Source organism: Caballeronia glebae (assembly GCF_001545035.1).
Classification (GTDB): Bacteria; Pseudomonadota; Gammaproteobacteria; order Burkholderiales; family Burkholderiaceae; genus Caballeronia; species Caballeronia glebae.
In genome coordinates this window covers 1-57,671 of record NZ_FCOJ02000022.1, presented here as the reverse complement: position 1 = coordinate 57,671, position 57,671 = coordinate 1, and the positions used below count along the sequence as shown (strand labels likewise).

Sequence of the window (57,671 nt, the reverse complement as noted above, 5' to 3'; positions counted from 1 at the left end):
CTCGACGATCGCGCTCACGGTCGGCCTGTTCGCGGGCAATCTGCTGCAAACGGGCAAGGCGATGACCGCCGTCGCGGTCGGCGCCGTGCCCGCGACGTCCGCCAAAGCCGCGCCGCAAGGCTTCACCGAATTCGTGATGCATATCGTGCCGGATAACTTCATCGGCGCGTTCGCGAAGGGCGAACTTCTGCAAGTCGTCGTACTCGCGATCATGGTGGGCATCGGCATTCTCGCGATTCCCGAGCGCCGCCGCGTGCGTATCAACGAGGGACTCGACCTCGTTTCCGAAGTGCTGTTCTCGTTCATCAACCTGGTGATGAAGCTCGCGCCGCTCGGCACGCTCGGCGCGGTTGCGTATTCGGTGGGCAGCAACGGCACGGCTGTGCTGATCGCGCTGGCGCAACTCGTCTTGAGCTTCTATGCGGTGATCGCGCTGTTCATCGTCGTGGTCATGGGCATCATCGCCAAGCTTGCCGGCTTCAGCCTGTGGCGCTTTCTGCGCTATATCAAGGACGAGATCTTCATCGTGCTCGGCACGGCGTCGTCAGAAAGCGCATTGCCGCGTCTTTTGATCAAGCTCGAACGGCTCGGCTGCGCGAAGCAGACCGTCGGTCTCGTGCTGCCGACAGGCTATGCGTTCAATCTCGACGGCACGTCGATCTTCATGTCGATGGGCGTCATGTTTATTGCGCATGCTTATGGCGTGCCGATCACGGTGGAGCATCAGATCGGCATCCTCTTGTTGATGCTGCTGACGTCGAAAGGCGCGGCCACGGTCTCGGGCGGATCGTTCGTGGTGTTCGCGGCGACCGTCACGTCCACGGGCATCCTTCCCGTCGAAGGGCTCGCGTTGATCTTCGGCGTGTACCGTTTCATGTCGATGGCTATCGCCACGTGCAACACCATCGGCAATAGCCTTGCGACGGTCGTGATCGCGAAGTGGTCGCATACCTTCGATGCGGCCGTGAGCGAACGGCATCTCTATCCGGAGCGTTATCCGGAGACCGCCGAAGCGGACCAGCGGCTCGCCGATGGCAATCTTCTTCCCGAAGACATGAACGACGCCAATCCCCATCCGGAGGGCATCTCGCTGAAAACGGCACGATGAGTCTCGAAGCGCGGCGACCACCGCGCTTTTTTTCACTTCGCTTATCATCGGAAAACCGCATCGAACGTATTGGATGAGCAACCGCAACGGAGCTCGCAATGCCACCGCTACGCGCAATCCATCTGCTGCAAACGAAAGAAGGCGCCCGTCTGCACGGCGCCGATCTCGACCAGTGGCGCCGCTGGGGACCGTACTTAAGCGAGCGTCAATGGGGCACGGTCCGCGAGGACTACAGCGAATACGGCACCGCGTGGGACTACTTTCCGCACGACCATGCGCGCAGCCGCATGTATCGCTGGGGAGAGGACGGCATCGCGGGATTCGGCAACGACCCGCTCGACTGGTGCGTGTCGCTCGCGTTGTGGAACGGCCGCGATCCGATCATCAAGGAACGGCTCTTCGGTCTCACGAACGAGCAAGGCAATCACGGCGAGGATGTGAAGGAGCTGTACTTCTATCTCGACGGCACGCCGACGCATTCGTACATGAAGATGCTGTACAAGTATCCGCACGACGCGTATCCGTATCAGCAACTCATCGACGAGAACAAGCGGCGCGGTCCCGATCAGCCCGAATACGAAGTGCTCGACACCGGCGTGTTCGACGACGACCGCTACTTCGATGTCTGCGTCGAATATGCGAAGTACGCGCCGGATGACATCGTGATGCGCGTGTCCGTCGAGAATCGCGCGAACGAGGCCGCAGCGCTTCATGTGCTGCCGCAATTCTGGGCGCGCAACCGATGGGCGTGGTCGAGCAAGTGGGGCAAGCCGTCGCTGAAGCTGGAGCACGATGCGCGAGAAGGCGCGCGTGTCATTGCGCACAATCCTTCGCAGGGCGCGATGCTCGTCACGGCTTCGGCAGAGGCGCCGGTCGAATGGCTCTTTTGCGAGAACGACACGAACGTTCGTCGTATTTATGGCATCGAGGGCGCGGGACCGTTCAAGGATGGCTTCAACGACTATCTCGTCGAAGGCGACGAACAGGCGATACGACGCGATCACGGCACGCGTAGCGCCGCGCACGTGCATCTGCAACTCGCGCCGCAGACACGCTCCGTGATGTATTTGCGCTGGCGTCCGGCATCGGTTTCGAACGATCCTCCGCTCGACATGGCGCAACTCTTCGCGCGCCGCGAAGCGGAAGCCGACGAGTTCTACGCGACGTTGCAACACGACATCGACGACGCCGACGCGCGCCTCGTGCAACGTCAGGCGCTCGCCGGCATGTTATGGACGAAGCAGTATTACCAGTTCGACGTCACGCGCTGGCACGACGGCGATCCGAACCAGCCCACCCCGCCGAAGGAACGCCGGCACGGCCGCAATGCGGACTGGCGGCACATGTGCAACGGCGACATCGTGTCGATGCCGGACAAATGGGAATACCCGTGGTATGCATCGTGGGATCTCGCGTTTCATGCGGTCGCGTTCGCGACGATCGATCCCGACTTCGCGAAGAAGCAGTTGTTATTGCTCGTGAAGGAGCGCTACATGCATCCGAACGGGCAATTGCCCGCGTATGAATGGGCATTCGGCGATGCGAACCCGCCGGTCCATGCATGGGCGACGTGGCGTGTGTTCGAGCTCGATCGCGAGATGACCGGCATCGGCGATCATGCGTTTCTCGAAGTCATGTTTCACAAGCTCCTGCTCAACTTCGCGTGGTGGGTCAACCGCAAGGACGCCGACGACCGCAATATCTTTCAGGGCGGTTTTCTCGGACTCGACAATATCGGCATCTTCGACCGTTCGCAACCGCTGCCGACGGGCGGACGCATCGATCAGGCCGACGGCACCGCATGGATGGCGTCGTACGCGCTCGACCTCATGCAGATCGGCCTCGAACTCGCGATGACGAACGAGTCGTATGTCGAGATCGCGGTGAAGTTCTTCGAGCACTTCCTGTATATCGCGGAAGCCGTGAGTTGCGGCGAAGTCTGCAACACCGGCCTATGGGACGGCAGCGACGAATTCTTCTACGATGTATTGCATCTGCCGAACGGCGCGCGCGTGCCCATGCGCATTCGATCGATCGTCGGACTGATTCCGCTGTTCGCCGTTCATGTGCTCGAAGAAGGCGTGTACGGCGACCTGCCCGGACTGCGTGAACGCCTCGCGTGGTTTCTCGATCATCGGCCCAATCTCGCGAAACTCGTATCGCGCTGGACCGAGCCCGGCAAAGGCAACACGACCTTGCTCTCGCTATTGCGCGGACATCGCATGAAAGCGCTGTTGCGCCGCACGCTGGATGAAAGCGAGTTCCTGTCCGACTATGGCGTGCGCGCGTTGTCCCGCGTGCATTGCGACAAGCCTTATATCTTCGATCACGATGGCGTGAACGTCTGCATCCGATACTTGCCCGCGGAATCGGACTCGCGTGTGTTCGGCGGCAATTCGAACTGGCGTGGACCGATCTGGATGCCGGTCAACTACTTGCTGATCGAATCGCTCTACGAGTTTCATCGCTATTACGGGGATGAGTTTCGCGTCGAGCATCCGACGGGCTCGGGGAAAATGCATTCGCTAAGCGAAATCGCGGACGATCTGTCACGGCGCATCGGCACGCTCTTTCTGAAAGATGCCGAAGGCAAGCGCCCCGTCATGGCCGCGTATCCGATGCTGCAAGCTGATCCGCGCTCGCGCGATCTCATTCTCTTTCACGAGTACTTTCATGGCGACAATGGGCGCGGTGTCGGCGCTTCGCATCAGACGGGATGGAGCGGACTCGTCGCGCTGCTGCTGCAACCGCGTCTTATGAAGTTATCGCACGTGGGCCCGGAAGCGCCCGTCATGGCCGTGCGACTGCATGAGGAGGCGAGTGCTGCGATGGGACGCTAGCGCCGCTGTTCATGCCAATGCGCCCCGAACTATCGCTCCAGATTCCCAAAACAAACATACTTCGATTCCAGATATTCCTCGACGCCCGACGACGCCCCTTCGCGCCCCATCCCCGACTCTTTGATGCCGCCGAACGGCGCGACTTCGTTGAACACAAGGCTATCGTTCACGCCCACGACACCGCATTCGAGCGCCTCCATCACTCTGAACGCGCGGCTGATATCCGCCGTGTAGAAGTAAGCCGCGAGGCCGGTGCGCGTGTCGTTCGCGAACGTGATGACGTCGTCCTCGTCCCTGAACGGCAGCACGCTCGCAACCGGCCCGAGGACTTCGTCGCCGCACACGCTCATCGACGGATCGACGCCCGTGAGCACCGTCGGCCTGAAGAAGTTCGATTCCGGTGCGACACGCGAGCCGCCCGCCGCGATCTTCGCGCCGAGCCTCACCGCTTCAGCGACGAGACTTTCGACGCGCGTCACCGCCGCTTCGCCGATGAGCGGGCCGATCTGCGCGCCCTCGTCCAGCCCGTCGCTCACCTTCAGCAACGCGACCTTCGAGACGAGTTTCGCGACGAACGTCTCGTACACGTCCTCATGCACGAAGAAACGGTTGGCGCACATCGCCGCCTGGCCCGAGTGGCGAAAACGCGCATCGAGCGCGCCTTTCACGGCGAGATCGATATCCGCATCGTCGAATACGATGAAAGGACAGTTCGCACCCAGTTCGAGCGACATCTTCTTCACCGTGGGCGCGCACAAGGTCATCAGCCGCTTGCCTTCGTCGATGGAACCGGTGAACGATACCTTTCGCACATCGGGGCTGGCGAGCAGCGCGCTTCTGACCGGCTCGCCCTCGCCCGTCAACACGGAGAGCACGCCGCGCGGCAAGCCCGCGTTCTCGCCGAGCACGCACAACGCGAGCGCCGAGAAAGGCGTCTGCGGATCGGGATGATGAATGACCGTGCAGCCCGCCGCGAGCGCGGCGCCGACGCGTCGCGCGACCATCGACGAAGGAAAGGTCCACGATGTGATGGCGCCGCACACGCCGATCGGCTGATGCAGCACGCGGATACGCTGATTGCGCCGCGGCGCCGGGATGTTGTCGCCGTAAATGCGGCGCGCTTCCTCCGCGAACCAGTCGAGATAATTCGCGGCCTGCGTGATTTCGGAACGCGCTTCGTGCAGCGGCTTGCCTTGCTCGCGGCACAAGATGATGGCGAGATCGTCGCGATGATGTTCGACGAGCCGCCCCCACTCTCTGAGCACCGACGCGCGCTCGCGGCTGCTCCAGCTACGCCAGTCCTGCAAGGCCGCGTGCGCGCACTCGATCGCCTCGCTCACCTGCTCGGCCGTGACCTGCGGCACCGAGCCGATGGTCTCCTTCGTGGACGGATTGGTGACGGGCACGCGCGGCAGCGAAGTATTGTCGACCCACACGCCGCCGATATACGCCGATTGCTCGAAAAGACTGGGGCACTGCAGTTCCATGGCTCGCTCCAATGCGTTGGCGCTTCGTGCATACAGTTGCACCGAGCTTAACGCATTTTCTACTCGCCATTCGGACGCGCGCGGCATCCCCGGTATACGACGAATCACGCTGACGGCGGCGGCGTTCGAGCGCGCGCCGCCGCTTCGGCATCACGTCAGTGGCTCGCGCCCTCCACCGCGCCGATGCCCGTTTCGGAGCGCACCGTCTGCGCTTCGAAGCCCGCTTTATCGACGCGGGCACGCGCCGATTTGTCGGTCACGGAGAAGAGCCATATGCCAATGAAGCCGATCGCCATCGAGAACAGTGCGGGCGATGCATACGGGAACGGCGCATTCGCGTAGTGGAACACGTCCACCCACACGGCCTTCGAGAGGATCGTCATCGCGACGGCCGAAAGCAGGCCGAGAAAGCCGCCGACCGCCGCGCCGCGCGTCGTGCAGCCGCGCCACAGAACGGACATGAAGAGCACCGGAAAATTGGCGGATGCCGCCACCGCGAACGCGAGCGACACCATGAACGCGATGTTCTGCTTTTCGAACACGATGCCGAGCACGACCGCGACGATGCCGAGCACGATCGTCGTCATGCGCGACACACGCAGCTCGCTCGCGCTGGATGCGCGGCCCTTCTTGAACACGGTCGCGTAGAGATCGTGCGACACCGCGGATGCACCTGCGAGCGTCAATCCCGCGACCACCGCCAGGATAGTTGCAAATGCAACTGCCGAGATGAAGCCGAGGAACACGTTGCCGCCGACCGCGCTCGCGAGATGCACCGCCGCCATGTTCGTGCCGCCGAGCAGCTTGCCGCCGGCATCCTTGAACATCGGATTGGTGCTCACCATCACGATGGCGCCGAAGCCGATGATGAACGTGAGAATGTAGAAGTAGCCGATCCACGTCGTCGCCCAGAACACCGACTTGCGCGCTTCCTTCGCGTTGGGCACGGTAAAGAAACGCATCAGGATATGCGGCAGCCCGGCCGTGCCGAACATGAGCGCGATGCCGAACGAGATCGCCGAAATCGGGTCCTTGATGAAGTTGCCCGGGCCCATGATCGACGCCTTCTTCTCGTGCACGTCGACGGCCTTCGCGAAGAGCGCCTCGGGGCTGAAGTGGAATTGCCACAGCACCATGAACGCCATGAACGAAGCGCCCGCAAGCAGCAGACACGCCTTGATGATCTGCACCCAGGTCGTCGCGGTCATGCCGCCGAAGAGCACGTACACCATCATCAGCGCGCCGACGATCACCACCGCGATCCAGTATTCGAGGCCGAACAACAGCTTGATGAGCTGTCCCGCGCCGACCATCTGCGCGATCAGATAGAACGCGACGACAACGAGCGTGCCCGACGCGGCGAACGCGCGAATCGGCGTCTGCTTGAAGCGATATGCGGCGACATCGGCGAACGTGAAGCGGCCGAGGTTGCGCAGACGCTCCGCCATCAGAAACGTGATGATCGGCCAGCCGACGAGAAAGCCGATCGAATAGATCAGGCCGTCATAGCCGTTGCTATAAACCGCCGCCGAAATGCCCAGAAACGAAGCCGCCGACATGAAGTCGCCCGCGATCGCGAGACCGTTCTGAAAGCCCGTGATGCCGCCGCCCGCCGTGTAGAAATCGGCGGCGGAGCGCGTCTTTTTCGCGGCCCACTTGGTGATGAAGAGGGTCGCGATCACGAACGCGATGAACATGCATATCGCGGTCCAGTTGGTCGCCTGCTTGACCGCCTGACCGAGATCGCCGCCTGCGGCGAATGAACTGGCGGACGCGGTAAAAAGTGCGCCCGCCGTGAAGATGCGTTGCGACTTCATGCGGCCTCCCGCTTGATCTTGTCGGTGAGTTCGTCGTACGTGCTGTTGGCGTGACGCACGTACAGTCCCGTGATGACCACCGTGAAGACGATCACGAACAGGCCGATCGGCATGCCCCACGTCATCACGCCCGCGCCCATCTTCGCGGCGAGCAGATCCTTGTTGAACGCAATGAGCAACACGTAGCCGTAATAGACGATCAGCACGAGCGCCGTCAGCGTCCAGCCGAGCTTCGAGCGCTTTCGCACCAGTTCGCCATAGGCGGCGCTCGACTTGATTTTCTCCACGATCTTGAGATCCATTTCCGTCGTCTCCTGCATGAATGTCTTTTCCGTGCGTGCAAAAGCGCCCGCGTTCGGGCGGGCGCGCGAACGATCAGCGATGCGTTGAATTGAGGAAATCCCCGGGCGGGGACGGCATGCGATGCCTTCGCGCAATGTCTTTCGAGGCGAATTATGATTCCGATGCGCTGGAGACTAAGGTAAGAGCGTGCGCTTACCCTTTTCTTACGTGAGGCGTTTTCTTTCGACGGGGTTTACGCGAAGCATGGAGCGTCGCTATGCACGCGATAGCCGATCGATCGTTCGCTCGGGCAGCGCCATCGTGCTCTCGTCTTTGAGGCTCACGCCGGTCAGCTTGCGTACACGCGCCGATGATGCCGCCGAGCGCGATCATCGCGACGTGCCGCTGGCGCAACGCCGGGCCCGGCTTGAGTTGAGAGAAAATCTGCTGCGAGCAAACATCGGACGATTGAAAGCGCGGCTGAATCGAAACCGCGCCACGCATCGTGCGGAGGCCGTGCGCACGACGTCGTGGATGCCCGCGCCGCTGTCGATGCTGATCGCGACCGTCTGGATCGAGGACGGCACGGCGCAGCACATCATGAATGCGCAGATCGCCGACATTCGCGCGGACGATTTCGCGGCGAATGCGAAGGCGCGCGGCGTGGTGGTGATGCCGTCGTCGGCGTTCGCGGTGGATCGCTCGGAGATCGAGCACGGCGTGCGCATCAATCTCGCCTGCGCGGAAAGCCGCGATCAGCTCGTCAGCGGATTGAGGATGCTGGCGGGCACGCTCAAGGACCGGCCGCGGGCATTGTTCGGGCATTTGTGATTTACGCGCGCCGCCATGCGCCCGCAAGCCCGGGCGCATGGCGGCGGCGTTATGGTGTCCCTCCCGCGACATCGACATTTCGCTTCGGCGTTTCATTTCTCTTCGGCATTTCATCTTTCGTCATCATGAATCGCCGGCATGCTAAGCGATCCATAGCTTCGCGCCGCCGACGGCGATTCCTCAACCCGCACGACAGTTCAGTAATTGCTGCGCATGCCGATCCACGGCGCCAGCCAAAATGGCGATAAACGCTATGGCGTTTTCATCCGTATTCAGCTATTAGTAGTTTCGTCACGCACGTGAGCGCCATTCGGTGGCGCACCGTGAGCATCTCTGGCTATAACTCGACCGTCAAAACCGGAGGCAGCTACGACACATCACAAGCATCGGGCTCGCTGACGTCGCCCTAAGTCCTGTCCCGCGCGTTTTTCATCGCATGGCGAAGGCGCACGGCGAAGCGCACGCTTTCCAGGGACGCATTCGCCGAAACGCACACCGCGAGCATTGCCGTGGCGAGGCGACTTGTGCGCGCTCGCTTATCAACGATCGGCTATCCCAACGGGGGAGGCGCCTATGGCGTTCGTGTCGGAACAGGTTCTGGACTGCTGCTCGTTCGCTCGACCGTCGCGCTCCATGCGCGCAATGCGGCTCGCCGCCGCCGCCGCGATTGCGACGCTCTCGCTCGTGGCGTGCAAGAAGCCGGCTCCGGAAGCGCAGAAGCCCGCCGTCGATGTCACCGCCGTGACCGTCGCGGCGCAATCGACGTCCGTCGACTTCGACTTCACCGCGCAGACGCAGAGTTCGCGCGAAGTCGAAATACGCGCGCGCGTCGACGGCTTCCTGGAAAAGCGCATGTACACCGAAGGCGCGCTCGTCTCGGCCAATCAGGTCATGTTCATCATGGACAAACGACCCTTCGAGGCCGCGCTGCAGACCACCAAGGGCTCGCTCGCGCAACAGCAGGCGCGCCTGCTCGTCACCCAGCAGAATCTCGCGCGCGTGAAGCCGCTCGCCGCGATGAACGCGTTGAGCAAGAAGGATCTCGACGACGCCATCGGCAACGAGAAGAGCGCCGAGGCCGCCGTCATCGCCGCGAAAGGCGAAGTGCAAACCGCCGAGCTGAACCTGAGCTACACGACGATCCGCTCGCCGCTCAAGGGCCTCTCCAGCTTCGCGCGCGTGCAGGAAGGCAGTTACGTGACGCCGACTCAGGGCGGCCTGCTCACGTATGTCTATCAGCTCGACCCGATGTGGGTGAACTTCAGCATCTCGGAGAACGAACTGCTGACTTATCGCGAGCAGATCAAGAAAGGCGAGTTGCGCTTTCCGCCCGACAACAAGTTCGATGTGACCGTCATCCAGGCGGACGGCTCGATCTTTCCGCAGACCGGCCACATCGACTTCACGAATCCGGCCTTCAGCACGGAGACGGGCACCTTCCTCGTGCGCGCGGTGTTCGCCAATCCGCAGGGCACGCTGCGCCCCGGCCAGTTCGTCAAGGCGCGTGTCTCGGGCGCGGTGCGGCCCAACGCGATTCTCGTGCCGCAGCGCGCCGTGCTGCAGGGCGCGAAGAGTCACTTCGTGTGGGTGCTCGACGAGCAATCGAAGCCGCATCAGCGTGTCGTCGAAGTCGGCGAATGGCACGGCGACGACTGGTTCATCACGAGCGGCCTGAAGACGGGCGAGCGCGTCATCGTGGATGGCGCGATACGCGTCGGCGCGGATACGCAGGTGCGCGTAGTCGCGGCGCCCGCCGCACCAGCCGCGGGCGGCACGCCGGCCTCGGGCGCGCAGGAGGCGTCGCTCGGAGAGGCGAAGAAAGCAGGCGGCGGCGCCGAAAAGTGAAGTGATTTGATTCGAATACAAGCACGTCGCGCGGAAGAGGCCAATGAACATTTCACATTTCTGCATTGACCGTCCGATTTTCGCGTCGGTCATATCGATCATCATCACTTTGGGCGGCGCGCTCACGATGTTCGCGCTGCCCACCGCGCAGTATCCCGACATCACGCCGCCGCAGATCACGGTCTCCGCGACCTATCCGGGCGCGAGCGCCGACGTCGTCGCGAACAACGTCGCCGCGCCGATCGAGCAGCAGGTCAACGGCGCGGACAACATGATCTACATGAGCTCGTCGAGTTCGTCGACGGGCAATCTGACCATCAACGCGTACTTCCAGATCGGCACCAATCCGGAACTCGCGCAGGTCGACGTGCAGAACCGCGTGAACCTCGCGCTGCCGCAACTGCCTCAGTCCGTCACCAGTCAGGGCGTACAGGTCCAGAAGAAGTCGCAGGCGTTCATGATGGTGCTCGCCATCTATTCGCCCGACGATCGTTATGACGCGACGTATATCGCGAACTACGCGAACGTGTATGTGCTCGACGCGTTGAAGCGCGTTCCCGGGGCGAACCAGTCGAGCATTTTCGGCACGCCCGATTACGCGATGCGCATCTGGCTCAAACCCGACCGCATGGCGCAACTCGGCATCACGGCGGCCGACGTGCAGCGCGCCGTCGCCAATCAGAATCAGCAGTTCGCCGTCGGCCGCCTCGGGCAATCGCCGACCGGCGCGCCCGTCGAACAGTCCTTCGCGGTGACGACGACCGGGCGGCTCACCGAGCCCGCCGAGTTCGAGAACATCATCATTCGCGCGCAGTCGGGCGGCGCGGCGATCGTGCGTCTGAAAGACGTGGGACGCGCCGAACTCGGACAAAAAGACTACTCGATCCGCAGCCGTTTCCAGGGTAAATCGGCCACGGTGATCGCCGTCTATCAGCAACCGGGCGCGAACGCGCTCGACGTCTCGAAGCAAGTGCGCGCGACGCTCGCGGAAATGAAGAAGACGTTCCCGCAGGGCATCGACTACGAAATCGCGATGGACACGACGGAGTTCACGCGCGCGTCCATCTCCGACGTGGTGCATACGTTCTTCGAAGCGGTCGTGCTGGTCGTGATCGTCGTGTTCGTTTTCCTGCAAAGCCTGCGCGCGACGTTGATTCCGGTGATCGCGGTGCCGGTGTCGATCGTCGGCACGTTCATGGGCATGGAAGCGCTCGGCTTCTCCATCAACATGCTGACATTGTTCGGCATGGTGCTCGCAATCGGGATTGTCGTGGACGATGCGATCGTCGTGATCGAGAACGTCGAGCGCAACATGAACGAGCACAAGCTCGATCCGAAAACCGCCGCGAAGAAGGCGATGGACGAGGTGGCCGGGCCGGTCGTCGCGATCGTGCTCGTGCTGTGCGCGGTGTTCGTGCCGGTCGCGTTCCTCGGCGGCATCACAGGGCAGATGTATAAGCAGTTCGCCATTACCATCGCGATATCGGTGGTGATCTCGGGGATCGTCGCGCTGACTTTGTCGCCCGCCCTCGCCGCCTTGCTGCTCAAACCCGGGCATCACGAGAAAAAGGGCTTTTTCCGCTGGTTCGACAACCAGTTCGCGCGCATGACGCGGGGCTACGTGAGCGCGGTGCGGTTTATCATCAAGCGCTTCATGATCGCGCTTCTGGTTTTCGTCGGCGTAATCGTGCTCGCCGTCGTGATGATGCGCGACATTCCCACCGCGTTCCTGCCGCCCGAGGATCAGGGTTATCTGCTCGGCGCGGTGATCATGCCCGATGCCGCTTCGCTCGACCGCACCGGCGCCGTGTCTGACCGCGTCACCGAATACTTCATGAAGCAGCCGGCGGTCGGCAGCATCACGACGGTCGACGGCTTCAGCCTTCTGGACAGTCAGAACAAGAACAATGCGTCCACGTTCTTCGTCGGCTTCAAGAGTTTCGAGGAGCGCTATAAATCGGCGAATATCCGCACGCAGAACGCGCGCGCCGTGCTCGTCGACGCGTACAAGAATCTGTCGCAGATCAAAGAGGGCATCGTGGTGCCGCTAAATCCGCCGTCGATTCCGGGTCTCGGCACGACGGGCGGCACCGAGATGTGGATTCAGAGCAAGGGCGATGCGACGATCGGACAGTTCGCCGGCATCGTCGACGATTTCGTCGCCAAGGCGAAAGCGCGGCCCGAGCTGACGGGCGTTACATCGACATTCAACGCGTCGTCGCAGCAACTGCTCGCGGATGTCGACCGCGACAAGGCCGAAACGCTCGGCGTGCCTGTCGAGGACGTCTATAGCGCGATGCAGACGATGTTCGGCTCGTTGTACGTTTCGCAGTTCAATCGCTCAAGCCGGCTGTGGCAGGTGATTCTGCAAGCAGAGCCGCAGTATCGGATCAAGCCGGACGATCTCACGCAGATCTTCGTGAAGAGCAAGACCGGCGAGATGGTGCCGCTCAAGGCCGTGGTGACCACGCGCTACGTGACCGGCCCGGACCTGATCACGCGCTTCAACAATTTCCCGGCGGTGAAGATCACGGCGAACGCCGCGCCCGGTTACGCATCGGGGCAAGTGATAGCGGCGCTGGAAGACATTGCGACGGGCTTGCCGACCGATTACGGCATCGGGTGGAGCGGCGAGGCTTACGAGGCGAAGCAGTCGGGCAGTTCGTCGGCGCTCGTGTTCGTGTTCGGCCTCGTGATGGTCTTCCTGATCCTCGCCGCGCAGTACGAGAAGTGGAGTTTGCCGTTCGGCGTGCTGATGGCGGTGCCGTTCGCGATCTTCGGCGCGCTGCTGGCGATCCTGTTGCGCGGCCTGAACAACGACGTGTACTTCCAGATCGGTCTCACGATGCTCGTCGCGCTCGCCGCGAAAAACGCGATTCTGATCTTCGAGTTCGCCGTGCTGAATCGCGAGGCGGGCTCGTCCATCTACGACGCCGCCATGACCGCCGCCGAAGAGCGTCTGCGCCCGATCGTGATGACCTCGCTCGCGTTCATTCTCGGCTGCGTGCCGCTCGCGATCGCGACGGGCGCATCGGCGAACAGCCGCCATTCGATCGGCACGGGCGTGATCGGCGGGATGCTCGGCGCGACGGTCATCGCCGTGTTCTTCATCCCGATGTTCTTCTGGGGACTGGAAACGATGTCCTCGCGCTCGAAGAAAAAGGATGGCGTCGCGCCCACGACGGATGCAACGAAGGCGCAAGGCGGCGGCAGCAATGCCTCGCCGTCCGCTCCGGACAAGGGAGACTGACATGCGGCGCGCCAGGCTCGTTCTCTCGCTTTCAGGCATTGCCGCCGCGCTGACGCTGTCCGGCTGCCTGCTCGGTCCGAACTATTCGCGTCAGCCGGTCGAGACGCCGGCGACGTATCGCTTCGCCGCCAGCGAAGTCGCGGACACCGCGAACACCGAATGGTGGCACCAGTTTCAGGACCCGGTTCTCGACGAACTGATCTCGACCGCGCTCGCGAACAACAAGGACGTGAAGATCGCGGCGGCGCGCGTCGATCAGTTCATGGGCCAGTTCGTCACGACGCGCTCGGCGCTGTTCCCGCAGATATCGGCGGGCGCGACGGCATCGCGGCAGCGCGCTTCGGCGGCGGGACTGCAACCGCTCAGCGGCTTCGGTCCCGTGTACAACGACTTCCAGGCGTCGGTCGCGGCGTCATGGGAACTCGATCTCTTCGGCCGCAACCGGCGGCTGACCGAAGCCGCGCGCGCGAATCTTCTGTCGAGCGAAGAAGGACGGCGCGCGACGATCCTGTCGCTGGTGGCGTCGGTGGCGTCGTCGTATCTGAATCTGCGCAGCCTCGACAAGCAACTCGAAATCGCCAAAGCGACGACGCAGAGCCGCGCCGAATCGGTGCATGTGTTCACGCTGCGCTTCGAAGGCGGCGAAGTCTCGCAGATGGAACTCGCGCAAAGCCAGTCCGAATACGAAGCCTCGCTCTCGACGATTCCGCAGCTCGAAACGCAGATCGCGCAGCAGGAAGACGCGCTCTCGATTTTGCTCGGCGCGAATCCGGGGCCGATCGTGCGCGGCCGGACGCTCGGCGAACTCGCGACGCCCGTGATTCCCTCCGGCCTGCCTTCGGACTTGCTGGAGCGGCGGCCCGATCTGCTGCAGGCGGAACAGGATCTGGTCGCGGCGAACGCGTTCATCGGCGCGGCGCGGGCACTCTACTTCCCGCAGATTTCGCTGACGGGTCTGCTCGGCACCGCGAGCGGCCAGTTTTCGTCGCTCTTCACGGGACCGTCGCGCATCTGGTCGTTCGCCGGGCAGATCACGCAGCCCATCTTCACGGCGGGCAATATCTCGGGCCAGGTGCAGTCGGCCGAAGCGCAGCAGCAGGCGGCATTGCTGACCTACGAGAAGGCGATCCAGGTCGCGTTCCAGGAAGTCGACGACGCGCTCATCGCCTCGCAGAAACTGCATGAGCAGCTCGAAGTGCAGGGCCGCCAGGTCACGGCGCTCTCCACGTATTCGCGTCTTGCGCGGGCGCGCTACGAAGGCGGCTACACGAGCTATATCGAAGTGCTCGACGCCGAGCGCAGTCTGTTCAACGCGCAGCTTTCGGCAACGCAGACGCAGGCCGCGGCGCTCGTGTCGTTCGTCACGCTCTACAAGGCGATGGGCGGCGGCTGGGTCGTCGCGGCCGACAAGATGACGACGCAGCAACAGTCGGCGACGCCTTCCGCCGATTCGCCCAAACCGGGCCAGCCCGCTTCGCAGACGGTGCAATGAACACGGCCATTTCGGACAATCGCGACGCACGGCCGCTGATCGCGTGCCACGAATGCGATCTGATGCAGCGCGAGCGCGACGTGCCGCCCGGCGGCGCGCTGCGTTGCTGCCGCTGCCGCGCCGTGCTGTACCGGCGCCGGGCGCGCGGCTTCGATCGCGCGCTCGCCTACGCGCTCGCCGCCTGCGTGCTGTGGCTGATCTCGAATACGTTTCCGATCGTCGGTCTCGCGGTGAACGGCGATCTCGTCGAGACGACGCTGTTCGGCGCGGTGCGCGTGCTGTATCGCGACGGCATGTGGCCGCTCGCCGGCCTCATCTTCATCACGACGATCCTGATGCCCGCGCTTCAGGCGCTCGGCATGGTGTGGCTGCTGCTGCCGCTCTATCTGAACCGCCGGCCGTGGCGCGCCGACGCCGTGTTTCGCCTGCTGCGCGTCGCGCGCAACTGGGGCATGACCGAAGTGCTGATGCTCGGCCTGCTCGTCGCGGTCGTGAAGCTCGCGCATATCGCCTCGGTGGTGACGGGGCCGGCGCTGTGGTCGCTCGCGGCGCTGATGCTGCTGCTCGTCGCGGCGTCATCGTCGTTCGATGAGCGCGCGATGTGGCAGCGCGTCGAAAGCGCGCCGCCCGGCGTGCCCGCCGACACGCCGCTCGACGGGCGCACCGCGACGGAAAGCGGCATCTGCGTGTGTCACGATTGCGGCCTTACCACGCGCGGCATGCAGCGTCATCGCCATCTGTGCTGCCCGCGCTGCGGCGCGCATCTGCATCTGCGCAAGCCCGCGAGCCTCTCGCGCACGTGGGCGTTTCTGATTTCGGCGGCGATTCTCTACATCCCCGCGAACATCCTCCCGGTGATGAACACGAGCTCGCTCTTCGGCGCGCAGAAGGACACGATCCTGAGCGGCGTCGCGTATCTGTGGACCTCCGGCTCGCCGCCGCTCGCGGTGCTCGTGTTCATCGCGAGCATTGCCGTGCCGATGCTCAAGATCCTCGCCATCGGCTATCTCGCCACGAGCGCGAATCTCCGGATGACGCAGCAGAGCGCGTTTCGCGCGCGCGTCTACCGTCTCGTCGAGTTCGTCGGCCGCTGGTCGATGCTCGACATCTACGTGATCGCCGTGCTCGTCGCGCTCGTGCAGTTCAGCGCGATGGCGACGATCGAGGCCGGACCGGCGGCGATCGCGTTCGGCGCGGTCGTCGTGCTGACGATGTTCGCGGCGATGTCGTTCGATCCGCGCCTGATCTGGGATTTTCCACCGACCGGGGAAGGATCGCGATGAACACGCCCGATGCCGAAGTCGTGCCGAAAGGACGCTGGCGCATTCCATGGGTCTGGATCGTGCCGTTGGTCGCCGTGGCGATCGGCATCTGGCTCGCGGCGCAGGCGGTGCTGGAGAAAGGGCCGACCGTCACGATCAGCTTCAAGACCGGCGAAGGGCTCGAAGCGGGCAAGACGAAGATCAAGTTCAAGGACGTGGATATCGGCCTCGTGAAATCGGTCGCGCTTTCGAACGACTACACGCGCGTGGTCGCCACGGCCGAACTGACGCGCGACGCGACCAAGATGCTCGTCGACGATACGCGCTTCTGGGTCGTGCGCCCGCGCGTGGCGGGCGGCTCGGTGTCGGGCATCGGCACGCTGCTGTCGGGCGCGTACATCGGCATGGATATCGGCCGCGCGAAGGAGGACCGGCGCAACTACACAGGCCTCGAAACGCCGCCGATTTTCGCGAGCGACGTGCCCGGGCGGCAATTCATTCTGAAGGCGCCGGATCTCGGCTCGGTCGATGTCGGCACGCCGGTCTATTTCCGCCGTCTGCAAGTGGGTCAGGTGACGGCGTTCGAACTCGACAAGGACGGCAGCGGCGTCACGCTGCACATCTTCGTCAACGCGCCCTACGACCGTTACGTGAACGCCGATTCGCGCTTCTGGCAGGCCGGCGGCATCGACGTCACGCTCGGCACCGACGGTCTCAAGGTCAACACGCAATCGCTCGTGTCGATTCTGATCGGCGGACTCGCGTTCGAGACGCCCGCCGTGTCGCTCAACTGGGCCGAGGCGCCGCGCGACACGACCTTCACGCTGCATCCGACGCGCACCGAGGCGTTGCGCGTGCGGGAAAATATCGTCGACAAATATGTCTTCGCGTTCGACGGTTCCGTGCGCGGCCTCGCCGTGGGCGCGCCGGTGGAATTCCGCGGCATTCAGATCGGCGAAGTGTCGGCCATTTACACGCGCTTCGATCCGATCACCAAGCGCATCAGCATACCGGTCGAGATCAACCTCTATCCGGAGCGCTTCACGTCGCGCTTCGCGACCGTGCCGAAACCCGGGCGGCTCGTGGACGACCGCAAGGAGCTCGCGGACCTGCTCGTCGCGCGCGGAATGCGCGGGCAGTTGCGCACTGGAAGCCTGCTGACGGGCCAGTTGTATGTGTCGATCGACTTCTTCCCGCAAGCGAAAAAAGCGAGCATCGACTGGAACCGCTCGCCGCCCGAGATGCCGACGACGCCGAGCGGCCTCGACTCGCTGCAGGACTCGGTCAACCGCATCATGACGCGCATCGACAAGCTGCCGATCGAGCAGCTTACGGCGAGCGCGCAGCACACGCTCGACAGCACGACGCGGCTGATGCAGGGCCTCAACACGGAGGTCGTGCCGCAAGCCGCCACGACACTGGCCGCCGCGCGCGCCGCGCTCGACGCCGCGCATTCCACGCTCATGCCGGGTTCCGGCCTGCAGCAGGACACGGCCGAAGCGATCCGCGAACTGACGCGCACCGCCGCCTCGTTCCGCAGCCTCGCGGATTATCTGCAGCAGCATCCGGAAGCGTTGCTGCGCGGCAAGCCGGAGGACAAGAAGTGATGCGGCCCCTACTCGTGTCTGTCGTTGTTTGCATGGCGATGCTCGCCGGATGCAGTTCGCCGCGCGCGAGCTTTTATCGATTGAGCGCCGATCCGTCGCTCACCGCGACGACCGCGCGCGCCGACTCGCGGCCGGTGATCGTCGGACCGGTCACGGTGCCCGATCTCGTCGACCGGCCGCAGATCGTCACGCGCGACACGAGCAACGAAGTCACGCTCAACGAATACGCGCGCTGGGGCGAGCCGCTCAGGAGCAGCATCGCCGATGCCATCGCGGGCGATCTCGCGTTGCTGCTCGCGTCCGACCGGGTCGCGCCCGCCTCGCGCGCAATCGCGGATGCGAACGCGTGGCGCGTGCGCGTTGATATCCAGCAGTTCGAATCCGTGCCCGGCGATGCCGTCGTGATCGATGCGCACTGGTCCGTGCGCCGTTTCGGCGACGACAACGCGCTCGACGGCCGTTCGCTCGTGCGCGAGCCGGTCAACGGCAGCGACTGGGATGCGCTCGTGGCCGCGCACAGCCGCGCGCTCGCGAGCGTGAGCCGGGATATTGCGACGGCGATGGGGGGCAAGGGGGTGAAGTAAAAGCGCTCCGAATGAAGTGCTCCCGAGTGACCTTCGAGCTTGGCTATGTGACCGCACGCGCCCGTCGAAGTCTGTTTGATCTGATGCTGCTGCTCCTTGCAACGGCTTTCGAGCGGATTTTGCACACCGCTGCCAGCCATCCGTCGCTGTTTTCGAGACACCTTCAAAAAGTCAAGCCTGCCTCCCGCTAGGATTAGCACTCCTGTGAAAATGCGGAGGCGATATGCCGTTTCCCGAATGGGGATATTTCGTGACCCGGCTCACTTACCTATGTCGCCAATACCCCGGCGCTAGATTTTCTTGAAGAGATGAATATGAATGCAAAGACTTTCGGCTGGGAATTGGCGAAGAATGGCTTCCTGTTTCTTGAGATATTCGGGGAATACCCGTCGTTTCATGATTCGGCCGTGCAATCGTTCTTCATGCAGAGGACGAGATCGTCGCATATGAACGATACGGGCGAGCCACTCATTCCGGGTTGCGAGCGTGATTTGGTCGACCTGACGCTTGAGATTCTTCACAACCGATACGGTCCGCGCCCTGTGGACGGTGGCGCCGACTATCTAGTGACAATCAAACTGTTGGAGATTAAAAGCGGAAACATCGATATCAATGCGATGCTCGAAGAAGCATGGATTAGAGATATCAACTTGACGGATGAATCCAATGGACTCGTCAAGTTTGATCTCAATCCTAATATTGGCCTTGACATCGTTTTGACGTGTAAAGAAATAATCGTTGATTCGATCAAACCATATCATCGTTGAACACTTCTTAGCGGAGAGGTACGCGACGTATTTTGCAAAGGGACGGCCCCTGAGACTTCCCGCCTCACAGCACCAACCGCGCGGCCTCCTCAAACGCGGCGCCGGCAGGCGGCACATCGCGCCGCGCGATGCGCACGATCTCGACGGCGCGCGTTTGCGGCGGCTGCGTCGGCAGGTGCGCGAGCTGAATGTCGATGTCCGCGTGCGGCTCGTCGCAACGCTCTTCCATCAGCAAGTTCATCTGATTCAGACACAGCTCGCGATGCGTGACGGAGACGAGCGCCGCCGGCTCGGCGAGCAATTCGACGATCGTCTGAAGCTGCATCTCGATGGAATCGGCGGGCGATCCGAGCGCTGCGAGCGCGGCCTCGTTCTCCTCGAAATCGCGCTGAAGCCGCGTGGCGTCGCCAGCGAGATCCGTCGATGCGATCAGGCTGCTCATGCCCGCGCCGCGCCGGCCAAGCATCTGCATGCGCGCGCTCAGCAACGCGCGATATTCCTGCAACGCGTCGCGCCGCGCTTCCTTCTGCGCGACGCGCGACATCGCTTCGAGCACGAACTGCTCGACGATCCGCTGCACGAGTTCCCGTCTGAGCGCTTCATCGGTTCCGCTGCAAAAACGCATGCGCTTGTCGTCGAAGCTCACCGCCGTGCGCGCGACATCCGAGCGCATCGCGCCGCCTTCGACCGCCGCGACGAGCACGCTGCGCTCGACGAGCGTCGCGCCCAACACCGCGAACGCGTGATCGGCGGCGATGTGGCCGTCGAACCAGCCGCGCACCTCGTGCGACTCGCCGATCACGCGCGCGACGTCGTCCGGCGTCGCGAATTTAGCGCGCAAATAGGGGTCGTCCGCCCATGCGTCCGGCGCCGCGTCACGCGGCGGCAGCAGCGCGGCGACCAGTTCGTGCGCATGGTCGAGCGTCTTGCCGGCGACGGGCGCGAGCCGCGACTCGTAGCGGCTCGCGAGGCGCACCTGAGGCGCAAGCGCGACGATGCGGCCGAGCGCCTCCTTGACGTCGTCACGCGAACTCTCGGCATCGCGCCGGAAAAGCCAGTTGAACATGCTCATCCCATGATGTGCACGCCACCGTCCACGTAAAGCGTTTCGCCCGACATGCGCCGGGCGAACGGCGTCGCGAGGAACGCGCACGTGAAGCCGACGTCCATGATGTCGACCAGCTCGCCGAGCGGCGCGCGTTGCGCGGCTTCGGTCAACAGCAGGTCGAAGTCCTTGAGTCCCGACGCCGCGCGCGTCTTGAGCGGCCCCGGTGAAATCGCATGCACGCGCACGCCCTGTGGACCAAGCTCGTAAGCGAGATAGCGCGCGCACGCTTCGAGCGCGGCCTTGACCGGCCCCATCACGTTGTAATTCGCGACGACCTTGTTCGCGCCGTGATAGCTCATCGTGAACATCGTGCCGCCGTCTTTCATGAGCGGCGCAGCGAGCCGCGCCATGCGCACGAACGAATGGCAGGAGATGTCCATCGCCTTCGCGAAGCCTTCGGCCGAGCTGTTCAACAGGCCGCCCTGCAGATCGTCCTTCGGCGCCCACGCGATCGAATGCACGAGGATATCGAGCTTGCCCCACTCGCTCGCGATACGCGCGAACACCGCTTCCAGCTCGTCCTGGCTCGACGCATCGAGCGGCATGAAGATCGGCGCGTCGAGGGCTTTTGCGTGCGGTTCGACATAAGGACGCGCCTTCTCGTCCGCATACGTGATGGCGAGATCGGCGCCCAGTTCACGGAACGCCTTCGCGCACCCGTAGGCGATCGAATGGTCGTTGGCGATGCCGGTAACGAGCGCCTTCGCGCCCTTCAGCACAGGCTGCGGAACGTTCAGTGTCATGCGGATGCTCCTTCGCGCCAGTCCTCGATCAATGCCAGTGTGTGACGCGCGATCATGAGTTCCTCGTTGGTCGGAATCACCCATGCGCTCACCTTGCTCGACGTCGTGCTGATGCGCGGGCCGCCGCTCTCGTTGGCTTTCGCATCCAGCTCGATGCCCCACCACGCCGCCTGTTCGCACACGCGCTGCCGGATCTCTTTCGAATGCTCGCCGATGCCCGCAGTGAACACGATGGCGTCGAGCCCTTGCAGCGCGGCGCTCATCGAGCCAAGTTCGCGGCCGATGCGATACGTATAAAGATCGATGGCGAAGCGCGCGCGTTCGTCGCCGCTCGCGAGAAGCGCGCGCATGTCGCCCGACACGCCGGACACGCCGAGCAATCCCGACTTGCGATACAGCAGGTCTTCGATGTCGCGCGCGTTCATGCCGAGTTCGTCGAGCAGATAGAGGATCACGCCCGGATCGAGATTGCCGCAACGCGTGCCCATCATGAGGCCGTCGACGGCGGTGAAGCCCATCGTGCTCGCAACGCTCTTGCCCGCATGCATCGCGCACAGGCTCGCGCCGTTGCCCAGATGCGCGACGACCGTGCGCCCGCGCGCCGCATCGGGTGCGATATCGGGCAGCGCGCTCGCGATGTATTCGTAAGAGAGACCATGAAAGCCATAACGCCGCACGCCATTCTTGGTGATGGATTCGGGCAGCGCGAACGCCTGCGCGAGCGGTGATTGCGTCGCGTGAAAGGCCGTGTCGAAGCACGCGACTTGCGGCACGCCCGGATTGCGCTCGGCGACGATGCGTATCGGCGTGAGATTGTGCGGCTGATGCAGCGGCGCGAGCGGCGTGAGCTTGTCGAGTTCGTCGAGCACTTCGGGACTGGTCAGCACGGGTTTCGTGAAGCGCGCGCCGCCATGCACGACGCGATGCCCCACGCCAATCAGACGATGCCCCACGCCATGCCCGCGCAGATACGCGCCGAGATGCGCGATCGCATCGGCGTGCTCAAGCTTCGCGCCCTCGCCCCATGAATGCTCCGCGGACTTCTCGCCGTTCGCATTGAACGCGATGAAATGCGGCGCGCTGAACAAGCCTTCCACTTGTCCGTGCGTAACGAGTTCGAGTTCGTCACTTTCGACATCGAACGCGCTGAACTTGATGCTCGACGAACCCGCGTTGAGAACCAGAATGACATCCGCCATGTATTCACCCCATCAATTGCGCATCTTCGCGGCGCTTCGACGCCACGAGCGACGCGATCGCGCACGACGCAAGCCGCGATTGCAGCGAATCGGCGCGGCTCGTCAGAATGATCGGCACGCGCGCGCCGAGCACGATGCCCGCGGCATCCGCGTTCGCGAGAAAAGACAGACTCTTCGCGAGCATGTTGCCCGCTTCGAGATCCGGCACGATCAGCACGTTCGCGCGTCCCGCGACGGGCGAATCGATCTTCTTCGTGCGCGCCGCTTCGGGATCGATCGCGTTGTCGAGCGCGAGCGGTCCATCGACGAGCGCGCCCGTGATCTGATGCCGGTCGACCATCTTGCAGAGCGCGGCCGCCTCCAGTGTCGAGGGCACTTTCGGGTTCACCGTTTCCATTGCCGAGAGAATCGCGACGCGCACTTCCGCAAAGCGCAGCGCGTGGCCGAGATCGATCGCGTTCTGCACAATGTCGACTTTATCGGCGAGCGTCGGCGTGATGTTGATCGCCGCGTCGCTGATGATGAGCACGTCGTCATGCCCCGGCACGTCCATGATGAAGCAATGCGACACGCGCCGCTGCGTGCGCAGGCCGCCGTCGCGCTTCACGACCGCGGCCATGATTTCATCGGTGTGCAGGCTGCCCTTCATGAGCGCTTCGGCCTTCGCCTCGCGCACGAGTTCCACCGCTTTGTCCGCGGCCTCGTGGCTATGCTGCGCATCGACGATAGGAAAGCCCGCGATGTTGAGACCGCACTCCTCCGCGACTTCGCGAATGCGATCGCGCGGCCCGACAAGTTGCGGCGCGATCAGGCCCATCTCGTGCGCCTTCACCGCGCTTTCCAGCGAGGTCCGGTCACACGGATGCACGACCGCCACCGAGAGCGGCGGCAAGGTCTTGCAAACTTCGATGAGCCGTACATATTTTTCGCGCGGTTGATTCATATCTACTCCGAAATAATGTGAGATGCGCCGCCTGATTTTCAGTGCGCGGGCGCGGACCGTCTTGCCGTGCGCCCGGTTTTGACAGGCAGCGCCGCGCGGATGCGCGCGAGCATGTCGTGTTGCGCGGCCGTCGGCTCGAAGCCTTGCATGCGGCTGTCGTCGTGCAGCTTGTCGAAGAGCGTGAGGAGCTTCTTGCGGTCCTCGATGTCGTCGAGCAGATCGGGCAACGCGGCAAGCGCCTGCTCCGGCTCGTAGCGCACGATGATCTCCTGTTCGCCGCGAATGCGCCGCCATTCGTCGCGTGGCATCTGCGGCAGATATTCCGCATAGTCCGCGGCGAGTTCCTGACGCAGCACCATGCGCGTGAGCGGCAACGGCTCGTCGCGACGCATCAGCAGGCACGCGACGCGCGCGACCGCTTCCGCATAGCCGCCATGCGTGACGGACGCGAGCGCTTCCTGCACGAAAGGCAGATCGCGCGGATCGGTTCGATGCTCGTGCTCCGCGTGCCCCTCGTGCGCCTCGTGCGCCTCGTGCTCTTGCGCGCGATGCACCGAGAACATGTTGCCGTAGACGGAGAAGAACATCGCCTCGGTCGTCGCATCGCGCATCGCGCGATAGAAGTCGAGGCTCGCACTGATCATGTCGGAGCCGCAATGTTCGGCATGACGCAACACGTCGCCCTCGGTGTCGGGCTTGCGCGCGGCCTTCACCGCCTCCGCCGCGGGGCCGAGCCACGCGAGCCACGGATTGAAATCCGAGAACATCCAGCGCTGCGCGCGCAACGGATGAAACGCGCGCAACAACGCCGCGGACGTGTCGTTCGCCATCGCCTGCACGAAGGGCTGCGCGAACATTTCATACGCGCGCTGATTGAAATCCGATACCTGTTTTACCGCTTCGAAGGGCAATTCGTCCACACGCTCGAACCGGTTGAAGCGCGCAGTCAACTCTTCGAGACGGCGCTCGTGAAAGCTCACCTCGTATTCGGTCTTGCCGTTCTCGCCGTGGCGCTCGGCGATCTCCATGCCATACAGCCCCGGCGGAAACGACTCGATCGCCTCCAGCACCGACGCGATCTGCGTGTATTCCTTCTTCGCCACCTTGCCGCTCACGAAGATGCCCAAGTGCCCGATGCTCTTGTGCATCAAGCCGACGATCACCTGGCCGCGCGCCTTGATTTCGTCCGTGCTGCCGTAGATATCCGCGACCCAGTTGAAGGCCTGTTGCGGCGGCGTGATGTTGTCGCCCATCGAAGCGAAGAGGACGATCGGCGACTTGATCGCGCGCAGATCGAACGACGCGCCCGACACGCCGCGCACTTCGCCCGACCACAGCTTGTTGCCGACGAAAAGATTGCGCGTGATCCATTCGATCTCTTCGCGGTTCATCAGGTAGTAACCGCCCCACCAGCGTTCGAAGTCGAGAAAGCGCGCCGGTTCGGTGTCGATCTTGTCGAACAGCGTGTAGTACTTGTCCCAGAAGCTGTTCGCCGGATTGAGGTTCTCGAAGTTCTCAACGAGATACGCACCGTCGAACTTGCCGTTGCCGAGATCCGCCGTTAGTGAAGCGAGCCACGTGCCGCCCAGCATGCCGCCCGAATAGCGCATCGGGTTGTCGCCCTCGCCTTCGCTCCACGCCCCGCTCCAGTACGACATCGGCGCGCCGTTGATGACGAGCGGACCGGTATCGTCGGGCTGCGAACTCGCGAGCATCATCGCGGCCCAGCCGCCCTGACAATTGCCGACGATCGCGGGCTTCGGGCTATCGGGATGCAGTTCGCGCACGTTCTTGACGAACTGCTGCTCGGCCGCGCAAACGTCGAGCAGCGTCTGGCCGGGTTGCGGATCGCGAAAGAACGTGACGAAGTACACCGGATGACCCGCGCGCAACGCGACGCCCACTTGCGAATCGTCCTTGAATCCGCCGATGCCGGGACCATGCCCCGCACGCGGATCGATGATGAGATACGGGCGTTTCAACGGGTGGATGATCACGCCCTCGGGCGGCACGATGCGCAACAGCGCATAGTTCACGGGCCGCGCGAAAGTGCGTCCGTCGATCAGCATTTCGTGCGCGAAATGCAGCACCGGTTCGAGACCGCGCTTCGTCTGCTCGATGAAATTGTTGCCGCGTTGACGCAGCGTGTCCCAGAAGAGAACGGAGCGCTGCATGAGATCGACCGCATAGCCGTAGCCGTTGAACGGGCTCGCCGCGTGCGCGGACGCTTCGTCGAAATGATTCGGTCCACCGTTGCTGAAAAAACGCGTGCCCGCATCGCGTGCGCGCTCTGTGAACTCCCGCTGCGCGAGTTCCGCGCGCTTCTGAAACACGCGTGCGACCTTATCCGCGATTTCCTGGCTGCGCGCCAGTTGACCTGCATACGTCATGACGTGACCTCCGCGAAGACAATGTGCAAGGAATAACGCTGAAAGCAGATGCATCGGCCGCCATGACGAACGCATGGACCGATGAACTGGATACCATCGTCAAAATATAAGCGCAATCTGCGACAAGCAGGTGGCAAAAAATGCCGCGACTCAGCGACGCGGGGCATCTTGGCCATTGCGCGAAACAATCTCCCGATAAGTAGTCACGACATGTTCGAGGTTATAAAACATGCGCGTTTCGCCGAGCAGCGCGCCGAGCGGCGAGCGACGCACCGCCGCGAGTACGCCCGGGTTCAGGCCCGCGAGCCAGAGCGTGACGCCGTTCGAGGCGAGGCGCGCTTCGGCTTCGATCATCATCTTGAGCGCGGTGTATTCGACATCGAAAACGCGGCTTAGATCCAGCACGACGATCTTCGCATCGGACTCGCGCACAAGCGGCCGGATTTTTTCAGCGACACGTTGCGCGTTCGCAAAGAATATCCGGCCCTCGGGACGCAGCAGCAACAGGCCGGGAAACGCTTCGTCGTCCGGATGCCGCGACGAAGCGCGCCGGAACACGTTCGTTCCCGGTATCCGCTTCAATGTGTACACGGGCGGATTCGACACTTGATGCGCGAGCGCGAAGAGCGAAACGACGATCGCGACGACAATGCCCTCCAGCGTGCCCAGCAGCACGACGCCCGCGCATGCCGTGAGCGCCCACACGAATTCGGTGCGGCGGATCTTCAGGATCGCGCGGAACTCGGCGGGGCTGAAAAGCCCGATGGAATAGAACACGACGACGGCGGCGAGCGTCGCGTGCGGCATCAACGCCATGAGGGGCGCAAACAGCAGCATGACGGCGAGCGCGAGCGCCGCCGTCACGAGCCCCGCGAGTTGCGTGCGCGCGCCCGCTTGTCTGTTCACGGCTGTCTGACTCGTTCCGCCGCCCGACACCATCGCGCCGAAAAATGCGCCGCCCGCGTTCGCGAGGCCGGTCGCGAGCAGTTCGCGGTTCGCATCGGGCGCGGGTTCGTCGTTGCGCGCGAATGCGCGCGCGGCTGCAATGCTTTCGGTGAAACTCATCAACGCGATGCCCAGCGCGTCCGGCCACAGTTTCAAGGCGAGCGACAAATCCGGCTTCGTCCACGACGGCAATCCCGCGGGCACCGCGCCGACCGTTTCGACGCCATGCGCGCGCAGACCGAACGCGGCCACCGCGACGATCGCCGCCGCGACGACGAACAACGGCGCCGGCGCGCGCGGCGCGAAGCGTTCGAGCACGACGAGCGCGGCGAGCGAAAGCAACGCGAGCGCGAGCGTGCTCGCCGACAGATGCGGCAAGCCCGCGACGAACGCGCCGACGTTATGAAAGAACGATCCCTTCGGATAGTGAATGCCGAACAGCTTCGGCAACTGATCCACGACTATGACGATCGCCACGCCCGCCTTGAAACCGACGAGCACCGGCTCGGAAATGAAGTTCGCGACGAAGCCGAGGCGCAGGCACGCCGCCCCGACGAGCATGATGCCGACGAGCGCCGTCAGCGTCGCGTTGGCGGCGGCGAGCGCGTGGGGATCGGCGTTGGCGAGCGTCGCGCCGAGCGCGTTCGCGGCGAGAATCGCGAGCGTGGTCGTCGTGCTGACAGAGAGCGCGCGCGACGTGCCGATGAACGCGTAGACGAGCATCGGCACGCACGCCGTATAGAGGCCGACCTGAACCGGCAGGCCCGCGATCGTCGCGTAGGCGAGCGCCTTCGGTATCACGACGGCGGCGGCCGTCAGCCCCGCGACGGTATCGGCGCGCGCCCACTGTTTCTCGTAGTGAAACAGCCATTCGGGCGCGATGGACACGCGATGCGACATGACGATCCCGTGCGCCGAAACCGTGCTCAGAAGCGCTCGGGCACGTAGCGCAGCGGCCGCTCGCTCTCGCGATAACCCTCCGCCTTCTGGCGCTTGGGCAGCTTCACCTTTTCCCTCGGCACGGCCTTGTACGGGATGCTCGCGAGCAAATGGCTGATCAGGTTCAGGCGCGCGCGGCGCTTGTCGTCGGAGCGCACGACATACCACGGCGCCGTGTCCGTGTCGGTCGCCTCGAACATGTCGTCGCGGGCGCGCGAGTAGTCGTACCAGCGGCTATACGAGCGCAGATCCATCGGCGAGAGCTTCCAGATCTTGCGTTCGTCGTGGATGCGTTCTTCGAGACGCCGCGTCTGCTCGTCCTGACCGACTTCGAGCCAGTACTTGAGCAGAATCACGCCCGAATCGATGATCGCGCGCTCCACGAGCGGCACGCCCTTGAGGAAGGTTTTCGCCTGCTCCTCGGTGCAAAAGCCCATCACGCGCTCGACGCCCGCGCGGTTGTACCAGCTCCGGTCGAACAGCATGATCTCGCCCGCGGCGGGCAGATGCGGCAGATAGCGCTGCACGTACATCTGCGTCTTCTCGCGCTCGGTGGGCGCGGGCAGCGCGACCACCCGGAAAATGCGCGGGCTCACGCGCTCGGTGATCGCCTTGATCGTGCCGCCCTTGCCCGCGCCGTCTCGTCCCTCGAAGATGACGCAGACCTTCGCGCCCGTATAAACGGCCCATTCCTGCAACTTCACGAGTTCGACATGCAGACGCGCCAGCTCCTTCTCGTACTGTTTCCGGTTCAGGCGCTCATGCACGGCCGCGCCTTCGCGCACGCCTCTCGATTCGCTGACAGCCCTCTCTTCTTTCATCGCGGTGTCCCCATGTTTTTCGATGCGATCTGCGCGGCCACGTCGAGTCCGCCGTCGCGACGATGCGCGCGGCGCGAGGTCGCGGCTCCGTCACGAAGCCGTCAGGTTTCGTTGCGCTCGGGCATGACCTGCACCACGAGCGTGCGGTTTTTCCAGAACATGTTGTGGATGCGCGGCTGGAACGTGCGCAGCACGTGCGGCTCGATCGAATCGAAAGTGACGACCGCGGCCGGATGCTCGCCGGTGCCTGTCACGCGCTGAACCGAATCGAAGGGTGGAAAACCGTAGCGGCAGAGAAATTCCTTGATTTCGTCGTCGGTCGTGGACTCTTCCACGTTGCCCATCCAGAGGTCGCCCATTACAAAATTCTCCGTTGAGTTCTGCGATGTTTCATCGATTAATACACCAGTGGACGGCTCAGGTCGACCCGTCGCGCTTGGCCGATTTGCGCTGCGCGAGCGGATTGAGCGCGACGACGAAAATCACGATGCCGATGCCGAGCGCCCACATGCCGTAATGGAATTCGGGCTTCAAATCGTACAGAAGGCCGTGGATCGTGAAATACAGGCCGGCGAGCCAGATGAACACGCCAATCGAGGCAACCACCATGCGCGGCTCGTTCAGTCTCATCGATGTCTCCCGGACGCTTTGCGCGAGATAGCTTCAGTTTAGGAAATTCCCGGTCCTTCTGTGAACACACTCGTATCCGACAGCTTGGCGCGCGCGCACCGTTACGCTACATTTTCTTCGTATGACAGTGGGATCGGGCAACGGCTCCGCGCACGCGACGACGTAGCGGCGGAGCAGCCGAAGCAACGTACGACCAATCAGCCGTTCAACGTTCTGGCGCGCTCCGCACATGCGAAAGCCGATCCTTTCTTCGAGCCGGTTGCAACTCCTTTCGATGTGCGTCGTCCTGGCGGCCGCGCCGGGCATCGCGCAGGCGCAGGCCGCGCCCGATCGCGCGGTCGTCGGCACGAACGTGAAGAACTACGCGAACGCCGTGCTCGCGATCATGTCGTACACCGCCGTGCCCGACGTCACAACGAGCTCGCTTTCCATCAACAGCGGCGTGAGCGGCAATCCGGGCTTCGGCCAGTCGCAGCTCGGCGGCGGCTTCACCCTCAGCAGATCGTTTCCGCTCTATCTCGAAGGCACCATCGCGTACAGCCGCTACGATCCCACGTTCATCGCGACCGACGGCAATCAGGAACGTCCCGTGCCGGCGAAATGGAATACGGCGAGCACGACGATCGGCATCGGCTGGGACTTTCCCATCACCAGCGAACTGCGCTTTCGGCCGATCCTCAACGGCATGATCGGCCGCGTCGCGAGCGATTTGCGCGTCGCGCAGACAGTGTTCAATCGCGTCGCGAACACGAACCTCCAGTTCCTCGAAGACGGCGCGCTCAATGCGTATGGTCTCGGCGGCTCGCTGATGCTCGATCTGGAGCATTATCGCGAGCACTACGAAATCGATGTCGAGCTGCGTGCAACCGATATCTATTTACGCAGCTTCGGCAGTTCCTCGGAAGCGGTGCAGGGATCGGCCGCCGCGCAACAGTTCAGCTTGTGGGCGCGCTGGCGTGCGCCCACAGGCTTCGCCGCGCTCGACCGGCCGGTGCGTTACGTGCTGGAAACTGCGTATTCGCATTACTTCGGCGACAGCGCGGGCGTGCTCGGCTTCAACGACCTGACGTCGCTCGGCGTCGGACTCGAACTCGACAGCAGCAGATATCCCGTGATCGTCACGCGCACGCGCGCGATGGTGCGCTACGTGTTCGGCCACAACGTGCATGGCGTGTCGTTCGGCTTCGCCGTCAGCTTCTAGCGCGCAAACTTCACTGTTTTTTGATCTGCCATAGGCCGCCGTCTTTCTTGCAGGCGGTCGGCGTCCAGCTCTGCGTCTGCCCCTTCGCGACCGCCGTGAGCGTGACCTTGCGACACGTCCCGCCGTCGCTCTTCACGGTGTCGCGCGGCGTGACCGTGCCTTCTATGTGCACGGGATTGCCCGTGCCTTCGTTGCTCCATGGAACCGACTCGCCGTCTTTTTTCGTGTCGAGCGCGCCCTGCGCGGCGCGATTGAGCGCCTGGCGATCGGGCGGCTTCATGTAGCTGATCGGCGTGTCGTTCAGAAAGTTCAGGTTCGCGGCGTGGACGCACGCGCCTGACAGCGAGAGCGCGCCAAGCACGCCCCATGCGAAACCGCTTGCTCTTGCGCGCATGACCGTCTCCGTTAAAGCACGTTGCGCTGGCTCGGATCGTATTTCGGATCGGGCTGCTTCTGCGTCTGCCTGAGCACGCCCTGAGCATCGAAATAAAAATGAAAGAGCATGTGGTCGATGTTGTTCTCCATGTATCGATACGACCACACCTCACGATCCATCCGCTTGAAATAGGCCGTCTCGAACGGGCGTCCGAACGCGACCAACACGTCCTTGTTCGTCCACTTGTTGACCTCGGCGCGATAGAACTCGTTTTCCTGAAGCACTTGCCGAACACTGACCGTATTGCCCGACGCATCGAGATCGACGGCGGTGGTCGTCGATCCCATCGGCTGCGTGGGCCACATGAGACGCTTGCCGCCGTTGGGCAGGTCGTAGGTTTCCTTCGGCGGCCCGAGCTTCGCGACGATCGCCTGCTGATCCATGCCGGGCTGCACGCGCTGCTCCGGCTGCGCGCAACCGGCGAGCGTGAGCGCGATGGCGCATGCGCCGTGCGTCAATGCGAATGCAAAGCGTTTTTTCATTGGTCTCTCCCGCGTGCGCCACGCTGCGTGCCGCTTTATTTCGTCACGGCGGGTTCCACGGATATCGCGAACGCTTCCGTATAAACGGCCTTCACCTGATCGCCCTTCTTGACGCGCTTCAGGCGTTCGGGATCGTGTACACGCAGCTCCACCGTTTCGCCGCGCGGACCGCGTAGCGTGACAGTCTTCGCATGACGATCGACGGCGATGACATCGGCGATGACCGTCACTTCGCGTCCGATTTCGCCGCCCGGCTTCGCACCGGCCGGCGCGCGCTGGCCCGTGTCGTTCTCCGAGAGCGACGGCTGCGTCTTCTTGTCGAGGAGACTCAGTGTCAGCGACTCGCGATACTGCGCGTTGACGACATCGCCGAGTGCAAGTTGATCGAAGTTGCGCGCTTCGTTCGTGACTTCCAGTTCCATCACCTTGCCCGAAGACGTTTTCAGCGTGACGGTGCGCGTCGCCGGATCGATGCCGACGATGGTCGCCGTGACCTTCGCGACGCCCTGCACCGTGGCGCCGTCCGGGTTCTGCACGACGCTCACGTCCGCCTGAGGCCCGGCCGAAAATGCGCTTGCGGAAATCGCAAGACACGACAAGACAACGAGGCTGCGGCGTTTCATGATCGCGCTCCTTGTTCTATCGACGCTGCAATGAGCTTATTGAATCGTGTAACCGCGTCCCTGCATGCACGCCGACCACGCGCGATAGTACGTCGACATCGCGCCCTGGCTCTGCGCCTGTGCGTTGGCTTCCTGCGCCCGCTTGTTCTGCCGCGCGCGCGCGCCGCCGGCCATCGTGCCAGCGGTTGCGCCGATAGCCGCGCCCTTGCCCGCATCGCCCGTGATCGCGCCGATCACCGCGCCGCCCGCCGCGCCGCGCGCCGCGCCGCCTACACGCTCGCCGCCGCCGACGGCCGGTCCGCCTTGCGGTGGCGGCGCCGCCGATGCGGTGGCCGGGTCGATACCCGTGTTGCTCTTCGCCCAGCTATAGCACGCGCCGTCGTCGCTTTGCTGTTTCTGCGCGCTTTGCCCCTTGGCCGGATAAGCGATCGGCTTGCTCTGCGCGAGCGCGTCGAGCGCGATCACGGTGATCACGATGGCGCAACCGGCACGCAATCTGTTTGCATTCATGGCGACTCCTTGCCTGTTTCGAGCGTTCAAGCGATTCAAGATTTCGTCGATTCCACGAGATCCGCGCCCGTTCATTTTTCAAAACTCCTGCACACGGGTCCAGGATGAATCGGGATCGAATTCCGTCAGCGGCGGCGCGGACGCACCACGATTCTTTTGATACACGACGCCGTTGTTATTGACAATGAAAGTCATCACGCCGCTCGCGCCGTATTGCGCGGGATACGCGGCCATCGCAAAGCCCGCCAGCATCCGCCCGTTGATGATATAGCTGAAAGCGCCGCCCGGCGCGTGCTTTCCCTGCTTCGTCAGGATGCGAAAATAGTATCCGTGGTAAGCGTCGCCGGGGTTTCGATCCTTGAAATAATTGGCGCTCGCGGCAATCAACGGGCCGAACGGACTCAACTCTTCGCCCTTCGATTCATCGGCGGGCCAATAGAGTCCGTCGCGCTTGCCGGGCGAACTGCCGAGCTTGCGCGCGTATTGCAGCACGCCGTCTCCCGTGCGGTCGCGCGTCGCGTACTCGCGTTGCGCATCGAGATACGCGTGCAACACCTTGATCGCCTCGCGCTCGTTCGCACCGATGCGCCGGTCCAGCACTTCCTGCTCGCCCTCTTCGGTCGCGAAGCGCCACGCGCCGTGCTCGCGCACGAGGGGAATCGGCATTGGCCACGCTTCGTCGCCGATACGCAGAATGCGGCGGTCCGGCGACGTTTCCTCCAGCATGTGAAACGCCTCGAATTCGGCAAGCGCGTTGGCGCGCAACTCGCGATTTTCGGCTTCGTCGGGCGTCACGACGAGCTGCTTGTGCGCGTTGCCGAAGATCGCGATGAGCGCGGCGTCGTCGTTCGATTTCAGCGCCTGCGCGAGCGCGCTCACGGCATCCTCGGGCGTCGCGAACGTCTGCTGCTGTTGCGCGGCGAGAACGCGCAAGGGCGCGAGCAACATCGTGATAGTTGCAAATGCAACCAATATGCGAGTCGACATGTTCATGACGCGGCTCCTATCGACGTCCACCGCCGCGGCCGCCGCCACCGAAACCGCCGCGGCCGCCTCCGCCCGAGAAGCCGCCGCCGCCCTGGAAGCTGCGGCCGCCTTGTCCGCCCGACATCGACTGACGGCTCGCCGCGCCGCGCGCGCTGTCCGCCCGTGCGCCCTGGGCCGAACCGTAACCGCTGAAGGCATCGCCGCCGCGTCCCTCAAAGTTGCCGGGGTTCTGCGCGCGCGGCGTGTTCTGCGTGGCCGTCGGCGTGCGCGCGGCCGCGCGTTGCGTGCCGCCGCCCGCCGCGCCGGCACTGCCGCTGCCCGCGCGCGCAGGCGCGTCGCCGACCCGTTGCGCCGATGCGCGCGGGTTCGTGCCCGAGACTTGCCCCGGCTTCTTCTCGGAGCGCCACGTGCTCGATTGCTGCGATGCCGATGCACTGCGATTCGCCGCGCGATTGCTCAACTCGTTCTTCACCTCGGTGCGATTGACATTGCCCTCGCGATTGATGTTGATCGTGTTGTTGCCGCCGTTGTAATTGGTTTCGTAGTGCCCGCCGTGCCACGCCGCCGTGATAGCCGCGCCCCAGATGAGACCTGTCGCGAAAGCCGCGCCCGGCGCATACGGGTAGTAATAGACGGGATACGGCGCGGGCGCATAGGTGTAGACAGGCGTCGGACTGCTCACGACCACGGTCGTCGGGTTGTATTGCGGCACGTAGATGACCTCGGGATTCGACGGCACGATCTTGATGACTTCCTTTTCGACGACGACCGTCTGCTTGTCATCGGTCTTCAGATTGCCCACCGATTGCGTCTGCCGGCGAAAGCGCTGCACCGCCTGCAACACGGCGCTCTGATCCGCCACCACCGCTTCGCCGAGTGCGACGGTCCAGTCGAGATCGACGCTCATCTTCTTGACCACTTCCGGGTAATTGAGAAGCGCTTTCACGGAGTCTTGCCACGCTTCGTTCACGGGCAGATTCTTATCGCTCTTTCTGCGTTCGAGAAATCGGTCCGCCTGCACGATTTCAATCGGATACGTCGATGCCGGCAAGATGATCGCAACGAGATCGTCGGGATATAGCGCGACCGGGCCGACGAGCTTGTCCAGGTCGGCCGGATTCATCGAAACGCTCGGAGCGCCGCTCGCGGCCGGCGCCTGCGCGCAGACGTTCGCACCGCACGCGAGCACGGACGCGACGAGAAGCACGCTCATGAAATTACGCATCGTTTCTTACCTGCATGAGGCCGTGACGCGGCTGATACAGCGCCGCGATAGTCGGTAATACAGACCACTCCAAGCTCAGGGATCGAATGCGCGAATAACTTGTGACCAGAACAGCGTTTCTATTCTCGTAGTGCCGTTTGTAGCTTGATGCGCGCCGACGTCGGGCCGCGCCAAATGAATACTATTCGAAGATATGCGAACTCTTTAGCGATTTCAAGAATCGCGGCGTAGGTGTTTATTCGCTGATTCGCCAAACGACGCGAGGTTTTAATTACCCGCCTAAGACGATGATCGCCATCGTCAGGAGTACGCCGAGGGTTGTCATCGCGAGACCCGCTTTCCAGCCGCGCCAGCCCGCATAACGGCCCAGCGCGAAGCCGCAGCAGAACAGCATCGCGAGCGTCAGCACGCGTGAAATCAGCAGAGCGGTGGGCACATGCTTGACAAGAACAAAAGGAGCGGCGACAGGAAACGTCGACAACACGATGATGATGAAGATGCCCAGCGCCGCGAGAAAATCGTCGCGCACGAAACGCGCGCGCTCGGGCAGGCTGGCGCTCGCGGCGATGCGCTTGCGTATCGATTCGAGGTCGTCGTCGGAGATGAACGGATCGAGCGTCGCGGACAGTCTGTCGCGCAACGCGCGCACGCCGGCGGCCGCATCGCGCTCGCGCTGAATGGCGAGCGCGAGCGCGTGCCTGCGCGCGCGGTCCGCGATCGTGCGCACGAGATACATGACGGCGTCGGCGAGGCCCCACGCGAGATTGCAGCCGAGCGCCGTGTAAAGCATCTTGCGCCCCGCCGCCTCGCCGCCCGTCGCCGCCGATACCGTGCCGACGAAGGTCAGCGCCATGAACAGGCCGAAGCACAACTCCGACACGCGGTCGACGGTATCGAGCACCGGCTCGCGCGCGCGTGCGCCGGGCGAATTCTCCTCGTGCATGAGCGCGGCTATCCGGCCTTCACCTCGTTTTCCAGAGGTTGATCTTTCTCGAATGCCGTGATGCTTTCAAGCGTGGTCTCGCAGATCGTCGTCAATGCTTCGCGCGTCAGATAAGCCTGATGCCCTGTCACGATGACATTCGGAAATGAGACGAGCCGCTGAAAAACATCGTCTTTGATGATCTCGCTTGAGAGATCGCGGAAGAAGAGATCGGCCTCCTGTTCGTAGACGTCGATGGCGAGACCGCCCAACTGGCCGGTCTTCAACGCCTCGATCACGGCTTCGGTGTCGATGAGCCCGCCGCGGCTCGTATTCACGAGCAACGCGCCGGGCTTCGCGCGCTTGAGCGTCTCCGAGTTGATGATGTGATACGTCTGCGGCGTGAGCGGACAAAAGAGCGCGACAATGTCCGCGCGCGCGCCGATCTCGCCCACGGTCGCATACTTCAGCCCCAGCGCCTCGAACTGCTTCGACGGATACGGATCGTAACCGAAGACGTCGCAGCCGAAGCCCTGCATGATCTTCGCGAACACGCAGCCGATCTTGCCCGTTCCCACCACCGCGACCGTTTTGCCATATAGATCGAAACCGATGAGGCCGTCGAGCGAGAAGTTCGAATCGCGCGTGCGGTTGTACGCGCGATGCACCTTGCGATTGATCGCGAGCAGCAGCGCGACCGCGTGTTCCGCCACCGAGTTCGGCGAATAGTTGACGACGCGGACCACCCTTATGCCGAGCTTCGCGGCGGCGGCGAGATCGACGTTATTGAAGCCGGTGCAGCGCAGCGCCACCAGACGCGTGCCGCCCTTGTGCAGCGCTTCGAGCACCTCGGCATTGGCCGTGTCGTTGACGAAGATGCAGACGGCGCCGTAGCCCGCCGCGAGCTCGACCGTGTCCATGTCGAGCGACATGTCGTGGTATTTGAGCTTATGGTTTTCGGCCTTGTTGGCCTGATCGAGATACTGGCGCTCGTAAGGCGTCGAACTGTAGATCGCCACTTCCATGATGTCCTCCTTCCAGATTCAGATGGCATGCTGGGACAAAGCCTAACCTGCGGCAAGCGATATGGCGATCTGCACGAATAGCACTTTGACGATGGTCATCGACGGAAAAATCATCGCGTACATGATGTCGGGCTTATCCGTCGGCGCAATGCGATTGGCGAACGCGAGGATCGCCGGATTGCCGGTTGCGCCGCAGATCACACCGATCGACGTATCGAAGGGCAGCTTGAAGATCCACAGGCAGAACACCGCCGTGACGGCCACGAGAACCAGCAGCGTGATGATGCCGTAGATCAGCAGAATCGGGCCGGCGGTGCCCACGGTCGCGACGAACTTCGGCCCGCATGAAATGCCGACTTGCGCGAGAAAAATCGTGAGGCCGAGATTGCGCAACACGAGGTTCGCCGAGAGCGGCATGACCCAGACGAACGGCCCGTTGCGCCGCGCCTTGCCCAGACACAGCGCGACCAGCAGCAACGCGGCGAGTCCCAGGCTGAACGCGCCGAGGCCGGGAATCGGCAGCGGAATCGCGCCGACCAGGAGGCCCACCGCCGCGCCGATGCCCAGGCAGATGAAGCTCAGATCCGCCGTGCCCTTGATCGAATCGCCGAAGAACGTGCGCATGGCCGGCTGATGCGCGCGATTCACGAGCAGGCCGACACGATCGCCCGCTTCGAGGATGAGATCGGGTGTCGAGAGCATGTCCGCGTCGCCGCGCCGCACGTGGGCGATCGCGCAGTTCACGCCATCGGGAAAGCGAATGTCGCCGAGCGCCATGCCGACGACCGCCGGGTTCGACGCGAACACGCGCATATAGTCGAGGTCCTCGCGATGGCTCGACATGCGTCCCGGCTGCGCTTCGCCGCACAGCCTGGTGGCTTCATCGAGCAGACGGCGGTCGGTGCTCGTGGCGAGCAGCACGTCGTCGGCGCGCAGCGTGAGGTCGGCAGTAGGCAACTGATTGTGATGCGCGCGCCGCACCGCCGCGATCGCCACGCCCGAAGGCAGACGGCTCGATAGTTCCAGTAACGTGAGTCCGAAGAGGCTCGCGTTTCGCAATGCGATCTCCGCTGTTTCGATCAACTTCGCGGGCGGCTTCTGAATCTTTACCTTCAGCGCAACGTTGAGCAGATAGATGAACAGGATCGGACCGGCGACGCCGAACGGATACGAAATACTGTACGCCACGGCCGCGTCGCTGCTTTTCATCGATGCGATCGCGACCTGCAGGCTCGCCGTGCTGGTGCCACTGCCCGCGAACATGCCGAGCGCGTCGGCCAGCTTGATGCCGAAGTGGATGAAGGCGCAGGACACGAGACCCGCAGCGATTACGCCGATGCACGCGGCCATGTTCGCCTTCATGCCCTCGCGGCTCGTCAGCCCGTGAAAGAACTGCGCGCCGTACTGAATGCCGATGCCATAAAGAAACAGCAGCAGCCCCAGCGTGCCGAGCAACGGCGGCGGTGCGGACTTCGGCGCGAATGCGCCGATCGCGAGCCCGACGAACAACACCGCGCCGGACCCGAGCGCGACACCCTTGATGTTGATTTCGCCGATCAGATAACCCAGCGCGATTGTCAGAAAGAGCGCGAATAGCGATTGATTTTCGAGAAAGGTCCTGACTGCATCCATTCCGCCTCCTGTGGGTGGACAAAGCAACTCGGCAGTACACGAACATTAAAGTCGGTTTGCGTCGCGCAGTCCAGCATCACCGTGCGGTTTCAGCGCGATTCGAGCACGATCACGCTACGCGCCCCGACACGGCACGCGCCACGTTCAACGAGCGCCGTTTCGCAATCCGGCACAATGTCGCGCGGCGATTCAGCAGACGTATCGACAATACGCCGCCAGCTTCCATTGACGGGAACCGGCAACGCGACGTCGCGACCGTCGTCGTTCATGTTGAGGATGACGTGCAGCATCGGCTCGTCCGGCGCGTGCCCCGCGAGCGTGAACGCGACGAAGCGCGCGCCGGGGTCGTGCCACGCGGGCGCGTCGAGACGTTCGCCGTGCCACGCGACATCGGGATGTATTTGACCATGCGCGGGACGTCCCGTCAGAAAGCGGCGGCGGCGCAGGCTCGCGTGACGCTTGCGCAGCGCGATCATCTCGCGCACGAAGCGCAGCATGTCGGGCGCGTCGCCGGCAAGATTCCAGTCCATCCACGAGAGCGCGTTGTCCTGACAGAACGCGTTGTTGTTGCCGCGCTGACTGCGCAAGAGTTCGTCGCCTGCGAGCAGCATCGGCACGCCCTGGCTCAGCAGCAGGATCGCGATGAAGTTGCGCGCCTGCCGAAGACGCAGGCCGGCGATCGCGGCATCGTCCGTTTCGCCTTCCGCGCCGCAATTCCACGACAGATTGTCGTTGCTGCCGTCGCGGTTGTCCTCGCCGTTCGCCTCGTTGTGCTTGGCGTCATAGCTGACGAGATCGCCAAGCGTGAAGCCATCGTGACACGTCACGAAGTTGATGCTGTTCGCGGGCAGACGGCCATCGTCCTCATAGAGGTCCGCGCTGCCCGCGATGCGCGTACACACTTCGCCGACCATGCCCGGATCGCCGCGCACGAAGCGCCGGATCGCGTCGCGGTAGCGTCCGTTCCACTCCGCCCAGTCCATGCCCGGAAACGCGCCCACGTGATAGAGCCCGCCCGCATCCCACGCCTCGGCAATCAACGGAACGCGCGCGAGTATCGGCGATGCTTCCATCGCCCACGGCAACGGCGGCGTGCGCAGCAATTCGCCGTGCGCGCCGCGCGCGAAGACGCTCGCGAGATCGAAGCGAAAGCCGTCGACGCCGAGTTCGCGCACCCAGTATTCGAGGCAGCGCATGATGAACGCCGACACCAGCGGATGATTGCAATTGATCGTGTTGCCGCAGCCCGTGTAATCGAGGTATTGGCGCGCATCGTTCGGGTCGGTCTGATAGAAAGCGTCGTTGGCGAAGACCTTGAAGTGGATCACCGGTCCGTTGCTGCCCGCCTCCGATGTGTGATTGAACACGACATCGAGCAGCACCTGAATGCCCGCGGCGTGCAATGCATCGACAAGTTCGCGGAACTCCTGCGGCGCGCGCGCGGGCTCGACGCAGTAGCGCGGATGCGGGCTGTAAAAACCATGCGTGCTGTAGCCCCAGTAGTTGCATAGCCCGCGCTCGGCAGCGAAGGCGGGAAGATCCTGTTCGTCGAAGGCCATCACGGGCAGCAGTTCGACATGCGTGACGCCGAGTGCCTTCAAATAAGGGATTTTCTCGATGAGACCCGCGAACGTGCCCGGATGACGCACGCCGCTAGACGGATGCCGCGTGAATCCGCCGACATGCAGTTCGTAGATGATCGCGTCGTCGAGCGTGCGGATGTCCACGTCATCGACGGGACGATCCAGCGGCTCGGTGACGATACCCCTGATCGACGCATGTTCGACGGCGTGCGCGCCAGCAGCCTGCCCGCGATGATAGAAGCGGTCGCTCACGCCGCGCGCGTGCGGATCGACCAGTTCCTTGCGGCTCGCGGCTTCGTCGCTCATCTGCGGCACGTCGAGCGGGCCGCATACGCGCCACGTATAGCAGCAGCGCAGCGGAAGATCTTCGACGAACACATGCCAGAAGAGATACGTGCGGTTCGTTTCGCTCGTCAGCGCGATAACCTGAAACGGCTCGACGCTCTCTTCCGATGCGTACAGCACGAGTTCGACACGCGTCGCGCGCGGGCAGAACGCGCAGAAGTTGACGCCGCCCGACTTGACCGTTGCGCCGAGCGGAAAGCGCGAGCCGGGCCGCGTGCGATAGCCCGGATGATCGCGCGCGATTGCAGGAATATCGCCCATTGTCGTCTCCCGCTTCGCCTCGGCACACTGAGCAAGGATATGTGAGGCGTGGTGGATTACAAGCGGCCCGGGCGAGTACGCATCGCTGCGCCATAAATTAAGCGCTTCAGGATATTCATGGGATAGCGATCTCGACGTTTCGTATCGGGCGCTTGACCGCGATGCAATTCCGCCTACAACGGAATCAATGCACACGCTGCGTGGGATCGCTCATGTCATCCGAACAAACTGTCCAGAGAAGATCACGCGCGGGCGGCGTCGTGCAAGGCTGGACGCGCCATGTGCCCGGCATCGCGATGCTCAGGGACTACCGCGCGGGCTGGCTGAAGAACGATATCGTCGCGGGGCTCGTTCTGACGACGATGCTCGTGCCGGTGGGCATTGCCTATGCGCAGGCGTCCGGCGTGCCCGGCGTGTGCGGGCTCTATGCGACGATCGTCCCGCTCATCGCCTACGCGATCTTCGGCCCGAGCCGCATTCTCGTGCTCGGCCCGGATTCCGCGCTCGCCGCGCCGGTGCTCGCGATCGTCGTGCTGAGCGCATCGGGCGATCCGTCGCGCGCGATCGCCGTCGCGAGCATGATGGCGATCGTCTCCGGATTCGTGTGCGTCGTCTTCGGCTTGCTGAAGCTCGGCTTCGTCACGGAATTGTTATCCAAGCCGATTCGCTATGGCTATATGAACGGCATCGCGTTGACAGTGTTGATCAGCCAGTTGCCGAAGCTCTTTGCGATATCGATCGAGGATCATGGGCCGTTGCGCGATGTCGTGAACCTCGCCCACGGCATCGCCGATGGACAATCGAACTGGTATAGCTTCGCCGTCGGCGCGGCGAGTCTCGCGCTCATTCTTCTGCTCAAGCGCTTCGAGAAGGTGCCGGGCATTCTCATCGCCGTCGTGCTCGCGACCTTGTGCGTGAGCCTGTTTCGACTCGACGAGCGGGGCGTGAAAGTGCTCGGAACCATTCCGCAAGGACTGCCTTCGTTCTCGCTGCCATGGCTGAGCGATGCCGACTTCGTGCGCATCGTGCTCGGCGGATGCACCGTCGCGCTCATCTCCTTCGCCGACACGAGCGTGCTCTCGCGCACCTTCGCCGCGCGCGCGAACAGTCGCGTCGATCCGAATCAGGAAATGATCGGGCTCGGCGTGGCCAACCTCGCGACCGGCCTGTTTCAGGGCTTTCCGATCAGCAGCAGTTCGTCGCGCACGCCAGTGGCGGAAGCGGCGGGCGCGCGAACGCAGGTGACGGGCATCGTCGGCGCGCTGGCGGTGGCGGCCGTGCTGCTCGCGGCGCCGAATCTGCTGCGGCATCTGCCGAGCAGCGCGCTCGCGGCCGTCGTGATCGCCGCGGCTATCGGGCTATTCGAGTTCAGGGATCTGAAGCGCATCTATCGCATTCAGCAATGGGAGTTCTGGCTATCGATCTGCTGCTTCGTCGGCGTGGCGGTCTTCGGCGCGATTCCGGGAATCTGCATCGCCGTGGTGATCGCGGTCATCGAATTTCTATGGGACGGATGGCGGCCGCACTACGCCGTACTCGGGCGCGTGGAAGGCTTGCGCGGTTATCACGACATGAAGCGCTATCCGCACGCCGAACAGATTCCGGGCCTTCTGCTGTTTCGCTGGGACGCGCCGCTATTCTTCGCGAACGCCGAGCTTTTTCAGCAGCGCGTGATCGAAGCGGTGACGCAGGCACCGACGCCCGTGCAGCGCGTCGTGATGACCGCCGAGCCGGTCACGAGCGTCGATGTCACGTCCGCCGACATGCTGCGCGAATTGCATCGCGCGTTGCAGGATCGCGGCATCGCGCTGCATTTCGCCGAGATGAAAGACCCGGTTCGCGACAAGCTCAGGCGTTTCGAACTGACGCCGATCTTTCCCGATGCGTGTTTTCATCCGACGATAGGCAGCGCCGTCGATGCCTGGCTCGACGCTCAGACGTCCGCCGCCTGAGCATCGGAAAAGCGCGCGCGCAGCGTCTTCTTGTCGATCTTGCCGACGCTCGTCTTGCTGATCGCGTCGACGAAGCGCACGTCGCGCGGCACCGCATAGCGCGAGATGCGTCCGGTTTCCGCCACGCCGCGCAGATACCGCGCGATCATTTCTTCCGTGACCGGCGTATCGCAATCCGGCTTGCGCACGACGAGCGCAAGCGGGCGTTCGCCCCACTTCGCGTCGGGCACGCCGATCACCGCGACCTCGGCTACGCCCGGCAACTGCGAGATGAGGCTTTCGACTTCGATCGACGACACCCATTCGCCGCCCGACTTGATCACGTCCTTCGCGCGGTCGGTGATGCGCAGATAACCGTCCGCATCCATGTGGCCGATGTCCTGCGTGTGCAGCGCGCCGCCGTCCCACAACTGCGCGGACGCCTCGCGATTCTTCAGATAGCCTTGCGTGAGCCACGGCGCGCGCGCGACGATCTCGCCACACGTGCGGCCATCGCGCGGCGCCTGGCGCAAGTCATCGTCGACGACACGCAGATCGACGAGCGGTATCGCGCGGCCGGTCGTGCAGCGCAGCCGCACTTGCTCGTCGGCGTCGAGCGTGTGCGCATGCGGCGGCAATTGCGCGAGGCTCAGCAACGGCCCGCTCTCCGACATGCCGTAACCCGAGAACACGTCGATGCCGCGTCCGAGCGCCGTGCGCGCGAGCCCTTCGGTCAGCGCACCGCCGCCGATCACGACCTTCCACCGGCGCAGATCGACGGCTTCGGCATCCGGGCACGTCAGCAGCATATGCAGGATCGTGCCGACGCAATGCGAGAACGTCACGCCTTCCTGCTCGATCAGCCTCACGATGTTCTGCGGCACATAGCGGCCGGGATACACCTGCTTCACGCCGAGCATGGTCGCGATGTAGGGCATGCCCCAGGCGTGTACATGGAACATCGGCGTGAGCGGCATGTAGACATCGCCGCGATGAAAACGCTGGCCGCTCGCCGGGCTCGCAAGCGCGGCCATGCCGGCAATCGTATGCAGCACGAGCTGGCGATGCGAGAAGTACACGCCCTTCGGCTTGCCCGTCGTGCCGGTCGTATAGAACGTCGTGGCGCGCGTGTTCTCGTCGAAGTCGGGGAACTCGCGCACGGGTTCGGCCGCCGCGAGCATCGCTTCGTATTCGCGCGCGAACGCAATGCCGTGTTCCGGAACGTCGACGCCCGGCTCATCGATCCAGATGAACGTGCGCACAGTTTCGAGCCGCGCTCTGATCGCGTCGATCACGGGCAGAAAATCCGTATGCACGATCAGTATGTCCGCGCCTGCATGGTTGAGCGTATAGAGGATCTCGTCCTGCGAAAGCCTCACGTTCACCGACTGCAGCACCGCGCCCATCATCGGCACGGCGAAATAGCATTCGAGGTAGCGATGGCTGTCCCAGTCCATCATCGCGACGGTGCCGCCATGCTTCGCGCCGAGCGCGTCGAGGGCGTTCGCCAGGCGCGCGACGCGCTCGGCCAGCGTGCGATACGAATGCCGCACCGCGCCGCGATAAACGATCTCCTGATCCGGCGTATTCGCGAGCGGCGTGTGCAGCAGTTGCTTGATGAGCAACGGGAACGCATACGCATCGGGCGCGGCGTGCTGATCGATATTCGTGTCTTGCATCCTTCTCTCCAAATCTCAGAAGTTATGGCGCAGGCCGAGCATGGCCGCGGTAGTCGATTTGCCCGGCGCGGTCGGCTGGCCGTAGACGATCATCTGGTTCATCGTGCCGCTGTTGTTCACGTGGCCGACTTCCGCATACGCGAGCGTGCGCTTGGACAAGTTATATTCCGCGCCGATGGCGAATTCCAGCGAATGATTCGACGACTGATTCTTGTCCTTGATGTAGTAGACGCCGGTCGTCACGTTGAGATCGGGCGCGAAGCGATAACCGAGGCCGCCCGAGTACATGTCGTAGTTCGCGCGGTTCGAATCGGCCGGGTTCTTGCCGTTCGCGTAGGACAGCGAGAACGAGAAGCCGTGCGTCGTGTACAGACCGCCGAAATACATGAGGCGGTTGTTGTTGAGACCGGTCGGCACGGAGCCGGGCGCGGGATTCGCGTCATGGCCGTTGTAGTAGACAGCGGACAGCGTGAGACCGAAGTTCGAATACTTCAGCACCGCCGACTCGCGCGTGCCGCCCTGAAACTGGCCCGCCACGCCGCCGGGCGCGTATTCGAGCGACGCGGAAAAGCCCGCGTATACCGGCGACTGATAGACGAGCGCGTTGCTGTCGTAGAGCGCGCCGATCGAGCCGTTGGTGCTCGTGCCCGGCCAGCCCGCCGCCGTATTCATGCCGAGCCACGCGGTCAGCACGCTGCCGAAGTATTGCGCGCGGCGCACGTCGGTGTCGTACATCGCCCAGATCATCGGCACGATCTGGCGGCCCGCGTTGAAGGTGCCGAACGGGCCGGACACGCCGACCGTCGCGTATTGATTGAACATCGCGGTCGCGCCCGGAGTGTCGCTCAGGCCGGCCTTGCCGGTGCCCGCATCGAACGAGCCTTGCAACTTCACGTTGACGAAGTAGCCGCCGCCGAGATCCTCGCTTGCCTTCAGGCCCCAGACGCTCGAATAAATGCCGCCGTCCTTGAAGCGATACACCTTGCCCGTGTCCGGCGCGTTGTGCGCGAAAGTCGCGGCCGAGGTGCTCTGATACATGAGGCCGGCGTCGAGCACGCCATAGAGCGTCACGGTGGATTGCGCATGCGCGCCGCCGGCGGCCAGCACGAGCCCCGCGGCAGTGGCGAATCTGAACTTCATCGAGTCTCCCGATCTTGTTTTGGGTGCGCCGCGTAGCGATAGTGCCGCGGGGTCAGGAGGCAAGAATACGCATCGGGAATGCGTCGAACCCCTCTCACGGAGAGAGGGGTAGGGATTGCGCGAGAGGCGGGAAAACCCTGCGGAAAGCGCTTAAAAAGGCGCTATTGCACGCCTTCGAGAAGGCCAAGCGCGATGGCGCGGCGCACCGCGTGTTTGCGCGAGCTGGCGTCGAGCTTGCCGAAGAGATTCTTCAGATGCCACTTGACGGTGCCCTCGCCGACCGCCGCCGCGAGCGCGATTTCCTTGTTGCTCAGATTACGCGCGAGCAGTTCGAGAATCTCGCGCTCCTTCGGCGTGAGGATCACGCTCGGCAACGCGCGCGGGCCGCCCTCGCCCGAACGCGGCGGCACGCGCACGACATGCGGCGGCACGACCGGACGCTCGCCGGGGCCCACGTCGCCCGCCTCGCTCACGCGCCGCGCCCAGTCGGCGAGCGCGGGATGCGCGTCGATCACCACGCGGCCGAGGTGATAGGTGCGCGCGAGATTCAACGCTTCGAGAAACGGCGCGTGCCCGTCGCCGGTCGCGCGATCTTGGGCGAACGCGCGCAAGGCCATCAGCTCGATGCGCTCGCGCCCGCGCTTCATCGTCGCGGCGATCTGTTCCGCGCGCGCGAGCGGTTCGATCGCGGCCCGCCAATCCTGCCGCGCGAGCGCCGTGCTGCCGTGCGCCATCGACTGAAGCATCTGCACGGATCGACACCAGATCGGCCCGCGCGTGGCGATATGCCGTTCGACGATTTCGTCGATGCGCCCGACGAGCGCGTCGCAGGTTTGCGCGCGATAGCGTCCGGCATGCGCGCTCACCTGCTCCGCGAGGCTCGTCACGCAAAGACGCGGCAGATTGCGCGCGACGCCCATCGCGTCGAGCATTTCCAGCAGATCGAGCGCACGATGCTCGTCGCCGCGCAATGCCGCGATGCGCGCCGCCGTGCGATACGCGAGCACGACCGTCTCCGGCAACGCGGCGCGTTCGAGCACGTCGAGCCGATTGGCGAGCAGCGCGGCGGCCTCGTCGATGCGATCGTCCTCATACGCGATCGACGCGCACGTCGCCGCGAACATGCACGTGAGTGGATGCCGCCGGCCGAGGTCTTCCTCGGCGCTCGCGAGCGCGGGCAGCAGCACGCTTTCCGCGAGCTTCACCTGTCCTTCCTGCAGCCACGTGAGGCCGACCATGTGATCGCCCCAGCGCACGACATAGCCGAGTCCCTTGCCGATCTGCGCGCGCGTCACCGCCTGTTGCAGACGCCGCGCCTGCGCCGGCTCGCCGAGCAGCATCGCGCGGGCGGCGAGGCGGTTCGCGTGCGCCTGCGCGAGCCACGAATCCCTCGGCGGCGGCGTCGCGGCCCACGGCTCGAAAAGCGTCAGGAAGCGGTCGGGGTCGTCGGCGTACCACTCGGCCGCGCTCAGAATCAGCGCGCATTCGTAACGCAAGGCGTCGTCCGCGCCCGGCGATGCGAGCACGCGCTCGACCTGACGCTGCGCCTCATGATGACGTTCGCCCAGCGCAAGCGCCCACGCGACGGCAAGACACAGTCGCGGACGCTTTTCGAGTTCCGCTTCCGGCAGACGCTCCAGCCAGTCCAGCACGGTGCCGAGCTGGCCTTGCTTCACGGCGTCGTGCAGCGACTGCTCCGCGAGTTCGTAGGCATGTTCGCGCTCGCCCGCCGCATGCGCGTGGCGCGCCGCCTGTTCGAGCATGCCGCGCGCGCCGAGCCAGCGCGCCGCGCGCCGGTGCAACTGCGCCCGCTCATCGTCCGCGAGCGCGGCGAAACGCGTTTGCAGCACGTCGCGCACGAGCGGATGCAGACGGCACCAGTCGCTCTCTTCCGCCGTCACGAACACCGGCGTATCGCGGGTGAGGCGCGCGAGGCGTTGCGGCGCATCGGCGTCGCCGGTCAGGGCCGCGCACAGATCGGGATGCAGCACGTCCACCACGCTGATATCGACGAGCAGGCGTTCGTCGGCGGATGAAAGCTCGCTCAGCAACGCCGCCACCAGCGGCTCGCGCAAGCCGCGCGGACCCGCAGCGAGATTGTCGAGCGCCGTGCGCGGGTCTTGCGCGCGCGCCATCGCGGTGAGCGCGAGTTGCAGGCCGAGCGGCCAGCCGCCCGTGATCTCGAAGAGGCGCGCCGAGGCATCGGCGTCCACGCGCGCGCCGAAGCGCTGCGTGACGAGCGCGATGGTCTCATCGACGCGAAAGCGCAGCGCCTCCGACGCGACCAGCGCGGCCTGTCCGTAAGCGAGCAACTCCGCCGCCGGCTTGTCGAGACCTTGCCGCCCCGCCGCGACGATGCGCAGATTTTGCGGCGCGTTGTGCATCACGTAATCGAGCAAGCGCGCGCCCGAGTCCGGCAGACGATCGGCTTCGTCGACGATCAGCACGACATCGAGCGAAAGCTGCGCGAGTTCGGCGAGCCACGCGGTCGCGAGATCGAACGCACCGGCGGGCGCGCCCGGACTTTCGGCGATGAGACGCCCGAACGACGGCCGCGCGCAGCCCGTGCGGACCGCGTGGACGAGCGCGCGCAGGAAACGCTCGGCGTCGTCGCGATCGTCGGCGAGCAGCCACGCGACCGCCGCGCCGCGCGCCAGAAACTCGCGCCGCCACTGCGCGAGCAGCGACGTCTTGCCGTAGCCCGCGCCCGCCTGCACGAGCACGATCTGGCTGCGGGCGGTGTCGGCGTTCAGGCGCGCACGCGCGAGCAGGCCGGCCGGCGCGCGCGGCGCCATCGTCTTCAGTACGAGTTCGGTGGAGGGGGAGTCGGTGGTCATCGGGAATTTTTTGTAATCCACCTAGGATGGTTCGGAAGGCGCGCGCGCGTCAAGCCCCTCCCGCCGCGAGAGGGGCGCGCTCGCGCCGTCCGCACTACGATGCAATCAACCGTGTAATCGCCAACCGAAGGATCATCATGTACCGACATCTGCTCGTGCCCGTCGAGCGCAGCGACGCCAGCGTCGAGGCGATTGGCCATGCGGCCGAGCTCGCGCGATCGCTCGGCGCGCGCATCACGTTCGTCTGCCTGCATGCGGGCGCGAGCGACGATGCAGCGCAGCATCGGCACATCGCGGCGCTGCTCGCCCGCGCCGAAGCGGCAGCGCGGGCGCAGGGCGTGCCGGCGTCGGTGCTCGCGCTGCACGGCGACACGGCACGCGATTTCGATCTGGTGTGCATCGCGCAGGGCAGCGTGGCGCCGTCCGTGCCGGGCGCGGCCGTGCTCATCGCCCCGTGCGACGCGCGCCCGATGGTCGCGAAGGCGGTCGGCGCGCTGCTCGCCGTGCATCGCATGCGCTCGGATGCTTACGACGACGCGCTGCGCACGCCGCAACCCGATGCGCAAACGATCGATCGTCTTCGCGAAGCACATCGCGAAGAAACCGCATTGACGACGGCATTGCGCGAGCGCACATCCACGCTCGACGCCGAACTCGACGAACTGGCGCGCCTCGCCGAGCGCGAAGCGGCCGGTCTCGCGCGCGTCGCGAGATCGATCGCGAACGGCGAGGCCGTCGACGACACATTGCTTGCGTGCGCGCGCTTCGCGTGCGAACGCATGGGACGCATCGAAGGCGTCGTGCTGCCGGCCGCGCGCCGTCATCTGCGCGACGCCGACTGGAACGCGCTCGCGCGCTGAACGCAACACACGAAACACACGAAACACACGATTCACAGAGTCAAGGAGACGAAACAATGGCACATGCAATCCGCTTTCACGAAACTGGCGGCCCCGAAGTGTTGCGCTGGGAAGAAGTCGGCGTGGGCGAACCCGGCCCGCTCGAAGTCCGTCTGCGTCACGAGGCTGTCGGACTCAATTTCGCGGACACGTACTTCCGCTCCGGCCTCTATCCGGTGCCGCTGCCCTCGGGCATGGGCGTCGAGGCGGCGGGCGTCGTCGAGAAGGTCGGCGCGAACGTCAAGCATCTGAAGGAAGGCGATCGCGTGACTTACACGGGGTTCATTAACACGCTCGGCGCATACAGCACGGAGCGCATCATTTCCGCCGCGCCGCTCGTCAAGTTGCCCGACGCGATCGACTGCACGCGCGCCGCCGCCATGACGATGCGCGGCCTCACCGCCGCGTATCTGATGACGCGCATCCGCCGTTTCGAGCGCGGCGACACGCTGCTCTTGCACGCGGCGGCGGGCGGCGTCGGGCTGATCGTTTCGCAATGGGCGAAGCTGCTCGGCGTCACGGTGATCGGCACGGTATCGAGCGAAGAGAAAGCGGGCGTGGCGCGCGAGCACGGCACGACGCACGTGATCGACTACAGCCGCGAAGACGTCGCGGCGCGCGTGCGCGAACTGACCGATGGCCGTGGCGTGAACGCGGTGTTCGACAGCGTCGGCAAGACGACCTTCAACGCATCGCTCGATTCGCTCGCGCGGCGCGGTTTGATGGTGTGCGTCGGCACGGCATCGGGCCCGATTCCGCCGTTCGATCCGCAATTGCTCGCGATGAAAGGCTCGCTTTATCTGACGCGCCCGGCGCTTGCCGATTACATCGCCGATCCGGCCGAAAAGAACGCGCTCGCAGCGGAATTGTTCGATCATGTCGCGAGCGGGCGCATTCGCATCGAGATCAATCAGCGTTACGCACTGCGCGATGCCGCGGACGCGCACCGCGATCTTGAAGCGCGCAAGACCACGGGTTCGTCCGTGTTCGTCGTCTGAGGAGAAATCATGCGTATCGAACAACTCACTTACTCGATCGGCGCGGAACTCACGAACGTGAATCTCGCCGACGCCATTCACGACGACGCGCTCTTCGCCGAAATCCGCGCGGCGCTGCTCGCGCATCGCGTGCTCTTTTTGCGCGATCAGGAGATCACGCGCGCGGACCACGTCGCGTTCGCGCGCCGCTTCGGCGAACTGGAGGATCATCCGGTCGCGGGAAGCGATCCCGAGCATCCGGGACTCGTGCGCATCTACAAGTCGCCCGATCAGCCGAACGATCGCTACGAAAACGCGTGGCATACGGATGCGACATGGCGCGTCGCTCCGCCCTTCGGTTGCGTGCTGCGTTGCGTGGAAACGCCTCCGGTAGGCGGCGACACGATGTGGGCGAACATGGTGCTCGCGTATGAAAACCTGCCCGCGCATGTGAAGGAGCAGATCGCCGATTTGCGCGCGCGGCATAGCATCGAGGCGAGCTTCGGCGCGGCGATGCCCATCGAGAAGCGTCTCGCGCTCAAAGCGCAGTTTCCCGATGCCGAGCATCCCGTCGTGCGCACGCATCCGGAAACCGGCGAGAAGGTGTTGTTCGTCAACGCATTCGCGACGCACTTCACCAACTATCACACGCCCGAGCGCGTGCGTTTCGGGCAGGACGCGAATCCCGGCGCGGGGCAGTTGCTCGCGTATCTGCTGAGCCAGGCTTATATCCCCGAATATCAGGTGCGCTGGCGATGGAAGAAGAACAGCATGGCCATCTGGGACAACCGCAGCACGCAGCACTACGCGGTGATGGACTATCCGCCGTGTCATCGCAAGATGGAGCGCGCGGGAATCATCGGCGACGTGCCGTTCTGACTTTCGATGCCGGTTACGTACCGGCATTTCCAGGTTATTTTATTCGGATACCTTATTTATTATCGACGCGACGCTCAACGGTCGATAAGGACATTCACCGCATGAACGCATCACCGAACGCGCCGACGATTCTCATGGTCCCGGGTCTGCGCGACCACGTCGAGGATCACTGGCAGACGCATTTCGCCAACGCGCATCCGAACGTGCGCACCGTGCCGCCGCTGCAACGCGACAAGCTCGATCGCAGCGCGCGCGTCGAAGCGCTCGAAGCGGAACTGTCGCAAATCGCGGGGCCGGTCGTGCTGGTCGCGCACAGCGCCGGCGTGATGATTGCCGTGCACTGGGCGCGGCGGCATCGTCGCGAAATTCAGGGCGCGTTGCTCGTCACGCCGCCCGATTTCGATTCACCGCTGCCCGAAGGCTATCCGACGCCCGACGAACTCAAGCTGCACGGATGGCTGCCCACGCCGCGCGAGCGCCTGCCGTTTCCGTGCGTGGTCGCGGCGAGCCATGACGATCCGCTTGCGCGCTTCGAACGCGTCGCAGGCATGGCGCGCGACTGGGGCGCGCGGCTCGTCGATCTCGGTAACGTGGGCCACATGAATCCGGCGTCGGGCTTCGGCGTGTGGCGCGATGCGAAGCGCTACATCGCGGAGATCGGCTGAGCGCGGCCTTCGACCGCGACTACGTTCGCAGGCTTGCGAGGATGCTCGCCGCCGCCCTCGCCGCCACTTCGCAACCCGACACGATGTGCGACTCCGCCGTATCCTCGATGAAATCGTGACTCACTCCGCCGATGCTCGGCACGAACAGCATGCACGCGGGCACATGATGCGCGATGACCTGCGCATCGTGCGACGCGCCGCTCGGCATGCGTTCCCACTGGCCCGGCGCGAGCGCTTCCGCCGCGTTCGCGAGATGCGTCTGCAATGCTGTGTCCATCACGACGGGTTCTTCGGGCGGCTCGCTGTCCGTCATGGCGACGCTGATGTTGCCTTCGGCGTTGAAGTCGCGGATAAGCGCGTCGAGCGCGGCCTGCATCGCGCGCAAACGCTCTGCGCTGGCGTCGCGGAATTGCAGATACATGTCGGCCGCGCCCGGTACCACGCTGAACGAACCGGGATCGAGTTCGATGCGCCCGACGGTCCATACCGTATCGGCGTCGGCGATCTGGCGAAACGCCTCGTCCATGCGCGCGATGAACGCCACGAGCGCCGCGCCCGCGTCGCGCCGGATCGACATCGGCGTCGTGCCCGCGTGATTGCGCTGCCCCGTGAAGCGCAGCTTCAGCTCGCGGATGCCGACGATCGTCGTCACCACGCCGATCGACTTGCCGTTCGCCTCAAGCCGCCCGCCCTGCTCGATGTGCGGTTCCAGATAAGCCTTGTGCCGCGTCTTGTCGATGCGCACACGCGGCACTTCGATGAGTCCGGCGCGCTTCAGCGCATCGCCGAGCAATACGCCTTCGCGATTGCGCGCGCCGCACACGGCTTCATCCACGTTTTCGCCGACGAAACTGCGGCTGCCGAGAAAGCCCGAGAACGTTCCTTCTTCGTCGATCCACGATGCGACGTCCACCGCGAGATGACGCGTGTCCGCGCATTCGGCGAACGCCCGCGCGATTTCCAGGCCGTAGATGACGCCGAGCGCGCCGTCGAGCCAGCCGCCGGTCGGTTGCGTGTCCGTATGCGAGCCGATCAGGAGCGCCGGGCCCGCGTTGCGCGACCGGCCGAACACCGTGCCCACCCCGTCGATCGTCGCGCTCAGTCCCGCTTCGTTCATGCGGCCGGCGAGCCAGCGGCGCGCGTCCATATCGACCGATGAAAGCGACAGGCGCACGACGCCCGGGCCGGTCGCACCGAAGGTGCGCAGATGGCGCAGGTCGTCGAGCAGACGGGCGGGGTTTATCTTCAACACGGCTTGTCCTTGATGTTGTGGTGTGTGAGAAAGCAGAGTATCAGCCCGAGGCCCGCGCCTCGCGCCGCACTTCCTGCGGCGGCAAGCCGAAGCCGCGCATGAACGCCTCGCGCATATGCCGCCGGTCTCTGAATCCCGTTTCCTGCGCGATGGTTTCAAGCGAATGGCGGCTCTTCTCGATCATCAGGCGCGCCGCTTCCAGCCGCAAACCCTCGACGGCCTTCGCCGGTGACTGTCCCGTCTCCAGCGTGAACACGCGGCTGAACTGACGCGGACTCAGATGCGCCTCGCCCGCGAGTTCCTCGACGGTCAACGGTTGGTTCAGATGCTTGCGCGCATAGTTCAGCGCATTCTGGATGCGGTCGGACTTCGGCGCGAGATCGAGCATCTCCGAATGCTGCGACTGCCCGCCCGCGCGACGCTGATGCATCACGAGCTTGTGCGCGACCGAGCGCGCGATGTCCGCGCCCAGATCCTTCTCGACCATCGCGAGCGCGAGGTCGAGTCCGGCTGTCATGCCCGCCGACGTCCAGATCGGGCCATCGACGATGAAGATGCGGTCTTCCTCCACACGCACATCCGCGAAGCGCTGCTGCATCTCGCGCGCGTAGGCCCAGTGCGTGGTCGCGCGGCGGTTCGCCAGCAGCCCCGCCTCCGCCAGCACGAAGCCGCCCGTGCAGATGCCCGCAATGCGCCGCGCGCGTTTGCCGGCGCGACGCAGGAACGCGAGCACGTCGGCGGGCGGCGGCGTCGTGAGCGGCGTGTTGACGCCGGCCACGATCCACGTGTCCATTGCGGTGCGCGGGGTGATCGGCCGCGTGTCGATCTTCATGCCGAGCGACGAGCGCACTTCGCCGCCCGTCGTCGAATAATTTTCGATGCGGTAGAAGGCTTCGCCCGCCGTATGGTTCGCGTACTCGAACACCGATTGCGACGCAAGCGCCATGACCTGAAAGCCTTCGCTCAACAAGTAGCCGACCCGATGCATGTCCGTTTCCGTTTTTTCGCGCGATGTCCTGAATCACTACCATATACGTCATTTGCGCCAACGTCAAACCGGCCGAGAATTCACTCACGCAATCAACACAGTTTCCTGACGGAGTGAAATCATGACGCAGACACACCTTGGCACGGCGCTCGTCACGGGCGCGTCTTCCGGAATCGGCGCGGTCTATGCGGAGCGCCTCGCGCGACGCGGCTACGACCTGATTCTAGTTGCGCGCAATCGCGACCGCCTCGCCGCGCTCGCCGAGCGCATCACGAACGAAACGCGTCGCAGCGTTGAAATTCTCGACGCAGATCTCAACGACCGCGACGCGCTCGCCGTCGTCGAAGCCAAGCTGAAGGACGACGCGAGCATCACACTGCTCGTGAACAACGCGGGCATCGGCACGCATACGCCTTTGCTCGACAGCAACGTCGACGCGATGACGCGCATGATCGATCTGAACGTGACCGCGCTCACGCGTCTCGCCTACGCGGCGGCGCCCGGCTTCGTCGCGCGCGGCAAGGGCGCGATCATCAATATCGCGTCGATCGTCAGCATTGCGCCGGAGATTCTCAACGGCGTGTATGGCGGCACCAAGGCGTTCGTGCTTGCGTTCAGCCAATCGTTGCATAGCGAACTATCGGGCAAGGGCGTGCGCATTCAGGCCGTGCTGCCCGGCGCGACGGCCACCGAGTTCTGGGAAACGGGCGGCCTGCCGATCGAGAATCTCGACCGCGCGATCGTGATGTCGGCCGGCGATCTGGTCGATGCGGCGCTCGTCGGATTCGACCGCTCCGAGCTCGTGACGATTCCCTCGCTGCACGACGGCGCGAAGTGGGATGCCTATGAAGCGGCACGGCAAGCGATGTCGCCCGAGCTGTCGACGAACACGCCCGCCGCGCGCTACGCGGCCTGAATCATCCATCGAGCGATAAGGATCGACATCGTGAACATGACGGGAAATACCATCTTCATCACGGGCGGCACGTCGGGCATCGGGCGCGCGCTGGCCGAAGCGTTTCATCGGCGCGGCAACAAGGTGATCGTCGCGGGCCGCCGCCGTGCGTTGCTCGACGAAGTGGCGAGCGCGAATCCGGGCATCGATACGGTCGAGCTCGATATCAACAACGCAGTGCAGATTCGCGCGGTCGCGAAGCAGTTGATCGCGAAGTATCCGGTGCTGAATGTCGTCGTCAACAACGCGGGCATCATGCCGTTCGACGATGCCGGCGGCACGCTTGACGACGAACAAGCCGTGCGTCTCATCGAAACGAATCTGCTCGGCCCGGTGCGCGTGAGCGCCGCGTTCGTCGAGCATCTGAAGGCGCGGCCGAGTTCGTGGATCATCAACAACAGCTCGGTGCTCGCGTTCGTGCCGCTCGCCGCGACCGCGCTCTATTCGGCGACGAAGGCCGCGATCCATTCGTTTTCGATGTCGCAACGTTTCGCGCTGCGCGAGTCGAGCGTGCGCGTGCTCGAAATCGCGCCGCCGTGGGTCGATACCGACCTGATCCACAAAAGCGGCGATCCGCGCGCCATGCCGCTCGATGCGTTCATCGCCGAGGTCATCGCGAAGCTGCCCGAAGCGACGACGGAAGTCGTGGTCGACGTGGCGAAGCCGATGCGCGATAACGCCGGGCCGGGCGAGCACGCGTTCGTCGAGCAGTTCAATCAGTTCGTGACGGAAAATCCGATTCCCGTTGCGTGAAGCCGATGAGCGGGTAATCCGCGCGGTCGCGTTGCTTCGAACGGCGGACTTAAACGAATCGCCCCGCTCGAAGCGGGGCGATTTTGCATCGCGAAGCACGCGCTTCGAATCAGGTCACAGGCGCCGGATTGAACAGCACGAGCGCGTTATGCAGCTTCAACGCCTCCGCCTTCGTCTGCTTCTTGCCGCTTGCGACATCGAGCATCAGGCGGAACAGTTCCCAGCCGACATCGGCGATGGTCGCCTCGCCCGTCGCGATGGTGCCCGCGTTCACGTCCATCAGATCGTGCCAGCGGCGCGCGAGATCGGAGCGCGTCGCGACCTTCAGCACTGGCACTTCGGCGAGGCTGTATGGCGTGCCGCGTCCCGTCGTGAACACGTGCAGGTTGATGCCGGCCGCCAGCTGCAGCGTGCCGCAGATGAAATCGCTCGCGGGCGTCGCCGCGTAGATCAAGCCCTTCTGCTTCACCTTTTCGCCCGGCGACAGCACGCCGGAAATCGTCGAGCTGCCCGACTTGACGATGGAGCCCATCGCCTTCTCGACGATGTTCGACAGCCCGCCCTTCTTGTTGCCCGGCGTCGTGTTCGCGCTGCGATCCGCGCCGCCGCGCTTGAGGTAATCGTCGTACCACTGCATCTCGCGGATGATCGCCTGCGCCACTTCGCCGTTCGCCGCGCGCGCCGTCAGTTGCGCCACGCCGTCGCGCACTTCCGTGACTTCCGAGAACATCACCGTCGCGCCCGCGCGCACCAGCAGGTCGGTCGCGAAACCGACGGCGGGATTGGCCGTCAGACCGGAAAACGCGTCGCTGCCGCCGCACTGCACGCCGACGACGAGATCCGCCGCCGGACACGTCTCGCGACGACGGTTGTTCAGGCGCTTCAGATGCGTGTCGGCCATGCGCATGATCGAGTCGATCATCGAGCCGAAACCGACGTGCGCTTCGTCTTGCAACACGACCGTGCCGCCGTTGTCGTCGTGCGCGTTGTCGCCGATATCGGCCACGTTCTCCATTTCCGCCGATGCCGCCGCGATCGGAATCGTGCCCGGCGGCATCAGGCGTTCCGGCTGGAGCTTCTCGCAGCCAAGCGACACCATCATCACTTCGCCGCCGAAGTTCGGGTTCAGCGCGATGTTGCGCACGGTGCGGATCGGCACCATCGCGTCGGGGACGTCGATCGCCACGCCGCAGCCGTAAGTGTGGCCGAGGCTCACGACATCGTCGACATTCGGGTATTGCGGCAGCAGTTCCGCCTTGATGCGCGTGACCGCGTGCTGCACGACGTCCGCGACGCATTGCACCGTGGTCGTGATCGCGAGGATGTTGCGCGAGCCGACCGAGCCGTCCGCGTTGCGATAGCCCTCGAACGTGAAGCCTTCGAGCGGCGATTCGTCCGGCGCCTTGATGGTAGCGATGGGCAGGTCGTGCAGCTCGGGCGACGCCGGCATGCGGGTGACGTGCTCGTTGATCCAGCTTCCCTTCGGCAACGCCTTCGTCGCGTAGCCGATCACGACGTTGTAGCGGATCACCGCTTCGCCTTCCGCGAGATCCTTCAGCGCGACCTTGTGACCTTGCGGCACACGCTCGCGCAGCACGAGGCCGTCGGCGAACGTGGCGCCTTCGCCGAGACCGCCGTCGTTCACGACGATCGCGACGTTGTCGTCCGGGTGGACGCGAATATAGAGCGGGGACTGATTCATTCTGACGAATCCTTGGGCAATCACGCCGCGCGGCGGCGGCTGGAGTTATGTCATCCTACAACATAGAACGTCACAATTGCTTAGTATTTACCCGTATCCGTTGATTACATTGATATAAATTGGTTGAACGACGATCGGCCATGTTGTACGATGACCTATAAGCTCGGCACCCGCCGGTCGCTGACCAACGAGACACAACCACACCATGACGACACCGCAAGAACTGAAGCAAATCGTTTCCGAAGGCCTGCTCTCCTTCCCCGTGACGGACTTCGACCGACAAGGCAACTTCCGCGCGGATACCTACGCGGAGCGCCTCGAATGGCTGGCTCCGTACGGTGCTTCGGCGTTGTTCGTCGCGGGCGGCACGGGCGAGTTCTTCTCGCTGACGCAACCCGAATATTCGCAGATCGTGAAGACGGCCACCGAAGTGTGCCGCGGCAAGGTGCCGATTCTCGCCGGCGCGGGCGGCCCGACCCGCACGGCGATCGCGTTCGCGCAGGAAGCGGAACGCCAAGGCGCGCAAGGCATTCTGCTGATGCCGCACTATCTGACGGAAGCGTCGCAGGAAGGCATTCGCGCGCACGCCGAGGAGGTGTGCCGCGCCGTGCCGAACATGGGCGTGATCATCTACAACCGCGCGAACTCGAAGCTCAACGCCGACATGCTGGAGCAACTCGCGGAAAACTGCCCGAACCTGATCGGCTTCAAGGACGGCGTCGGCGAAATCGAGAACATGGTGACGATCCGCCGCCGCCTCGGCGACCGCTTCTCGTACCTCGGCGGCCTGCCGACGGCTGAAGTCTACGCAGCCGCGTACAAGGCGCTGGGCGTGCCCGTGTACTCGTCGGCGGTGTTCAACTTCATCCCGAAGACGGCGATGGACTTCTAC

At 64.2% G+C, this 57,671-nt stretch carries 47 protein-coding genes and 1 pseudogene (1 of these 48 running past the window's edge); 20 read left to right on the top strand and 28 right to left on the bottom strand.

The window, feature by feature from the left end; translation table 11 throughout:
* Both AWB82_RS16855 and AWB82_RS16850 read left to right on the top strand, forming a co-directional pair.
* Nucleotides 1-1,108 carry the 3' portion of a cation:dicarboxylate symporter family transporter gene (locus tag AWB82_RS16855; RefSeq protein ID WP_086969238.1) on the top strand. It extends 299 nt beyond the left edge of the window, so 1,108 of the gene's 1,407 nt are visible here — the last part of the coding sequence; the start codon falls outside the window, past its left edge; the stop codon is at nt 1,106-1,108.
* Between the two features lie 98 nt (nt 1,109-1,206).
* Entirely contained in the window at nt 1,207-3,948 is a 2,742-nt protein-coding gene (locus tag AWB82_RS16850; protein WP_086969133.1) for an MGH1-like glycoside hydrolase domain-containing protein, read from the top strand.
* Between the two features lie 29 nt (nt 3,949-3,977).
* Here the strand turns inward: AWB82_RS16850 and AWB82_RS16845 are convergent, their stop codons facing one another.
* The 3 genes from AWB82_RS16845 to AWB82_RS16835 form a co-directional block, all read right to left on the bottom strand.
* Nucleotides 3,978-5,435: an NAD-dependent succinate-semialdehyde dehydrogenase gene (locus tag AWB82_RS16845; RefSeq protein ID WP_086969131.1), complete on the bottom strand. Its 1,458-nt coding sequence runs from the start codon at nt 5,433-5,435 to the stop codon at nt 3,978-3,980.
* Between the two features lie 155 nt (nt 5,436-5,590).
* Nucleotides 5,591-7,252: a cation acetate symporter gene (locus tag AWB82_RS16840; protein WP_086969129.1), complete on the bottom strand. Its 1,662-nt coding sequence runs from the start codon at nt 7,250-7,252 to the stop codon at nt 5,591-5,593.
* On the bottom strand, nt 7,249-7,554 hold the full coding sequence (locus AWB82_RS16835; protein ID WP_086969236.1) for a DUF485 domain-containing protein: 306 nt from the start codon (nt 7,552-7,554) through the stop codon (nt 7,249-7,251). The genes AWB82_RS16840 and AWB82_RS16835 overlap by 4 nt, the downstream gene beginning before the upstream one ends.
* Nucleotides 7,555-8,041: 487 nt before the next feature.
* On the opposite strand from AWB82_RS16835, the pseudogene AWB82_RS16830 reads away from it, so the two are divergent.
* From AWB82_RS16830 to AWB82_RS16795, 9 genes and pseudogenes are all read left to right on the top strand, one after another.
* A pseudogene (locus AWB82_RS16830) lies at nt 8,042-8,365 on the top strand (PLP-dependent aminotransferase family protein); the annotation flags it as partial.
* A 573-nt stretch (nt 8,366-8,938) separates the two neighbouring features.
* Nucleotides 8,939-10,210 (top strand): efflux RND transporter periplasmic adaptor subunit, encoded by a 1,272-nt coding sequence (locus AWB82_RS16825; RefSeq protein WP_086969127.1) that lies wholly within the window; start codon nt 8,939-8,941, stop codon nt 10,208-10,210.
* Nucleotides 10,211-10,253: 43 nt separating this feature from the next.
* Nucleotides 10,254-13,460, top strand: a complete 3,207-nt coding sequence (locus AWB82_RS16820) for an efflux RND transporter permease subunit (RefSeq protein ID WP_086969125.1) — start codon at nt 10,254-10,256, stop codon at nt 13,458-13,460.
* A gap of 1 nt (nt 13,461) precedes the next feature.
* Nucleotides 13,462-14,952, top strand: coding sequence for an efflux transporter outer membrane subunit (locus AWB82_RS16815; RefSeq protein WP_086969123.1), 1,491 nt, complete (start codon nt 13,462-13,464; stop codon nt 14,950-14,952).
* Nucleotides 14,949-16,235, top strand: coding sequence for a paraquat-inducible protein A (locus tag AWB82_RS16810; RefSeq protein WP_086969121.1), 1,287 nt, complete (start codon nt 14,949-14,951; stop codon nt 16,233-16,235). Before AWB82_RS16815 ends, AWB82_RS16810 begins: the two co-directional genes overlap by 4 nt.
* The gene (locus AWB82_RS16805) at nt 16,232-17,821 is read left to right on the top strand and encodes a PqiB family protein (protein ID WP_086969119.1); all 1,590 of its coding nucleotides are present in this window, start codon (nt 16,232-16,234) and stop codon (nt 17,819-17,821) included. The genes AWB82_RS16810 and AWB82_RS16805 overlap by 4 nt, the downstream gene beginning before the upstream one ends.
* Entirely contained in the window at nt 17,821-18,405 is a 585-nt protein-coding gene (locus AWB82_RS16800) for a PqiC family protein (RefSeq protein WP_086969117.1), read from the top strand. The genes AWB82_RS16805 and AWB82_RS16800 overlap by 1 nt, the downstream gene beginning before the upstream one ends.
* Before the next feature lie 26 nt (nt 18,406-18,431).
* Nucleotides 18,432-18,596: a hypothetical protein gene (locus AWB82_RS37665; RefSeq protein WP_159462596.1), complete on the top strand. Its 165-nt coding sequence runs from the start codon at nt 18,432-18,434 to the stop codon at nt 18,594-18,596.
* Nucleotides 18,597-18,719: 123 nt separating this feature from the next.
* Complete coding sequence (locus AWB82_RS16795; protein WP_235023332.1) at nt 18,720-19,172, top strand: Imm50 family immunity protein; 453 nt, start codon at nt 18,720-18,722, stop codon at nt 19,170-19,172.
* A 64-nt stretch (nt 19,173-19,236) separates the two neighbouring features.
* Here AWB82_RS16795 and AWB82_RS16790 read toward each other — a convergent pair whose 3' ends face one another.
* The 9 genes from AWB82_RS16790 to AWB82_RS16750 all read right to left on the bottom strand — a co-directional run bounded on the left by AWB82_RS16790 (nt 19,237) and on the right by AWB82_RS16750 (nt 28,890).
* Nucleotides 19,237-20,238: a hypothetical protein gene (locus AWB82_RS16790; protein WP_086969234.1), complete on the bottom strand. Its 1,002-nt coding sequence runs from the start codon at nt 20,236-20,238 to the stop codon at nt 19,237-19,239.
* 2 nt (nt 20,239-20,240) lie between these two features.
* The gene (fabI, locus tag AWB82_RS16785; protein WP_086969112.1) at nt 20,241-21,023 is read right to left on the bottom strand and encodes an enoyl-ACP reductase FabI; all 783 of its coding nucleotides are present in this window, start codon (nt 21,021-21,023) and stop codon (nt 20,241-20,243) included.
* The gene (locus AWB82_RS16780) at nt 21,020-22,222 is read right to left on the bottom strand and encodes an acetate/propionate family kinase (protein WP_086969110.1); all 1,203 of its coding nucleotides are present in this window, start codon (nt 22,220-22,222) and stop codon (nt 21,020-21,022) included. Before AWB82_RS16780 ends, fabI begins: the two co-directional genes overlap by 4 nt.
* 4 nt (nt 22,223-22,226) lie before the next feature.
* A complete protein-coding gene (locus tag AWB82_RS16775) occupies nt 22,227-23,165 on the bottom strand; it encodes a phosphate acetyltransferase (protein ID WP_235023331.1) in 939 nt (312 codons plus the stop codon).
* Nucleotides 23,166-23,203: 38 nt separating this feature from the next.
* Nucleotides 23,204-25,555, bottom strand: coding sequence for a DUF3141 domain-containing protein (locus AWB82_RS16770; RefSeq protein WP_086969108.1), 2,352 nt, complete (start codon nt 25,553-25,555; stop codon nt 23,204-23,206).
* A 150-nt stretch (nt 25,556-25,705) separates the two neighbouring features.
* A complete protein-coding gene (locus AWB82_RS16765) occupies nt 25,706-27,400 on the bottom strand; it encodes a SulP family inorganic anion transporter (RefSeq protein WP_086969106.1) in 1,695 nt (564 codons plus the stop codon).
* 26 nt (nt 27,401-27,426) lie between these two features.
* Nucleotides 27,427-28,260: a polyphosphate kinase 2 gene (gene ppk2, locus AWB82_RS16760; protein ID WP_096031434.1), complete on the bottom strand. Its 834-nt coding sequence runs from the start codon at nt 28,258-28,260 to the stop codon at nt 27,427-27,429.
* Nucleotides 28,261-28,361: 101 nt separating this feature from the next.
* Nucleotides 28,362-28,619, bottom strand: a complete 258-nt coding sequence (locus AWB82_RS16755; RefSeq protein WP_086969104.1) for an RNA recognition motif domain-containing protein — start codon at nt 28,617-28,619, stop codon at nt 28,362-28,364.
* 58 nt (nt 28,620-28,677) lie between these two features.
* Nucleotides 28,678-28,890, bottom strand: coding sequence for a DUF2964 family protein (locus AWB82_RS16750; RefSeq protein ID WP_235023330.1), 213 nt, complete (start codon nt 28,888-28,890; stop codon nt 28,678-28,680).
* A 274-nt stretch (nt 28,891-29,164) separates the two neighbouring features.
* On the opposite strand from AWB82_RS16750, the gene AWB82_RS16745 reads away from it, so the two are divergent.
* Nucleotides 29,165-30,091, top strand: a complete 927-nt coding sequence (locus tag AWB82_RS16745; protein ID WP_235023333.1) for a hypothetical protein — start codon at nt 29,165-29,167, stop codon at nt 30,089-30,091.
* Nucleotides 30,092-30,101: 10 nt separating this feature from the next.
* Here the strand turns inward: AWB82_RS16745 and AWB82_RS16740 are convergent, their stop codons facing one another.
* The 10 genes from AWB82_RS16740 to glgX all read right to left on the bottom strand — a co-directional run bounded on the left by AWB82_RS16740 (nt 30,102) and on the right by glgX (nt 40,122).
* Complete coding sequence (locus AWB82_RS16740; protein ID WP_086969098.1) at nt 30,102-30,485, bottom strand: RT0821/Lpp0805 family surface protein; 384 nt, start codon at nt 30,483-30,485, stop codon at nt 30,102-30,104.
* 11 nt (nt 30,486-30,496) lie between these two features.
* Nucleotides 30,497-31,009: a hypothetical protein gene (locus AWB82_RS16735; protein WP_086969096.1), complete on the bottom strand. Its 513-nt coding sequence runs from the start codon at nt 31,007-31,009 to the stop codon at nt 30,497-30,499.
* A gap of 35 nt (nt 31,010-31,044) precedes the next feature.
* Entirely contained in the window at nt 31,045-31,632 is a 588-nt protein-coding gene (locus AWB82_RS16730) for a hypothetical protein (protein ID WP_086969094.1), read from the bottom strand.
* Between the two features lie 36 nt (nt 31,633-31,668).
* Nucleotides 31,669-32,142, bottom strand: coding sequence for a YMGG-like glycine zipper-containing protein (locus tag AWB82_RS16725; protein ID WP_096031433.1), 474 nt, complete (start codon nt 32,140-32,142; stop codon nt 31,669-31,671).
* A gap of 78 nt (nt 32,143-32,220) precedes the next feature.
* A complete protein-coding gene (locus AWB82_RS16720; protein WP_086969226.1) occupies nt 32,221-33,135 on the bottom strand; it encodes a DUF2950 domain-containing protein in 915 nt (304 codons plus the stop codon).
* 10 nt (nt 33,136-33,145) lie between these two features.
* The gene (locus AWB82_RS16715) at nt 33,146-34,342 is read right to left on the bottom strand and encodes a DUF3300 domain-containing protein (RefSeq protein ID WP_235023329.1); all 1,197 of its coding nucleotides are present in this window, start codon (nt 34,340-34,342) and stop codon (nt 33,146-33,148) included.
* Nucleotides 34,343-34,625: 283 nt separating this feature from the next.
* A complete protein-coding gene (locus tag AWB82_RS16710; protein WP_086969090.1) occupies nt 34,626-35,297 on the bottom strand; it encodes a VIT1/CCC1 transporter family protein in 672 nt (223 codons plus the stop codon).
* Nucleotides 35,298-35,305: 8 nt separating this feature from the next.
* A complete protein-coding gene (locus AWB82_RS16705; RefSeq protein WP_086969088.1) occupies nt 35,306-36,301 on the bottom strand; it encodes a 2-hydroxyacid dehydrogenase in 996 nt (331 codons plus the stop codon).
* Between the two features lie 42 nt (nt 36,302-36,343).
* Nucleotides 36,344-37,933 carry an aspartate:alanine exchanger family transporter gene (locus tag AWB82_RS16700; protein ID WP_086969086.1) on the bottom strand — a complete coding sequence of 530 codons (1,590 nt, stop codon included), beginning with the start codon at nt 37,931-37,933 and terminating at the stop codon, nt 36,344-36,346.
* 89 nt (nt 37,934-38,022) lie between these two features.
* Nucleotides 38,023-40,122, bottom strand: a complete 2,100-nt coding sequence (gene glgX, locus AWB82_RS16695; RefSeq protein WP_086969084.1) for a glycogen debranching protein GlgX — start codon at nt 40,120-40,122, stop codon at nt 38,023-38,025.
* 212 nt (nt 40,123-40,334) lie between these two features.
* Between glgX and AWB82_RS16690 the strand changes: the two genes are divergently transcribed.
* Complete coding sequence (locus tag AWB82_RS16690) at nt 40,335-42,074, top strand: SulP family inorganic anion transporter (protein ID WP_086969082.1); 1,740 nt, start codon at nt 40,335-40,337, stop codon at nt 42,072-42,074.
* Here the strand turns inward: AWB82_RS16690 and AWB82_RS16685 are convergent.
* The 3 genes from AWB82_RS16685 to AWB82_RS16675 form a co-directional block, all read right to left on the bottom strand.
* Nucleotides 42,056-43,732: a fatty acid--CoA ligase gene (locus AWB82_RS16685; protein WP_086969080.1), complete on the bottom strand. Its 1,677-nt coding sequence runs from the start codon at nt 43,730-43,732 to the stop codon at nt 42,056-42,058. The two genes, AWB82_RS16690 and AWB82_RS16685, sit on opposite strands and share 19 nt — an antisense overlap.
* A gap of 15 nt (nt 43,733-43,747) precedes the next feature.
* The gene (locus AWB82_RS16680) at nt 43,748-44,872 is read right to left on the bottom strand and encodes a porin (RefSeq protein ID WP_086969078.1); all 1,125 of its coding nucleotides are present in this window, start codon (nt 44,870-44,872) and stop codon (nt 43,748-43,750) included.
* Between the two features lie 161 nt (nt 44,873-45,033).
* The gene (locus AWB82_RS16675) at nt 45,034-47,709 is read right to left on the bottom strand and encodes a LuxR C-terminal-related transcriptional regulator (RefSeq protein ID WP_086969076.1); all 2,676 of its coding nucleotides are present in this window, start codon (nt 47,707-47,709) and stop codon (nt 45,034-45,036) included.
* A 137-nt stretch (nt 47,710-47,846) separates the two neighbouring features.
* Between AWB82_RS16675 and AWB82_RS16670 the strand changes: the two genes are divergently transcribed.
* The 4 genes from AWB82_RS16670 (at nt 47,847) to AWB82_RS16655 (ending at nt 51,129) form a co-directional block, all read left to right on the top strand.
* On the top strand, nt 47,847-48,569 hold the full coding sequence (locus AWB82_RS16670) for a universal stress protein (RefSeq protein WP_086969074.1): 723 nt from the start codon (nt 47,847-47,849) through the stop codon (nt 48,567-48,569).
* 56 nt (nt 48,570-48,625) lie between these two features.
* Nucleotides 48,626-49,606, top strand: a complete 981-nt coding sequence (locus AWB82_RS16665; RefSeq protein ID WP_086969072.1) for a quinone oxidoreductase family protein — start codon at nt 48,626-48,628, stop codon at nt 49,604-49,606.
* A 9-nt stretch (nt 49,607-49,615) separates the two neighbouring features.
* Complete coding sequence (locus AWB82_RS16660) at nt 49,616-50,464, top strand: TauD/TfdA dioxygenase family protein (RefSeq protein WP_086969070.1); 849 nt, start codon at nt 49,616-49,618, stop codon at nt 50,462-50,464.
* A gap of 101 nt (nt 50,465-50,565) precedes the next feature.
* Nucleotides 50,566-51,129, top strand: a complete 564-nt coding sequence (locus tag AWB82_RS16655; RefSeq protein ID WP_086969068.1) for an RBBP9/YdeN family alpha/beta hydrolase — start codon at nt 50,566-50,568, stop codon at nt 51,127-51,129.
* Between the two features lie 19 nt (nt 51,130-51,148).
* Here AWB82_RS16655 and AWB82_RS16650 read toward each other — a convergent pair whose 3' ends face one another.
* Entirely contained in the window at nt 51,149-52,381 is a 1,233-nt protein-coding gene (locus AWB82_RS16650; RefSeq protein ID WP_086969066.1) for a Zn-dependent hydrolase, read from the bottom strand.
* 40 nt (nt 52,382-52,421) lie between these two features.
* Nucleotides 52,422-53,369, bottom strand: a complete 948-nt coding sequence (locus AWB82_RS16645) for a GlxA family transcriptional regulator (RefSeq protein WP_086969064.1) — start codon at nt 53,367-53,369, stop codon at nt 52,422-52,424.
* 121 nt (nt 53,370-53,490) lie between these two features.
* On the opposite strand from AWB82_RS16645, the gene AWB82_RS16640 reads away from it, so the two are divergent.
* Together AWB82_RS16640 and AWB82_RS16635 are read left to right on the top strand one after the other, a co-directional pair.
* Nucleotides 53,491-54,285, top strand: a complete 795-nt coding sequence (locus AWB82_RS16640) for an SDR family NAD(P)-dependent oxidoreductase (protein ID WP_086969062.1) — start codon at nt 53,491-53,493, stop codon at nt 54,283-54,285.
* 30 nt (nt 54,286-54,315) lie between these two features.
* Nucleotides 54,316-55,077, top strand: coding sequence for an SDR family oxidoreductase (locus AWB82_RS16635; RefSeq protein WP_086969060.1), 762 nt, complete (start codon nt 54,316-54,318; stop codon nt 55,075-55,077).
* A 109-nt stretch (nt 55,078-55,186) separates the two neighbouring features.
* On the opposite strand, the gene garD is transcribed toward AWB82_RS16635, so the two are convergent.
* On the bottom strand, nt 55,187-56,779 hold the full coding sequence (gene garD / locus AWB82_RS16630; RefSeq protein WP_086969058.1) for a galactarate dehydratase: 1,593 nt from the start codon (nt 56,777-56,779) through the stop codon (nt 55,187-55,189).
* Nucleotides 56,780-56,984: 205 nt separating this feature from the next.
* Here garD and AWB82_RS16625 point away from each other — a divergent pair.
* Nucleotides 56,985-57,671, top strand: a 687-nt coding sequence (locus tag AWB82_RS16625; protein WP_086969056.1) for a 5-dehydro-4-deoxyglucarate dehydratase, incomplete at its 3' end; no start/stop codon positions are given.

Coding starts and splice junctions, on each gene's coding strand:
- AWB82_RS16735 (WP_086969096.1), bottom strand. CDS start 31,009: ATGAAAAAACGCTTTGCATTCGCATTGACGCACGGCGCATGCGCCATC.
- AWB82_RS16825 (WP_086969127.1), top strand. CDS start 8,939: ATGGCGTTCGTGTCGGAACAGGTTCTGGACTGCTGCTCGTTCGCTCGA.
- garD (WP_086969058.1), bottom strand. CDS start 56,779: ATGAATCAGTCCCCGCTCTATATTCGCGTCCACCCGGACGACAACGTC.
- AWB82_RS16820 (WP_086969125.1), top strand. CDS start 10,254: ATGAACATTTCACATTTCTGCATTGACCGTCCGATTTTCGCGTCGGTC.
- AWB82_RS16720 (WP_086969226.1), bottom strand. CDS start 33,135: ATGAACATGTCGACTCGCATATTGGTTGCATTTGCAACTATCACGATG.
- AWB82_RS16730 (WP_086969094.1), bottom strand. CDS start 31,632: ATGAAACGCCGCAGCCTCGTTGTCTTGTCGTGTCTTGCGATTTCCGCA.
- AWB82_RS16775 (WP_235023331.1), bottom strand. CDS start 23,165: ATGAATCAACCGCGCGAAAAATATGTACGGCTCATCGAAGTTTGCAAG.
- AWB82_RS16680 (WP_086969078.1), bottom strand. CDS start 44,872: ATGAAGTTCAGATTCGCCACTGCCGCGGGGCTCGTGCTGGCCGCCGGC.
- AWB82_RS16675 (WP_086969076.1), bottom strand. CDS start 47,709: ATGACCACCGACTCCCCCTCCACCGAACTCGTACTGAAGACGATGGCG.
- ppk2 (WP_096031434.1), bottom strand. CDS start 28,260: ATGAAAGAAGAGAGGGCTGTCAGCGAATCGAGAGGCGTGCGCGAAGGC.
- AWB82_RS16660 (WP_086969070.1), top strand. CDS start 49,616: ATGCGTATCGAACAACTCACTTACTCGATCGGCGCGGAACTCACGAAC.
- AWB82_RS16800 (WP_086969117.1), top strand. CDS start 17,821: ATGCGGCCCCTACTCGTGTCTGTCGTTGTTTGCATGGCGATGCTCGCC.
- AWB82_RS16780 (WP_086969110.1), bottom strand. CDS start 22,222: ATGGCGGATGTCATTCTGGTTCTCAACGCGGGTTCGTCGAGCATCAAG.
- AWB82_RS16745 (WP_235023333.1), top strand. CDS start 29,165: ATGTGCGTCGTCCTGGCGGCCGCGCCGGGCATCGCGCAGGCGCAGGCC.
- AWB82_RS16740 (WP_086969098.1), bottom strand. CDS start 30,485: ATGCGCGCAAGAGCAAGCGGTTTCGCATGGGGCGTGCTTGGCGCGCTC.
- AWB82_RS16840 (WP_086969129.1), bottom strand. CDS start 7,252: ATGAAGTCGCAACGCATCTTCACGGCGGGCGCACTTTTTACCGCGTCC.
- AWB82_RS16845 (WP_086969131.1), bottom strand. CDS start 5,435: ATGGAACTGCAGTGCCCCAGTCTTTTCGAGCAATCGGCGTATATCGGC.
- AWB82_RS16705 (WP_086969088.1), bottom strand. CDS start 36,301: ATGGAAGTGGCGATCTACAGTTCGACGCCTTACGAGCGCCAGTATCTC.
- AWB82_RS16810 (WP_086969121.1), top strand. CDS start 14,949: ATGAACACGGCCATTTCGGACAATCGCGACGCACGGCCGCTGATCGCG.
- AWB82_RS16750 (WP_235023330.1), bottom strand. CDS start 28,890: ATGAGACTGAACGAGCCGCGCATGGTGGTTGCCTCGATTGGCGTGTTC.
- AWB82_RS16670 (WP_086969074.1), top strand. CDS start 47,847: ATGTACCGACATCTGCTCGTGCCCGTCGAGCGCAGCGACGCCAGCGTC.
- AWB82_RS16645 (WP_086969064.1), bottom strand. CDS start 53,369: ATGCATCGGGTCGGCTACTTGTTGAGCGAAGGCTTTCAGGTCATGGCG.
- AWB82_RS16725 (WP_096031433.1), bottom strand. CDS start 32,142: ATGAATGCAAACAGATTGCGTGCCGGTTGCGCCATCGTGATCACCGTG.
- AWB82_RS16640 (WP_086969062.1), top strand. CDS start 53,491: ATGACGCAGACACACCTTGGCACGGCGCTCGTCACGGGCGCGTCTTCC.
- AWB82_RS16755 (WP_086969104.1), bottom strand. CDS start 28,619: ATGGGCGACCTCTGGATGGGCAACGTGGAAGAGTCCACGACCGACGAC.
- AWB82_RS16700 (WP_086969086.1), bottom strand. CDS start 37,933: ATGGATGCAGTCAGGACCTTTCTCGAAAATCAATCGCTATTCGCGCTC.
- AWB82_RS16715 (WP_235023329.1), bottom strand. CDS start 34,342: ATGAGCGTGCTTCTCGTCGCGTCCGTGCTCGCGTGCGGTGCGAACGTC.
- AWB82_RS16655 (WP_086969068.1), top strand. CDS start 50,566: ATGAACGCATCACCGAACGCGCCGACGATTCTCATGGTCCCGGGTCTG.
- AWB82_RS16850 (WP_086969133.1), top strand. CDS start 1,207: ATGCCACCGCTACGCGCAATCCATCTGCTGCAAACGAAAGAAGGCGCC.
- AWB82_RS16795 (WP_235023332.1), top strand. CDS start 18,720: ATGAATGCAAAGACTTTCGGCTGGGAATTGGCGAAGAATGGCTTCCTG.
- AWB82_RS16770 (WP_086969108.1), bottom strand. CDS start 25,555: ATGACGTATGCAGGTCAACTGGCGCGCAGCCAGGAAATCGCGGATAAG.
- glgX (WP_086969084.1), bottom strand. CDS start 40,122: ATGGGCGATATTCCTGCAATCGCGCGCGATCATCCGGGCTATCGCACG.
- AWB82_RS16710 (WP_086969090.1), bottom strand. CDS start 35,297: ATGCACGAGGAGAATTCGCCCGGCGCACGCGCGCGCGAGCCGGTGCTC.
- fabI (WP_086969112.1), bottom strand. CDS start 21,023: ATGACACTGAACGTTCCGCAGCCTGTGCTGAAGGGCGCGAAGGCGCTC.
- AWB82_RS16765 (WP_086969106.1), bottom strand. CDS start 27,400: ATGTCGCATCGCGTGTCCATCGCGCCCGAATGGCTGTTTCACTACGAG.
- AWB82_RS16815 (WP_086969123.1), top strand. CDS start 13,462: ATGCGGCGCGCCAGGCTCGTTCTCTCGCTTTCAGGCATTGCCGCCGCG.
- AWB82_RS16790 (WP_086969234.1), bottom strand. CDS start 20,238: ATGTTCAACTGGCTTTTCCGGCGCGATGCCGAGAGTTCGCGTGACGAC.
- AWB82_RS16835 (WP_086969236.1), bottom strand. CDS start 7,554: ATGGATCTCAAGATCGTGGAGAAAATCAAGTCGAGCGCCGCCTATGGC.
- AWB82_RS16685 (WP_086969080.1), bottom strand. CDS start 43,732: ATGCAAGACACGAATATCGATCAGCACGCCGCGCCCGATGCGTATGCG.
- AWB82_RS16805 (WP_086969119.1), top strand. CDS start 16,232: ATGAACACGCCCGATGCCGAAGTCGTGCCGAAAGGACGCTGGCGCATT.
- AWB82_RS16690 (WP_086969082.1), top strand. CDS start 40,335: ATGTCATCCGAACAAACTGTCCAGAGAAGATCACGCGCGGGCGGCGTC.
- AWB82_RS16665 (WP_086969072.1), top strand. CDS start 48,626: ATGGCACATGCAATCCGCTTTCACGAAACTGGCGGCCCCGAAGTGTTG.